A 55,310-nucleotide genomic window follows, 5' to 3' on the forward strand; every position below is an offset into this window, starting at 1 on the left:
TTTCGTACTCGTTGTTGAAGAGGTACGCGGCGCCCTCGGTGAGGGTGCGGATGCCCTCGCCGTCCATCCGCGCGATCTGCTGGGAGAAGTCGGCGGCGAACGGGATGCCGCGGGTGCGGCACTCCTCGGTGTGCCGGACCATCGCCTCGGGGTCGTCCGCGCCGATCAGGACGAGGTCGAGGCCGCCGACGCGCTCGGCGACGGTGTGCAGCTCGATCAGCCGCGCCTCGCTCATCGCGCCGGTGTAGAAGGAGCCGATCTGGTTGTGGTCGGCGTCGGTGGTGCACACGAACCGGGCGGTGTGCTTGACCTCGGAGATGCGCACCGAGCGGGTGTCCACGCCGTGCCGGTCGAGCCAGGCGCGGTACTCCTCGAAGTCGTTGCCGGCCGCGCCGACCAGGATCGGGGCGGTGCCGAGCTGCCCCATGCCGAAGCAGATGTTGGCGCCGACGCCGCCGCGCCGTACGTCGAGTTCGTCGACCAGGAAGGAGAGGGAGACCGTGTGCAGCTGGTCGGCGACCAGCTGATCGGCGAAACGGCCGGGGAAGGTCATCAGGTGGTCGGTGGCGATGGAGCCGGTGACTGCGATACGCACGACGGGTCTGCTCCTGCGGGAGGCGGAAGGACGGGACGGACGTTGGTCAACGGTACCGGGTGTCCTGATCTCCCCCCACCAGGCGAAACTACCCCTTAGTAGGGCTTTCTTCGCGGTCCGGCAGATGCGTACGGTGCCGGTATGACCAAGCATGTGAAGGGCGTCACATCCCATTCGTCCGGCGTTCGCGCCGCCGCCTCCCGCCGCTCCCCCGGCTCCGCCGAGCCGGAGTCGATGGCCCAGTTGCTGGGCGACTGCGCGCGGATGGCGCCACATTGGCGCAGCGGCCCGCAGGCGCCCCAGCCGCCCGCCCGCGAGCTGCACGGCATCACCGTTCCCGCGTCCTCCGCGGCCCTGGTCAGCGGGATGTCCGAGTACGGCGACTGAGACCGGAGGGAACCGCGGACGCTCCGGCTCCGTCCAACCGGCGTCCTCCCCACGGAGGAGGGCACGTCAGTTGTTCAGCGGAGCCGAAGGAGCGAAGCGGTGAGCACCGAGGACACCTCCCCCGCGTCCGGCGGGGAGCATTCCACCGACGACACGCAGGAGACCACCGCCCGGCGCCGGCGCAGCCCGCTGATCGCGGCCTCGGTGGCCGCGGCCGTGCTGCTGGCCGGCGGCGGCGCGGCGTACTGGGCCTCGACCGCCTCCGGCGGCGGGGACAGCGGCGCCGGCGCCCGTCCCGAGGGCGGCCCGCCGCCGCTGGCCCTGGACGGTTACGCGACGGGCAAGGGCACCGGCTCGCACGCCGGGATCGCCCCCGGCGAGCCCGACCCGTCGGGCTCGGGCTACCGGGCGACCGGCAAGCTGCCCGAAGGCCCCTCCTCCGCACCCGTCTACCAGCCGCGCGGCCCGGTCTCCCAGGAGGCCGTGGCCCGGCTGGCCAAGGCCCTGGACCTGCCCGGCGAGGTCCGCTCGGACGGCGACTCCTGGAAGGTGGGCGGCCTGACGCGGGACGCGCGCAGCCCCGTCCTCCAGGTGGCCAAGAGCGGTTCCGGCGCATGGACGTACTCGCAGTACGGGACGCCCAACGGGACCGGCTGTGCGGAGTCCGGCAAGGGCTCGGACGGCTCGCAGGCGAGCGGGCCCGGCTGCCGCACGGGCGACGAGAGCGGCGAAAAGGACGCCGTCTCCCCGGAGAAGGCGAAGCAGGCCGCGCAGCCGGTGCTCGCGGCCCTCGGCCAGAAGGATGCCAAGCTGGACGCGAGCGGGCTGTCCGGCGCGGTACGGACCGTCAGCGCGAACCCGGTGATCGGCGGGCTGCCCACGTACGGCTGGCAGAGCGACATCCAGGTCGGCTCGGACGGCCAGGTCGTCGGCGGCAGCGGGCAGTTGGCGCAGCCGGTCAAGGGCGACACGTACCCCGTACAGAGCGCGGAGAAGACGCTGGAGCGGCTGAACGCGGCGCACGGCGGCGCGAACTCCGGCACCGGCGGCTGTGCGACGGCCGAGCCGCAGAAGCAGGACAAGGCCGACGGCCAGGATGTCGAGCCGTGCGTGGGCAACGCCTCCGCGCGCAAGCCCGCCGATGTGACCGGCGCGGTCTTCGGGCTCTCGATGCAGTACGTCAGCGGCCGCCCGGCGCTGGTGCCCTCATGGCTGTACAAGGTGCAGCGGGCGGGCGGCGGCACGGTCACCCACCCCGCGGTGGACCCGAAGTACGTCAAGAAGGGCGACGGCAGCGCCTCCGCTCAGCCGCCGAACAGCGGCAAGCCGTCGGGCAAGGCCGGGGCGATGAGCCTGGAGTCGTACTCCCTCGGCGCGGACGGCAAGTCCCTGAAGCTGCACTTCTGGGGCGGCGTGTGCAGCACGTACTCGGCGACCGCCGAGCAGACCGGCAAGAGCGTCAAGGCCGAGGTGATCGGCAAGGACAAGAAGCCGAACCAGATCTGCGTGAAGATGGCGAAGGAGTTCACGCAGACGGTGCCGCTGGACAAGCCGCTGGCGGGGCGGGATGTGATCGACGCGGCGACGGGTAAGGAGGTCCCGGCGAAGTAACGGCCGCGGACCCGTACGTACACGACGACGGCGGCGCCCCCTGGGCAGGGGGCGCCGCCGTCGTACGCGGTGACGCGCTGACGTCCGGGCCGTCGACTCAGTTGAAGGAGTCGCCGCAGGCGCAGGAGCCCGTGGCGTTCGGGTTGTCGATCGTGAAGCCCTGCTTCTCGATGGTGTCGACGAAGTCGATGGAGGCGCCGCCCAGGTACGGGGCGCTCATCCGGTCGGTGACGACCTTGACGCCGTCGAAGTCCTTGACGACATCGCCGTCCAGCGACCGCTCGTCGAAGAAGAGCTGGTAGCGCAGTCCGGAGCAGCCGCCGGGCTGAACGGCCACCCGCAGCGCGAGGTCGTCGCGGCCTTCCTGCTCCAGCAGGGCCTTCACCTTCGACGCGGCCGCGTCGGACAGGATGATGCCGTCGCCGACGGTGGTCTCGTCCTGAACGCTCATCTAGATCTCTCCCGGGTTGTACGGACCGCTTGCCCTCGGCTGTAACCGATGGGGCCCCGGATTAATTCCGGCTGGGCGCGACGTGTTGTGGGCCTTCCGTCTTCATGCTCGCACACCCGCGGCGGGGTGCGGACGGCCGCGGCACAGGGATGCGTCACATCGACACGATGGCCATCGTCAAACTGACGTGAAGCGGTTATGATAGATAACGTCAAACCGACGAAAAGGGCCTCGGCGCCACCAGCACCGGCCCCGGGCGCGGCCTTGCCTCCGGTGCAAGCACGGGCTCCACCGGAGCGGCTACGCCGCGCTGAATTCACGGAAAGAGAGGGTGCGTGTCGTGACCACCGCCCAGCCCCTGGACGTCCAGCCGACCCCGCTCGCGCTGCTCCTCCTCGGCCGCGAGGCCGACCCCAAGAGCGAGCGCGGCGTGGACTGCCCCGGTGACCTGCCGGCTCCGTCCGACCCCGGTCTGGTCGAGCGTGCCCGCGCCGCCAAGGCGAAGCTCGGGGACAAGGTCTTCGTCCTCGGCCACCACTACCAGCGCGACGAGGTCATCGAGTTCGCCGACGTGACCGGCGACTCCTTCAAGCTGGCGCGCGACGCGGCGGCCCGGCCGGACGCCGAGTACATCGTCTTCTGCGGTGTGCACTTCATGGCCGAGTCCGCCGACATCCTGACCACCGACGACCAGCAGGTCGTCCTGCCCGACCTGGCCGCCGGCTGCTCCATGGCCGACATGGCCACGGCCGAGCAGGTCGCCGAGTGCTGGGACGTGCTCACCGAGGCCGGCGTGGCCGAGCAGGTCGTGCCCGTCTCGTACATGAACTCCTCCGCCGACATCAAGGCGTTCACCGGCAAGCACGGCGGCACGATCTGCACCTCCTCCAACGCCAAGCGCGCGCTGGACTGGGCCTTCGAACAGGGCGAGAAGGTCCTGTTCCTGCCCGACCAGCACCTGGGCCGCAACACGGCCGTCCGCGACATGGGCATGTCCCTGGACGACTGCGTCGTCTACAACCCGCACAAGCCGAACGGCGGCCTCACCGCCGAGCAGCTGCGCGCCGCCAAGATGATCCTGTGGCGCGGCCACTGCTCCGTGCACGGCCGCTTCTCCCTCGAATCCGTCGAGGACGTACGGGCCCGCATACCCGGCGTGAACGTCCTGGTCCACCCCGAGTGCAAGCACGAGGTCGTGGCGGCGGCGGACTACGTGGGCTCCACCGAATACATCATCAAGACCCTCGAAGCCGCCCCCGCCGGCACCAAGTGGGCCATCGGCACCGAACTGAACCTGGTCCGCCGCCTGGCCAACCGCTTCGCCGCCGAGGACAAGGAAATCGTCTTCCTCGACAAGACGGTCTGCTTCTGCTCCACCATGAACCGCATCGACCTCCCCCACCTGGTCTGGGCCCTCGAATCCCTGGCCGACGGCAAGGTCGTCAACCGCATCCAGGTGGACCCGGAGACGGAAAGCTTCGCGAAGCTGGCGCTGGAGCGGATGCTGGCGCTGCCGTAGGGGGTGGGCGCGCCTTTGGCACGCAGGGCCGAGGCCCGTGGGGCCCGCACCGGGCGGGGAGGCCGGTGCGGGCCCCACGGCCACGTGGTGGAGCCGTGACGCACGGCAGCCGGGGTCAGGGCACGAGGCTGTCGAGGTCGATGTCGACGAGGAACGGGACGGAAACCTTCAGCCGGTCCCGGTGAATGCCGGTGGCCACATATGCGCCGGTCATGCCGTCGAATTCGTAGGTGTGGACGGCGGGGGCACCGGCCTCGTCCTCGATGCGCCAGAAGTGGGGGATCTTGGCTTGCGCGTACTTGAAGGGCTTCAGGGACCTGTCACGGTCCGCTGATTCCTCCGAGACGACTTCGATGACTAGGGCAACGTCTTCGGGCGAGTACCAGGTCCGGTCGGGATCGTACGCGGCGGTGGTGACCAGGATGTCCGGCTCGGGGCGGCTCTTCTTGTCGAGCCGGACGGTCATTTCCCGCTCGGTCTCGAACCCGGCAGGGGCGGATTGCCGCAACGCGAAGGTCAGGTTCTCCACCAGTCGGGAGTGCCAGGACCGCTGCGGCGACATCATGAAGATCAGGGCTCCGTCGATGAGTTCGGTGTGCCGCGGCGCCTGAGGGAGGTGGTCGAGGTCGTCGGCTTCCCAGCCACTGGGCCTGGGCGGGATCATCCAGTCGGGGAGTTCGGCGGTCACGGCTTCCTCCAGGCGCCTCGAAGACGGCGGTCAGGGGCCTTGATCCCGGATCGCGGACGCGGTCGGACGGCTGATGCCAGCGTAGTTGATGCGGCTGCCGGACACGGCCCACGGCCCGGCTCAGAGGTAGATCTGCCGTCGGCAGCCGCAGCAGAACGTCTTGCCGCCGCACCGCTCGGTCGTCCCGTGATCACAGGGCCGCTCCCCCGCCTGCGCCAGCCGCGCGCCCCGGCTGACCGCGATACGCAGGACGTCGCGCAGCGCCCGGTCGTAGCGGATCAGCACGCGGCGCAGCTCCCACGACGAGTCCGCACCGGCCGGGACCGGCGTCGGCTCCGACTCGGCCACCAGCGCCTCCGCGGCCCGCAACAGCTCCTCCTCCGCCTCGTCGGCGACCGCCGACAGCAGACTCCCCGGATCATCCGTATCGAGGTAGCACGCCCCGCCCGTGGGCGTGGTCCAGGGCAGCAGGCGCAGCGGCCCGCCGTGCCCCGCGAGGGGTTGACACATGAATATCCCGCCTTCTCCGGCACACTCGGGCACGCGGTGGCTACCGTGTGCATCACCATCGTCACTATGTGACGTGGGTCTCAACAGGAGCGGCACATCCCTCTGTTGAGAATGGGACGGCAGAGAGGCGCACCCCCCATGAAATTCACCGCCCGGGCCCTGACCCCGTACGTATCCGCCCGCCACTACTTCGGCTCCGAACAGCGCCGCCACCGCGAGGCGGCAAAGCTGTCGCTGGTGCAGCTGGCGACCGTGGTCAACTCCAGCAAGAGCACGCTGGCGCGCATCGAGACGGCGGAGCTGCTGGCGCCGTACGACCTCCCGCCCAGGCTGGACGCCGCGTTCGGCACGGGCGAGCACTTCTATGGGCTGTACCAGCTGGCGAAGCGGGAGGCGCATCCGGATCAGTACCGGCGGTTCATGGATCTGGAGGAGCGGGCCGAGACGATCGAGAACTACGAGCCACAGGTCGTTCCTGGGCCACTCCAGACGGAGGCGTACGCCAGGGAGTTGTTCCGCAGCCTCGACTGCTGGACCAGTGAGCAGATCGAGAAGCTCGTCGCTGCCCGGCTGTCACGCCAAGCAAGCCAACGTTCTGGTGGCCCTCCCTATCGGTGGGCAATCATCGACGAATCCGTGATCCGTAGGCAGGCTGGCGGCGAAGAATGCATGTACGAACAGCTGGCTTCCCTGTTGGGGCAAGCGGATACTTCACACAGCAAGGTCCAGGTCGTTCCGTTCAGTGCAGGCCTACACACCCTGATGAGCGGCGCACTGACTTTGCTGACGCTCCCCAACGGCTCCTCGGTGGCCTATGAAGAAGGCATCAAGGCCAGTCACCTCTACGAGGCGGCGGACGCGGTGAAACCGTGGCGGCGGCAGTACGAGGTGCTGCGCGCCATCGCACTCTCGCCTGCGGAGTCGGCCAGTCTGATCCGAAAAGCGATGGAGGCTTACCAGCCATGCCGAACACCCCCGAGCTGAGCACCGCTCGCTGGCGTAAGAGCAGTTACAGCAACGCCAACGGGGGCAACTGCGTCGAGATCGCCGAAGACATCCCCGGCTTCGTCCCCGTACGCGACAGCAAAACCCCCCACGGCCCCATACTCACCTTCCCCACCACCTCTTGGACCGCATTCATCGACGCCCTCAAGACGGCCTGACGCACCTCAGCCCGTCCCAGAACCTCCTCGGGACGGGCTGAGCCATATGCGTCAAGCGCTCCGGGCGTCTCAGACCCCCGCAGGCTCCGGCGTGCGGGGCTCGCTCTTGTCGGATTCCTCGGCCCGGCGGGCCGTCTTCTTCGCCGCCCGCCGTTCCTTCCGCAATTCGATCATCGCGTACAGCGTCGGTACCAGCAGCAGCGTCAGCAGCGTGGATGTGATCAGGCCGCCGATGACGACCACGGCCAGGGGCTGGGAGATGAAGCCGCCGTCGCCGGTGACGGACAGGGCCATCGGGAGGAGGGCCATGATCGTGGCGAGGGCCGTCATGAGGATGGGGCGGAGGCGGTGGCGGCCGCCCTCGATGACGGCTTCGACGATGCCGTAGCCCTGCGACCGGTACTGGTTGATCAGGTCGATCAGCACGATCGCGTTGGTGACGACGATGCCGATCAGCATCAGCATGCCGATCATCGCCGGGACGCCCATCGGGGTGCCCGTCGCGACCAGCAGGCCGATCGCGCCGGTCGCCGCGAAGGGGATCGAGACGAGGAGGATCAGCGGCTGGACGAGGGACCGGAAGGTGCCGACCAGCAGCATGAAGACGATCGCGATGGCGGCCAGCATGGCCAGGCCGAGGGAGGAGAACGCCTCGGTCTGGTCGGACGAGACGCCGCCGATCTCGGCGGTGGCGCCCTCCGGCAGGTGCAGCGCCTTGATCTTGGACTGGAGCTGGGCGGTGACCGCGCCGGTGTTGTCACCGGTCGGCTTGGCGGTGATCGTGGCGGACCGGGCGCCGTCGATACGGGTGGTCCGGACCGGGCCCGCGACCGTACGGATGGTGGCCAGGTCGCCGAGCTTGGCGGGGCCGGCCGGGGTCGGTACGGCCAGGTCGCGCAGCGCGGCCTCGGACGTGACCGGGTGGGCGGACTTGATGACGATGTCCCGCTCGGCGTTGTCGATCATGGCCTTGCCGCTGGTGGTGCCGCGCACCGCCTGGGCGACGACCTGGCCGAGCGCGGCCTGGCTGTAACCGGCCTCCGCCGCCTTCGCATTGGCCTGCACGGAGATCCGCGGCACGCTGCGGGACAGGTCGCTCTGCACGTCGGTGACGTGGTCGAGGCCGGCGACGGTGGCCCGTACCTGCTCGGACGCCTTCTTCAGTACGTCCGCGTCGGCGGCCTTGACCACCACGCTCAGGTCCTGGTTGCCGAAGCCGCCGCCACCGGCCGAGACGGTGGTCTCGCCGATGTCCTTGCCGAGCTTGCCGAGTGCGGCGCGGAGCTTGTCGGTGACCTTCCCGGAGTCCGCCGCGTCCTTCAGCTTGACCTGGTACGACGCCTGGTTGGCGCCGCTGCCGCCGCCGAAGGCCGCCATGAAGCCGGACGAGCCGACGGTGACCTGGTAGTCGGCGACCTCGTCCATCCCGGCGAGGACCTTCTCCACCCGCTTCGCCTGCGCGTCGGACGCGGCGAGGCTGGTCCCCGGCGTCAGCTCCTGCTTGACGCTGAGCGTGTCCTGGTCGCCCTGGTCGAAGAAGTTGGTCTTCAGGAGCGGGGCCATGCCGAAGGTGGCGAGGAGGACGACGACGGCGATGACGACGCTGGTGATACGGCGGCGCGTCGCGAAGCGCAGGACGGGGACGTACAGGCGCTGGAGCGGGCTGCCGCTCTCCTTGGCCTCGGCGGCCCGGCGCAGTTCCTCGGGGTCGGTGCCCTCGGGGATCTTCGGCGCGCGCAGGAACCAGTAGGAGAGGACCGGGACGACGGTCAGGGAGACGAGGAGGGAGGCGAGCAGGGCGACCGTGACGGTGATCGAGAACGAGCCGAAGAGGGCGCCGACCATGCCGCCCACCACGCCGATGGGCAGGAAGACCGCCACCGTCGTCAGGGTGGAGGAGGTGATCGCGCCGGCCACCTCGCGGACGGCGGTGAGGATGGCCTGCTGCCGCTCCTCGCCGTAGCCGAGGTGCCGTTTGATGTTCTCCAGGACGACGATCGAGTCGTCCACGACGCGCCCGATGGCGATGGTCAGCGCGCCGAGGGTGAGCATGTTCAGCGACAGGTCGCCGGTCCACAGCACGATCAGCGTGATGACGACGGACAGCGGGATGGAGACCGCGGTGACCAGCGTCGAGCGCAGGCTGAGCAGGAAGACCAGGATCACGATCACGGCCATGACCAGGCCGAGCAGACCTTCGGTGGTCAGCGACTCGATGGACTTCGAGACCGCCGGGCCCTGGTCGGAGACGACCGTGACCTCGGCGCCCTTGCCCAGCGCCGTACGGATCTCGGGCAGCTTGTCCTTGACCGCCTCCGAGATGTCCACGGCGCTGCCGTCCTGGCCCATGGTCACCATGACGGCCAGACTGGGCCTGCCGTTGGTGCGGGTGATGGAGGTCGGGGTGGCCGACTCCTCCTTGACGGTGGCCATGTCACCGAGGCGTACGGACTTGCCGGCCGAAGCGCTCCCGGCCCCACCGGGACCCGCCGCCGGGGTGACCGTCAGGTCCCGTATCTGCTGCGCGGAGGTGAAGCCGGAACCGACCTGGACCGTGTTGCTCCGGCCCTTCTCGGCGAACGAACCGGCCGGTACGGACGCGCCGTTCGCCTCCAGCGCCTGCCCGAGCGCCGCGGCCGTCAGCCCGGCCCGCGCCAGCTTGGCGTCGTCGGGGGTGACGGCGACGACGCGGTCCTGGACGCCGTTGACGGTGACCTGGCCGACGCCGCCGATGTTCTTCAGGTCCGGCACCACGCTGCGGTCGAGCTGGTCGGCGAGCGCCTGCTGGTCCTTGCCCGCCGCGGACACGGCGAGCACGACGGCCGGGATGTCGTCCGTCGAACCGGCCACGACCTGCGGGTCCACGTCCTTCGGCAGCTTGGCGCGGGCCCGGTTGACGGCCTGCTGCACATCGGCGACCAGCCGCTTGGAGTCGTTGCCGTAGTCGAATTGGGCCATGATGACGGCCGAGCCCTCGCTCGCCGTCGAGGTGACGCCCTTGATGCCGTCGACCGCCTGGATTCCGTCCTCCAGCGGTTCGATCACCTGCTTCTCGACGACATCGGGCGAGGCACCCTGGTAGGGCGCCAGCACGGACACCATGGGCAGTTCGATGGTGGGCAGGAGCTGCTGTTTGAGCTGGGGGATCGCGATGGCGCCGAAGGCGATCGCGACGATCGACATCAGCGCTATCAGGCCCCGTTGTACGAGGCTGAGTCGGGACAGCCAGGACATGGGTGGGGTCTCTCTTCTGTTCTGTACTACGGCGTGGTCGTAACCGCGGCGTGGTCGTACGGCGTTCCGGCGGGCGGGCACCACTGGCCCGACTAAACGATCCGCCATGCCCCACGCGCTTTTCCTCGCTCGCAGGTCGGTTTCCGCCCCACCCGACTACCGCGTTCGGAGTACGCCGGTCTCCACCCCCCACTGCACCCGCGGGCCTACCGCACCCGCGGCCGGACCAGCCCCGATTCGTACGCGATGACCACCAGCTGCGCCCGGTCGCGCGCCCCCAGCTTGGCCATGGCCCGGTTGACGTGCGTCTTGACCGTCAGCGGGCTGACCGCCAGCTCCCCGGCGATCTCGTCGTTCGACAGCCCGCCCGCGACCAGCACGAGCACCTCCCGCTCCCGCCCGGTCAGCGTCCCCAGCTCGGCCGCCCCCGGCCGCCCGGCCCCGCCCTCGCCGGGCCCTTCCCCCTGCGCGAGGAACTTGGCGATCAGCCCCTTCGTCGCGGCCGGTGACAGCAGTGCCTCCCCGGCCGCCGCGATCCGGATGGCGGCGAGCAGTTCGTCCGGCTCGGCCCCCTTCCCGAGGAACCCGCTGGCCCCGCCGCGCAGCGCCTGCACCACGTAGTCGTCCACCTCGAAGGTGGTCAGGATGACCACGCGTACGGCGGTCAGGTCCGGATCGGCGGTGATCATGCGGGTGGCGGCGAGGCCGTCCACACCCGGCATCCGGATGTCCATCAGCACCACATCGGCCCCCGTGGCCCGCGTCAGCTCGTACGCCTCGGCCCCGTCGGACGCCTCCCCCACCACCTCCATGTCGGGCTCGGAGTCCACGAGGATGCGGAAGGCGCTGCGGAGCAGGGCCTGGTCGTCGGCGAGCAGCACCTTGATGGTCATCCGGTCTCCCCCGTGCGGCAGCAGCGGCCGGACGCTCCGGCCTGGTGGGTGGCTGGGTCGGTGTGAAGGGGCAGGCGTACGTGTATCCGGAAGCCGCCGGTCGGGCGGGGGCCGGTCTCGACGGTGCCGCGCAGGGCTTCGACGCGTTCGCGCATGCCGATCAGGCCGTGGCCGCCGCCGGGTTCCGGGGCGCCAGGGCCGGGGTCCGGGCCGGTGCCGTCGTCCAGGACCATGACCGTCAGGGCGTCGGCGTCACGGGTGATGCGGACCGTCGCGCGGGCGCCCTGGCCTGCGTGTTTGTGCACGTTGGTCAGGGCTTCCTGAACGATGCGGTACGCGGTCAGGTCGATGGCGGCGGGCAGCGCGTCCGCCGGGCGCGGTACGTCGAGGTCGACAGGGAGGCCGGCGCGTACGAAACCGTCGACGAGGTGGTCGAGAACGGCCAGGCCGGGCGCGGGTTCGGTGGGGGCCCGCGGGTCGTCGGACTGGCGCAACAGGCCGACGGTGGCCCGCAGTTCGTCCAGGGCGGAGCGGGACGCCTCGCGTACGTGGGCCAGGGCCTGCTTGGCCTGGTCGGGGCGGCTGTCCATGACGTGCGAGGCGACCCCGGCCTGCACATTGACCAGGGCGATGTGGTGGGCGACCACGTCGTGCAGCTCGCGGGCGATCCGCATGCGCTCCTCGGCGACGCGGCGCCGGGCCTCCTCCTCGCGGGTCCGCTCGGCGCGTTCGGCCCGCTCCCGTATGGCGGCGACGAAGGCGCGGCGGCTGCGGACCGCGTCACCGGCCGCGGCGGCCATGCCGGTCCAGGCGAAGATCCCCAGGTTCTCCTGCGCGTACCAGGGGCGGGCCCCGAAGAGCATCGCGGCGGCGGTGAGCACCACGACGGTCAGCGCGCCGACGCGCCAGGTGGTGGAGCGGTCCGTACGGGCGGCGAGGGTGCACAGCGCGATGACCACGGAGCAGGCGACCGGGGCGCGCGGCGCCTCGGTTTCCAGGAGGAGTTCGAGGACGGTGCAGACGCCGGTCACCGCCAGCACGCTGCGCGGGAAGCGGCGGCGCACCGCCAGGGCGCCGCTGGCGACGGCGGCGAGGACCGCGGTGGTGACGGTCAGGTCGCGTTCGCCGAAGCGGGGGCCGTGCGGACCGTGCGGACCGGCCATCGCGCCGATCAGGATGGCCACGAAGACGGCGAGCGCCAGCACGGTGTCGCAGGCGCGCGGGTGGGCGCGTATCCAGGCGAGCGGGCCGCCGCCCGGACGCGGGCCGGCCTGCCCGGGGGCGAGGGGAGTCACGGGGAAACGGTAGCGCCCCGGCCCCACGCGGGGTCCGGGGCGCTGCCTGCGCTGGAGGTCGTACGGGCCGAGCGGTGGCCGGTGGCCGGGCGGGGCGGTCCGGAAGTCGGTGACGGTCGCCCCGGAGGCCGGTGGCCGGTCAGCCCGGTAGCCGGTACCCGGTCGGTCCGGTCGACCGGCGGCGGCCGGTCGGCCCGGGATCGGGCCGCCGCCCCGGCCCGGCACAAAGCCGTCGTCTCACCCCGGAATCAGCCCGTCGTCGCTGAGCATCTCCTTGACCTCGTCGAGGGTCGCGTCCTCGGCGGGCAGGATCAGTTCGGACGGCTCCAGGGAGTCGTCCGGCAGTGGGGTGCCCAGGCGGCGTACCGCGTCCAGAAGGGCGCTCAGGGTGCGCCGGAAGCCGTCCTCGTCGCCGCTCTCCATCTCGTCGAGCAGCTCGTCGTCCAGCTTGTTCAGCTCGACGAAGTGCGCGTCGTCGAGCTTCACCTGCCCCTCCCCCATGATCCGTACGATCACGACGGTCTCCTTCTGGTCCGGTGTGTGATCCGGTGCGGCGGTCGCGACGAGGCTAACCGCCGCCGGCCGTCACTGCTTGTCGAAACGCGGCTGCCCGGGCTGCGCCTGCGGGGCCTGCTGCCCCTGGCCCGCCTGGCCGCCCTCGATGGCCTGCTTGTCGGCGCCCGGGCCCGCCAGCTCGGCCTTCATGCGCTGGAGCTCCAGCTCGACGTCCGTACCGCCGGAGAGCCGGTCCAGCTCGGCGGCGATGTCGTCCTTGGCCATGCCGGACGGGTCGTCCAGCGCGCCGGAGGCGAGCAGTTCGTCGATGGCGCCGGCCCGGGCCTGCATCTGCGCGGTCTTGTCCTCGGCGCGCTCGATGGCCATGCCGACGTCGCCCATCTCCTCGGAGATGCCGGAGAACGCCTCGCCGATCCGGGTCTGCGCCTGGGCGGCGGTGTAGGTGGCCTTGATCGTCTCCTTCTTCGTACGGAAGGCGTCGACCTTGGCCTGGAGGCGCTGGGCGGCGAGGGTGAGCTTCTCCTCCTCGCCCTGGAGGGTCTGGTGCTGCGTCTCCAGGTCGGTGACCTGCTGCTGGAGGGCCGCCCTGCGGGACAGCGCCTCGCGGGCGAGGTCCTCGCGGCCGAGCGAGAGGGCCTTGCGACCCTGGTCCTCCAGCTTGGAGGACTGGGCCTGGAGCTGGTTGAGCTGGAGCTCCAGGCGCTTGCGGGAGGTCGCCACGTCGGCGACGCCGCGGCGTACCTTCTGGAGCAGCTCCAGCTGCTTCTGGTACGAGTAGTCAAGGGTCTCGCGCGGATCCTCGGCCCGGTCCAGGGCCTTGTTGGCCTTCGCGCGGAAGATCATCCCCATCCGCTTCATGACACCGCTCATGGGCCTCGCGCGCCCCCTTCTGACCGAGTTACATCGGGCTTCGGCTCCAGCACATCTACAGACCCCACAGTACGGGCCCGGGTTCCATTACCGCACTGTTCGGACCCGGATGCGCTCCTCCTGCAGGACGATCAGGACGGCCCGGTCCTCCGGCGCAGGGAGTAGGGAACGCCCGGGGACCCCACCGCCCGTCCTTTTCACCCCGTTACATCCCTGGCGTCGCACCGGTCACGGGACCGCGCCGTTGCCGGATCGTTCCCCACGCCGCTGTGGTCCATGCACCGCGTACCCGTACCCTTGCGTATGTGTTCCGAAGCCGTTCGAAGGATGAGCAGGCCGCGACCGCCAAGGTGACCGCGTCCGAGCCCAAGCAGCCCCGCGACCCGCAGGCCCCGAAGGGCCGCCCGACGCCGAAGCGCAACCAGGCGCAGGCGCAGCGCCGCACGCGCGCGCACACGCCGGCCAACCGCAAGGAGGCGCAGAAGGCCGCGCGTGAGGCGCGCCGCGCCGACATGGCCCGGCAGCGCGAGGCACTGGCCAACGGTGACGAGCGGTTCCTGCCGGTGCGCGACAAGGGCCCGGTGCGCCGCTTCGCGCGCGACTTCGTCGACTCGCGCTGGTGCGTCGCGGAGTTCTTCCTGCCGATGGCCGTGATCATCCTGGTGCTGACGATGCTGCGGCAGCCGGGGATCCAGAACATCGCGCTGCTGCTGTGGCTGTTCATCATCGTGCTGATCGTGGTCGACTCGTTCGTCCTGTGGTTCTCGCTGGGCAAGCGCCTCAAGCAACGCTTCCCGAACGAGAACCTGAAGGGCGTCAGGCCGTACGCCCTGATGCGCACCCTCCAGATGCGCCGGCTGCGTCTGCCGAAGCCGCAGGTCAAGCGCGGAGAGCAGCCCTGAACACGACCCCTTCGGGCTTCTCGCCCGGCGCCGGACGGTGGCTGGGCGGGCTGGGCGGACTGCGCAACACGGTCCGCCAGGAGCTGGTGGCCCGCCAGCTGGAGGAGCAGATCTCGGCGCGCTTCCCGGTGGGACAGCGGCTGCGGGTGCTCGACGTGGGCATGGGCCAGGGCACCCAGGCGCTGCGGCTGGCCCGCGCCGGCCACAAGATCACCGGCGTGGAGGCCGACCCCTCGATGCTGGCGGCCGCCCGCGCGGCCCTCGCGGAGGAACCGGCCGGCATCCAGGAGCGCGTCGAGCTCATCGAGGGCGACGGCCGGGACACCGGCGTGCACTTCCTCCCCGGCGCCTTCGACGTGGTGCTGTGCCACGGCGTGCTGATGTACGTGGCGGAGCCGGACCCGATGCTGGCCGGGCTGGCCCGCGTCCTGGCGCCCGGCGGCCTGCTGTCCCTGGTGGTGCGCAACGCCGACGCGCTCGCGATGCGGCCGGGACTGTCCGGCGACTGGGACGGCGCGCTGGCGGCCTTCGACTCCGCCGAGTACGTCAACCGCCTCGGCCTGAAGGCGCGCGCCGACCGCCTGGCGGCGCTGACCGCCACGCTCGACGGAATCGGCGCGCCGCTGGAGACCTGGTACGGCGTACGGATCTTCACCGACACCGCGGCGGACGACGCGCCGCTGCCCGCCGACGGCGAGCTGGAACGGCTGCTGGCCGCGGAGGACCGGGCCGGGCGCACCGACCCGTACCGCTCGGTGGCCGCACTGCTGCACCTGTGCGGCGTACGGGGCGGAACGGGGAGCGAGGGACGCTAGGAGCGCGGGCGCGCAACCGGGCGTGCGCACGGGCGCGCGCCCCGGCCCCTGTCCCCCGCGCCACCTGCGCCCTGTGCGAAATCCCCTACGGGTAAAAGACAGGTAATCGCCCCTCTCCCGCGTCTTGTTCTTCGTGAGCACCGAGACCCCGAGAACCGCCTCGGCCACCGCCGAAGCGGAGCCCCCGCAGCCCTCCCTCCCCGTCCGCAAGACCTGGCGCGTGCTGTACGGCCACATCCGGCCGCACCGCGCCGCCATCGCCCTGGGCGGGCTGCTGACCCTGGCCGGCTCGGCCGCCGGCCTCGTCCAGCCGCTGGCCGCCAAGGCGCTGGTCGAGCGCCTGGGCGTAAACGAGTCGATCACCATGCTGCTGGTGCTGCTGACCGCGCTGGTGGTGGCGGGCGCCGTGGCGGAAGCGGTCGGCGCGTACGTCCTGGAACGCACCGCGGAGTCCGTGGTGCTCGCCGCCCGGCGCCGGCTCGTCGCCCGGCTGCTGCGGCTGCGGATGCCCGCGGTGGACCGCAGCAAGCCCGGCGACCTGATGTCCCGGGTCACCGCGGACACCACACTGCTGCGCGCGATCACCACCCAGTCGCTGGTGTCCGCCGGGACCGGCCTCGCCACCCTGGTCGGCGCGATCGTGTTCATGGCCCTGCTGGAGCCGGTGCTGCTCGGGGTGACGGTCGCGGTGATCGTGCTGATCGGCAGCTCCATGGGGCTGGTCATGCCGCAGATCTCCAAGGCGACGAAGCGGGCGCAGGAGGCCGTGGGGGCGATCTCCACGGCGCTGGAGCGGACGTTCGGCGCGTTCCGTACGGTCAAGGCGTCCGGCGCGGAGCGGCGGGAGGAGGCGGCCATCGAGGCGGCCGCGCGCGAGGCGTGGCGCGGCGGCATACGGGCCGCGAAGTGGCAGTCCCTCGCGATGTCCTCGGTGGGGCTCGCGGTCCAGGTCTCCTTCCTGGCCGTACTGGGCGTCGGCGGCGCACGGGTGGCCTCGGGGGCCACCGACATCGCCACCCTGGTCGCGTTCCTGCTGTACCTCTTCTACCTGATCGACCCGATATCCCGGCTGGTAGAGGCGGCGTCCGCCTACCAGGTGGGGTCGGCGGCGATCGCCCGGATGGCGGAGGCGGAGGACCTGGAGACGGAGCCCCTGGAGGCAGGGGATCAGGAAGGGACCGGGGCCGCCGCCCCCGCGAAGCCCGCGAGCGTCGCCTTCGAAGGGGTCACCTTCCGCTACCGCCCGGACCTGCCGCCCGTCCACCACGGCGTGGACTTCGTGGTGCCCGGCGGCGGCATGACGGCGTTCGTCGGCCCGTCCGGCGCCGGCAAGTCCACCGTCTTCGGGCTGGTGGAGCGGTTCTACGAGGCGGACGGCGGCCGGGTGCTGATCGACGGCACGGACGTACGGGACTGGCCGCTGGAACGGCTGCGCGCCCAGATCGGCTACGTCGAGCAGGACGCCCCCGTCCTGTCCGGCACCTTGCGCGAGAACCTGCTGTTCGCGGCACCCGGCGCCACCGACGACCAGCTGGCCCGCGTCCTGACCAGGACCCGGCTGGACGGCCTGGTCGAGCGACTGCCGGAGGGCCTGGAGACGCCGGTGGGCCACCGCGGCAGCAAGCTGTCCGGCGGCGAGCGGCAGCGCGTGGCGATCGCGCGGGCGCTGCTGCGCGAGCCGCGGCTGCTGCTCCTGGACGAGGCGACCTCGCAGCTGGACGCGGTCAACGAACTGGCACTGCGGGACACCGTCGCGGAGGCCGCCCGTACGACCACGGTGCTCGTGGTGGCGCACCGGCTGTCCACCGTCACGCTCGCGGACCGGATCGTGGTGATGGAGGCGGGACGGGTGCGCGCGGTCGGTACGCACGCGGAGCTGGTGGCGAGCGATCCGCTGTACGGGGAGTTGGCGGCGACGCAGTTTCTCGCCACGGCGCCGGATGACCGGGCGAATCAGGCGCCCTGACGGGACACTCCAGGCATGACGCCTTCACCGACTTCCCCGCACAGGGCGGCGGTCGCCGCGGCGGCCGCCCTGTGCGCGACCGCGCTGATGGCCGGCTGCTCCGGTTCGGGCTCGCCCGACTCCGCCGACCGGTCCCCCTCGTCGGCCCCCGCCACCTCCCCCGCGAAGGCGGCGGCCCCCAGCGTCAGCACCGACCTGCAGAACGCCTACCAGAGGGTGGTGAAGGACGTGCTGCCGTCGGTCGTCCAGATCACCACCGGGGAGGGGCTGGGCTCGGGGGTGGTCTACGACGCGCGCGGGCACATCGTCACCAACGCGCATGTCGTCGGCCAGGAGAAGACGTTCAAGGTGACCACGGCACGGGGCAGCCGCTCGCTGAACGCCTCGCTGGTCGCCTCGTACCCGGAGCAGGATCTCGCCGTCATCAAGATCGACAAGGCGCCGGGCGATCTGAAGCCGGCCACCTTCGGCGACTCCGCCAAGGTGGAGATCGGGCAGATCGTGCTCGCCATGGGCAGCCCGCTGGGGCTGTCCGGCAGCGTCACCCAGGGCATCGTCTCGGCGACCGGACGCACCGTCAGCGAGCCGAGCAGCGGCGGCGGTACGGGCGCCACCCTCGCCAACGTGGTGCAGACCTCCGCCGCCATCAACCCGGGCAACAGCGGCGGCGCCCTGGTCAACCTCTCCGACCAGGTCATCGGCATCCCCACGCTGGCCGCCACCGACCCGCAGATGGGCGAGGGCGCGGCCCCGGGCATCGGCTTCGCCATCCCGGCCTCCACCGTCCGCAACATCGCCGACCAGATCATCAAGGACGGCAAGGTCACCAACTCGGGCCGGGCGGCGCTCGGCATCACCGGCCGCACCATCGTCGGCCAGGACTTCGAGGGCGCCGGTGTGAGCGTCGCGAGCGTCAAGGAGGGCGGCCCGGCCGATCAGGCGGGCATCAAGGCGGGCGACATCGTCGTGAAGTTCGACGGGACCGCCGTCCGCACCATGCAGGACCTGTCGGAGGCGCTGGCGGGCCACAAGCCCGGCGACAAGGTGGAGGTGACGGTCGACCGGGACGGGGAGCAGAAGACGGTACGGGTCACACTCGGGACGATCTGAGCAGGTCGGGGCGGTGGGTGCCGGCCGGTACGGCTCTGGCGGGCACTGGCCGGTACGGATACAGCGGGCCCCGGCCGGGATGGCTCGGCGGGGGGGCCGGCCGGCCCCCCCCCCCCCCCCGCCCCCCCCCCCCCGCCCCCCCCGGCCCCCCCCCCCCCCCCCCCCCGAAAACGCCCCCCGCGCCCGGCCCCGCCGCTCCCGCACCGCCCTCCTCACCACCGCCCTCGCCCTCGCCCTCCTCGGAGGTCCTTCCACACCTCGCCGATCCAGGACTCCGCGTCCCCCTGGGTGGTGAAGTCCTCCGGCTGCACCGCGGGCTCCACCTCCGTGCCGTCGGCCTTCTCGAACCGCCACGTCCACACCATGTCCGCCTCCTGGTCCACCGAGTGCCTGCTCGTCGCGTACCACTGCCGCACCGGGGCGCGCCGGGAGGCCGTGCCGCCCCCGCGCCCGCGCCGGTGCGCCGTACGCCCGGCGTATGCCCCGCCAACGCGCGGTGTACGTCCCGCGTACGTGCTGTTCCGCAGCCTAACGGCCGTGTCGAGACCGGCCCCCGCGCGCCCGGTCGGCGCGGACGGGAGAAAATCGGCGCGTGGAACTGACTCTGCTCGGCACCGGAGCCCCCCGGGGGCTGCCGCGCCCCGGCTGCCCCTGTGCCGCCTGCGCCACCGCCGTCGGCGACGAGGCGCGGGCGGCCACCGCGCTGCTCATCGACGGGGCGCTGCTCCTGGACCTGACCCCGGGCCCCGCGTTCGCCGCCGCGCGCGCCGGGCATTCGCTGACCGCCGTACGGCAGGTGCTGCTCTCGCACCCGCACGACGGGCCCGCGATGGAGGTGCCCGCCGGGCTGCCGCAGCCGGGGCGGGTCGCGGACGGCCGGGAGCTGGCGCTGCTGGACGGGCACCGGGTGCGGGCCGTCGCGGTGGATGTGCCGGGCACCGGGTACGAGGTCGGCGGCCCGGAGGGCGAGCGGCTGCTGTATCTGCCGCCGGGCGCCGCGCCGGCCGGGCTGGCGGAGGGCGAGGGGCACGGGCGCGGCTCCGGCCCGTACGACATGGTTCTGCTGGACGTGCTGGGGCGGCCGGACGCGCTGGCGCGGCTGCGGGCGAGCGGGGCCGTGGACGCGGCGACCGATGTGCTGGGCGTTCATCTGGACCACGATGTGCCGCCCGGCCCCGAGCTGCACCGCAGGCTGGCGGCGGCGGGCGCGCGCGCCGTGCCGGACGGCACGTCGCTGCTGGTCGGCGAGTACCACGCGGTGCCCGACCTGCCGCGCCGCACGCTGGTGCTGGGCGGCGCGCGCAGCGGCAAGTCGGCGGAGGCCGAGCGGCGGCTGGCCGCGTTCCCTGACGTCCTGTACGTCGCCACCGGCGGCACCCGGGACGGGGACACCGAGTGGGCCGCGCGGGTCTCGGCCCACCGCGAGCGCCGCCCGGCTTCCTGGCGTACGACGGAGACCTGCGACCTGCTGCCGCTTCTCGAAGGCGGCGCCCGCCACGAGGAGCGGCCGGACGGCACCGCCGTACCGGACGCACCGGACGATTCGCCGCTGCTCATCGACTGCCTCGCCCTGTGGCTGACGCACGCCATGGACGAGGTGGACGCGTGGGACGACGGAAAGTGGGCGGCGGGCGGCGAGCGCGAGCTGCGCGCGCGGGTGGACGAGCTGGTCGCGGCGGTGCGCGGCACCCGGCGCCCGGTGGTGGCGGTGAGCAACGAGGTCGGCTCGGGGGTGGTCCCGGCCACCGCGTCCGGCCGCCGTTTCCGCGACGAACTGGGGCGGCTGAACGCGATGTTCGGCGCCGAGTGCGAACACGTCCTGCTGGTCGTCGCCGGACAGGCGCTCACGCTGCGCGGATGACACGGACCGCGGCACCCGGGCAGACACTCGCGCTACGCGGACGACACAGCCCCAGGCCCCGGCAGACGCTCACGCTGCGCGGGTGACACGGGCCGCGGCCCACGGGCAGATACTCGCGCTACGCGGACGGCACAGCCCCCAGCCCCCGGCAGACGCTCACGCTGCGCGGGTGACACGGGCCACGGCCCCCGGGCCGGCACTCGCGCTACGCGGACGACACAACCCCAGCCCCCGGCAGACGCTCACGCTATGCGGACGTCCCACCCCCCAGGCCCCGGGCAGGCACTCGCGCTACGCGGACGACAAGCCACCAGCCCACCAGTCCCCATCCCCTGCACAAACGCTTGCGCTGCGCGGATGACACGGCCCGTCCCACGCCCGTGTCCGCTTGCCCGCGCCCGCGCCGCCGGGTGGTCTTGGCCTGTGACCGATACGGAGGGCAGGGTGACCGGTGCGGGCGGCCCGCCGGTCCCCGCGGCCGGTCCGGCGACCGCCGCGGACGCCCCGTGGCGCGCCGCCGCGAAAGCCCCATGGCGCCCCGCCGCCGACGCCCCGGGGTCCCCCGTCTCGTACCGCTTCGACGCCGCCGTACGCGCCTACGTACGCCGCCACCCGCTGGCCACGGTCGTCGCGCTCGGCGAGGGTCTGGGGACCGCCTTCTGGCGGCTGGACAACGGGCGGCTGCACTGGCTGACCGTGGAGGTGCCGGAGACCGCGGCGGTTCGCCGGATGCTGCTGCCGGACGGGCCCCGGCGGCGGACGCTCGCCTGCCCGGTGACCGGCCCCGGCTGGCTGGACGCGGTCCGGGCGCCGGAGCGCGGGGTGGTGGTGACCGCGCGCGGCCTGCTGATGTTCCTCCGGCCGCCCGAGGTACGGGCCCTGTTCGCGGCGTGCGCGGAGCGCTTCCCCGGCGGCGCGCTGGTCTTCGACGCGGTCCCCCGCTGGTGCGCGGGCCGTACGGCTCCCGCCGCGCCGCCGCTGCGCTGGGGCGCGAACGCCGCCGACCTCCCGAAGATCGCGGGCGCACATCCGAACATCGTCGCCGTCCGCGAGGTACCGCCGCCCGGCCGCGGGCCGCTCGCCGGGCGCCTGGCGCGGTGGCGGCAGCACGTACCGCTGCTGCACACGCCCGCCCGTACGGTCACCGAGATCCGCTTCGGCGCCCGCCGGACCGCCGCGGCCCGCTTCCCGGGCGGCGCCCCGGCCGACCCGGAGCGGCCCGCCGGGCGCCGTTCCCGGTAATCTGCGCCGAATGAGCGCCCTGAACCTCGATGACTTCGCCCACCTGATCGAGCGCCCCGACGGCGGCGCGCGCCGTGACGCCGAGGAGCGCCGGGCGCGGCTGGCGGTGCGGCCGGGAGCCCTGGGCCGGCTGGACGAGATCGGCGAGTGGCTGGCCGCCACGCAGCAGCAGGTGCCGGTGCGGCCCGTCGAACGGCCGCGTGCGGTGCTGTTCGCGGGCGATCACGGCGTGGCGTCGCTGGATGTGTCGGGCCGTCCGGCCGGGAGCGCCAAGGACCTCGTACGGGACGTGCTGGACGGGTCGAGCCCGGCGGCGATCCTGGCGCGCCGGGCCGGGGTGCCGGTGCGCGTCGTGGACATGGCCGTGGACTGCGACCCGGCGGAGCTGCCGGAGGAGGTCACCCGGCACCGGGTGCGGCGCGGTTCGGGCCGTATCGACATCGAGAACGCGCTGACGGCCGAGGAGGCGGAGCGGGCGTTCCGGGCGGGGATGGCGGTCGCCGACGAGGAGGCGGACGCCGGTACGGACCTGGTCGCGCTGGGTGATCTGAGCGTGGGCGGCACCACCGCGGCCAGTACGCTGATCGCCGCGCTGTGCGGCACCGACGCGTCGGTGGTCACCGGGCGCGGCGGCGCGGGCATCGACGACCTGGCCTGGATGCGCAAGTGCGCGGCGATCCGCGACGCGCTGCGCCGGGCCCGGCCGGTCCTCGGCGACCAGCTGGAGCTGCTGGCGGCCACCGGCGGCGCCGACCTGGCCGCGATCACCGGTTTCCTGCTGCAGAGCGCGGTCCGGCGCACCCCGGTGATCCTGGACGGGGTGGTCTCGGCGGCCTGCGCGCTGGTGGCGCAGCGGGTGGCGTTCCGGGCGCCGGACTGGTGGCTGGCCGGGCAGGTCAGCGGGGAGCCGGCGCAGGCGAAGGCGCTCGATCGGATCGCGCTCAACCCTCTGCTCGATCACGGCGTCACTGCTGGTGAGGGGACGGGGGCGCTGCTCGCCCTGCCACTGGTGCAGGCGGCCGCGGCCCTGGCGGCAGACCTGCCCGTACGCGACTGACCGGGGCCGGACGGCACCGGCCCGCGCTCCCGCGGGACGACCGGATTCCGGCGGATCCGGTCGTCGGTGGCGCCCTCATCTGATCAATTTCCATGGGAGAAGTCCGCTTGAGCCGGGATGAGGACCGCACCCGCGGTCGGTGGTCACAGCGCGGCGCCGCGTACGCCGTCTGGTATCTGCGAGCCGTCACCTTCATCAATGTCCTCAGTGCCGTGTGGGTGTCGGTCGGCAACGACATCCGCCGGCACAACGTCGACGAGTTCTTCACTCCCTATCTGCTGACCGCGGGCTTCGCCTCCGGCGTCTTCTCGCTGTTCTTCGCGGTGACGATGCGCCGCCGCAAGCGCGCCGCCTGGATACTGAACCTGGTCCTCTCGGGGCTGTTCCTGGCGCTGTTCGCGCTCGCGATGGTGACGGCGCCGGAGTTCCGCCGGCACGGGCAGAACTGGTTCTCCTTCGTGGTGACGCTGCTGTTCGTCGTCTCGCTGCTGGTGGGCCGCAAGGAGTTCTACGCCAAGGGCGACCGCTCCAACCCCAAGCTGGCCGCGGCCGTCGCGCTCGGCGGTCTGCTGGTCACCTCGCTGCTCGCGGCGTGCCTCGTCACCGTCGCCAACACCGCATCGAGCGGCCACTCGACGTTCCTGGAACGCTGGCGCTACGGCGTCATGCGGCTGGTCTCCATCGCCGCCGACGACTCCCGCTTCCCCGGCATCGCCACGCCGAACTGGGTCAACGTCGTCATCAACGTGATGAGCACGGTCCTGCTGCTGCTGGTGCTGTGGGCGGCGTTCCGTTCCGTACGGAGCACCGACCCGATCACCGCCGAGGACGAGGAGAAGCTGCGCGACCTGCTGGCGCGGCAGGGCGACCGGGACTCGCTGGGCTACTTCGCGCTGCGCCGCGACAAGAGCGTCATCTGGTCCCCCAGCGGCAAGGCGGCCATCACCTACCGCGTCGTCGGCGGGGTCTCGCTCGCCTCCGCCGACCCGATCGGCGACCCGGAGGCGTGGCCCGGCGCCATCGACCTGTGGCTCGCCGAGGCCCGCGCACACGGCTGGACGCCCGCGGTGATGGGCGCGGGCGAGGAGGGCGGCACGATCTACGCCCGGCACGGCCTGGACGCGCTGGAGCTGGGCGACGAGGCGATCGTGGACACGGAGGAGTTCACGCTGGAGGGCCGGGCGATGCGGACCGTCCGGCAGGCGTACAACCGCGTCAAGCGGGCCGGCTACACGGTCCGTATCCGCCGCCACGCGGACATCCCCGAGCCGGAGATGGACCGGCTGCTGAAGCTGGCCGACGACTGGCGCGACGGCGAGACCGAGCGCGGCTTCTCCATGGCGCTGGGCCGGCTGGGCGACCCCGCCGACGGGCGCTGCGTGATGCTCGAATGCACCGACGCGGACGGCGAGCTGCGCGCGCTGCTCAGCTTCGTGCCGTGGGGCAAGCAGGGCCTGTCCCTCGACCTGATGCGGCGGGACCGGGACTCCGACAACGGGCTGATGGAGTTCATGGTCCTGGAGCTGATCCAGCGTGCGAAAGAGGTGGAGATCACTCAGGTCTCGCTGAACTTCGCGATGTTCCGCTCCGTCTTCGAACGCGGTGCGCGGCTCGGCGCGGGCCCGGTGCTGCGCCTGTGGCGCTCGCTGCTCAGCTTCTTCTCCCGGTGGTGGCAGATCGAATCGCTCTATCGCGCGAACGCGAAATACCGGCCCATCTGGGAGCCCCGGTACATGCTCTTCGAAAAGAGCACCGACCTGCTGCGCATCGGCATCGCGAGCGCCCGCGCCGAGGGCTTCCTCGAAGCGCCCGGCCTGCCGAAGTGGCTCAACCGCAAACACCTGGAGACCAAGAGATGAGCGAGCCGGTCCTGCGCCGCGCCGTGCGTGCCGAGTGGGGCCTGCTGTTCCGGACCCTGTGGTCCGGGTTGCGTACCAAAAAACTGGCGGCCATCCCGATGACCATCGCCGCCGTCCTGCTCACCTCCCTCTTCCAGATCGTCCAGAACCAGTCCTGGGGCTATCAGTTCGTCCAGAACATCGGCTCCGTACAGGCCGACGAGCACCTGTGGCTGGCGCTGCTGCGCACACCGCTGTCGCTGTTCGTGCCCGCCCTGGACCTGCCGGTGTGGGGCGCGCTGGCGCAGATCCTGCTCGTCTTCGGCATCTGCGAGATCTGCCTGGGCCGGGCCCGGACGCTGCTGATCGCGTACGCGGCCACCCTCGCCGGGACGATGTACGCGCGCATCGGCATCTGGCTCGGCCCCGACAACCCCATCGGCCTCCCGCCGACCGACGCGTTCGTCCACGACACCGGGCCCTCGGCTGCCGTGGTGGGCCTCGGGATCTTCGTGTGCTGGGTCTACCGGGCGTGGTTCACCTGCGCGCTGGTGGTGCTGTCGATGGTCTACGAGGTCGTGTTCATCAAGAACAACCTGGCGGGCCGGGAGCACATCGCCGCCGTCGTGGTGCTGCTGGTGCTGTGCGGGGTGTGGGAGGTGCTGCACCGGCGCAAACCGCGCGGGGCGCAGCGGGCCAGGGCCGGCGGCTGAACGGCTCCCGAAAGGTTTCGGCACCTTTCAGGAGCTCGGCGCCCCGCCGATGACGTGGTTGACCCGGCGGCGCAGCCCGTTCCAGCGCCGGTCGTGCCGGAAGGCGCGGACCTTCGCCTTGGCGCGGGCCTTGGGGCGCCGCCGGTAGAACCGTTTCGCCCAGGGTGAGTTCGGCCGCGCCAGCCGGACCGCCCCGAACAGCGCGACGAACGGTACGAACACCCCGATCACCGCCAGCCTCCCCTTCCCCTTGAAGAGCGCCACCAGTGCGAACAGGAAGTTGATCCCGACGGTCCGCACCACCCGGAACCGGTTGTGGAACTCGTCGGGGTCCAGTTCGTTCACCCCGAACGGCAGCGCGCCGCCCAGGATCAGCGCCACCAGCGCGGCCGTGACGATCACGATCTCCACGCTCTTGGTGCCCTGCTCGCTCCAGTACACGTCGTCCAGGTGCAGGATCAGCGCGAACTCGTCCAGCACCAGCCCGACGCCCATCCCGAACAGCACCGCCGCTATCCCGGACCCGTACCCGTGGCGCCCGCCGGCCAGCGCGGTGAACCCGCCGACGACCATCAGCACCACACCGGGCACCACGTGGTGGATGTGCAGGCCCCCCGGCGAGATGTTCCGGAAGGGGCCCTTCCCGGCCCGGATCAGCCGGGTGATCACCCGGGTCACGGCAAACGTCAGCACGAAGGAGACGAGCGCGAGCAGCAGGGGCAGCTTCCCCGGCTCGATGATGTTGCGGAACCACCAGTGACCCATGCCACGCACTCCCCGTTTGTCGCGTATAGGGGCAATTTACGCCGTACGGTCCGTGGCGGCCGGGTTAGCCTGCCGCGGTGAACGACGCCGCCACCTCCTCCGGCCCCCCGCCTTCCCCCACCCTCGGGGACGCCATGCGTTTCGCCTTCGGCACGCTGACCGTGCTGCCGGTACGGCTGCGCCGCTGGGACCGGGCGGCGGCACGCGGCGGCATGCTGTGCGCACCGGTCGCGGGCCTGGTGATCGGCCTGGCCGCAGCGGCCCTCGGCTCGCTTCTCCTCCTCCTCGGCAGCGGCCCCCTCCTCGCCGCCGTCGCCACGGCCGCCGTCCCCGCCGCCCTCACCCGCGGCCTCCACCTCGACGGACTCGCCGACACCGCCGACGGCCTGGGCAGCGGCAAGCCCGCCGACGACGCGCTGCGCATCATGAAGCAGTCCGACATCGGCCCGTTCGGCGTCATCACGCTGCTGTTCACCCTGCTGGCCCAGGTGGCCGCCCTGTCCCACCTCTACGAACAGAGCTGGACCCACGGCGCGGCAGCCGCCACCCTCTCCGCCGTCACCGCCCGCTGCGCCCTCACCCTCACCGCCCGCAAGGGCGTCCCGGCAGCCCGCCCCGAGGGCCTGGGAGCAGCGGTGGCCGGCACGGTACCGCTGCGCTGGGCGGCGACGGCGGCGGCTACGGTGCTCACCTTGTCCACAGCCACCGGCGCCCTCCACGGCACCTACAAAGCCCTCCACATGGCCCTGGCCACCCTCCTGGCCCTCGCCACAGGAGAAGCCGCCCTACGCCGCTGCCGCCACCGCTTCGGCGGCATCACGGGAGACGTCTTCGGTGCGATCGCGGAGGTTACGGGACTGGTTGTTCTGGTGGTGCTGGCGGTGGGGTGAGGGCCGGGGCCAGGCCGCCTACGCCGCCTAAGTTGGCCCCGTGGAGCACGACAACGAACCCCAGCGCATGTCCAACGCCGAGCTGGAGCAGTTTCGCGAGCTCCTGCGGCGCTACTGCGCGCAGGAGCTCGACCAGTGGGAGGCGTGGCAGGCGGAGACGCCGTACGGTCCCGTATACGTCACTTTGAGCCGGGCGCTACCGGAGGGGACGGACGGGAGTGCGTACCGGCCTCTCTAGATGCCCCACCTCCCCCGGCCTCAGCAGGTCTCCCGCCAAGCGTCCAAATGCAGCCGCTTCTGCATGGAGCTGAGTCCCAGGCGCTTGGAGTTGCGGCAGAAGCGGGAGGCCGGGAGTTCGTATTCGACGTGGAAGACGGCCTTGTCGGCCTCGATGAAGGGGGTCATGGCCGCGCACTCGCCGTACTCGGCGCACTGCTCGTTGACGGCGAAGTCGAAGTCGCCGACGAGCTGGGGGATCTGGTCGAGGTCGTTCTTGAGGCCGACGGACATGCCGCGGTCGTGGGCCAGCTTGGCGATCATGCGGTTGAAGGCGAGCTGGTCCTCGGCGGTCAGGTCGAAGCCGGTCTTGTTCTTGTAGCCGTCGACGTTGTCCGGCTCGACGGCGTCGAAGCCCTTGTCGCGGCACATGTCGAAGCGCTTCGCCATCAGGGGGCGCAGCACGTCCAGGCGGCGGATGTCGAGCCAGCGCTCGCCCTCCCAGCCGTTCTCCTCGCCGATGACGTTCTTGGGGAAGCGGCGCGCGTCCGGGCGGAAGTCCTCGTAGGCGCCGACGCTGATGTAGCAGATGGCCTTGCGGCCGCGCTGGTGGAGGTCGGCGACCGTGGCGGCCTTGTGGTTGAAGCCGTCGATGTCGTAGACGGGCGCGTCGACGGACAGGTCGAGCTTTCCGGTCAGCTGCCACTGCCAGGCGGTGCCGGGCTCGGGGCGCCAGATGGGCTTGTGCGTACCCGTGCCGCCGGGGCTGCTCGGGCTCCCGGTGCCGGGGCTCGCCCCGTGGCTGGGCTTGCCGTCCGGGCCGTCAGGTATCTGGGAGCAGGCGGTGGTGACCAGCAGGAGCGAGCCGAGGAGGAGCAGCAGTCTCTTGCGGAAGCGCGGGGACGTCATCGGGGGGTCTCCAGGAAGGGGGGTAGGGCGTCCCAGGGGTGCGGCGCGGTGCCGGGGACGGCGCAGTGCACGGCGGCCCCGCGCTGCCGGGCCAGCTCGGCGGCGGCCTCCGCGCAGGTCTCGGGGAGGCCGTGGATGAGATGGCAGAACCGTTCGGGCGGGTGGTGGGCGGTCCACTCCGGGATCTCGGCGTTCTCGTACGCCGCCCAGCTGTTCTCGAAGGTGACCAGGAGGTCGGCGAAGTCGAGGTAGCGGGGGTGCGGGTGGAGGCCGTGGTTGAGGACGACGGTAGCGGCCCCGGTGGCCCGCGCGGCGACCGTCAGCCGGCTGTAGTGCGCGAGGAGAGCGGCGTCGGCGGCGGCCTGGTCGAAGAACGCGCCGTCGGCCCCGTACCAGTCGCGGTACCGCAGCAGGTCCTGGGCGACGGCCGCGTGCGGACGGCGCCCGTAGTCGGTGTCGGTGTAGCCGAGGATGCGTACGCCCGCCTCCCGCAACCGCCGGGCGACCTCGGCGAAGTCCCGGTCGGGGGCGGCACCGGGGCCGCTGGCCGGGTTGAGCACCACACCGTAGAGGTCGGGCGCCGCCTCGATCAGCCGCTGCCAGGCGTCCGGGCGCTCGGCCGGGTGCTCGTAGAGGGGGACCAGCAGCTGGCGGGAGGGCGGACAGGGCTGTCGCGAGGACGGCCGGGTCATGGTTCGTGGGCTCCTGTCGGAAATGGGGCGAGATGCTGAGGATACGAGTACCGGCCACGGCAGGCGGATCCGGCGTCGGTTACCGGCCATAAGGAGGGGGACAGACCGGGGCGTCCATCATCGGGCCGCGGTGCGCGGATCCGGGCCGGGTACCGGCAGGGGCGAAGCCCTGGGCGGGAGCGCCCGCCCGTCGCGCCACGGCACCCGTATCCGGCGCCGGACGCCGACGAGGGGCGAAGCCCCATACGGAAACGCCCGCCCGTCGCGCCACGGCACCCGGCTCCGGCACCGAACACCGGCCACGGTCGGGCCCGTACGGGAACACCCGCCTGCCGGGCCGCGATGCGGGGACCAGGCACCGGACCGGACATGCAGGCGCGCGCCGTACGGGCGTCGAGCGGATGCCGCCTCCTCAGCGATGAGCCGTGGCCCTCCCCAGCAAGACCGAGACCAGCCCGCCCAAAACGAGCGCGGCCACCCCGCAGACGGTCAGCTGTGCGACGGCCGGAGACAGTGGCCCGGCCACCAGGAGAACCGTTTGAGCGATTGCGGCCAGGCCACACACCGCCGCCGCGACCGGCACCGCGCCGAACGCCTGGAGCAGCAGCGCCGTCCACAGCACCGTGCCCAGGCACAGCAGCCCCAGCGCGTGTGCCCAGTCCATCGGCGGCCCCTGCCGCCACACCGCGCTCCCGACGCCGCCGAGCAGCGCCAGGACCGCGAGGTAGCAGGCCAGGCAGCGGGCCAGCGCGCCGGAGGTGGCGCGCCAGAACGCGGCGAAGGTGGTGCTGGCGCGCAGCCCGGCCACCGCCCGGCTGCGGTAGCGGTACAGCAGCCATTCGGCCGGGCCCATGCTGAGCGTGAGGGCCACCGCCGCGGGCGCCGCGACCTCGGCGTGCGCCCCGTACCGCAGGACGTCGCCGAGCGCCGTGTGCAGCACCAGGACGCCGATGGCCAGGCCGAAGAGCCCGTACGGCACGGAGGCCACCGCGCGCGGCGCGGGCCCGTCGTGCCGGGGCTCGCTGCGGCAGCGCCACACGGTGACGGCGGCCAGCGTGAGGGCGGCGCCGAGCGACAGCACGAGCAGCCCTTCGCGTACGGGGTCCGGCGGCACGTACACCGCCATCAGCGCGGCGCCGAGCCCGACCGGGGCCAGCGCGCACAGCAGCCACCGTTCCTGCCCGAAGACGAGCAGGGCGGTCGCGGAGCCGAGGTAGACCGCCTGGCCGGCGGCGAAGATCACCGCGCCGGGGGCGTCCGCGTCGGCGACACCGACCGCCCAGGCGACGCCCGCCCCGAACAGCGCGCCCAGCGGCGCGCCGACGGCCAGCGAGCGGGCGGCGGGCCACCGTTCGCCCAGGCCCAGCCAGGAGTACGCGCGGTGGGCGAGCGCCTGGTTCCAGACCCATCCGGCCAGGGCGCCCGCCAGCAGCGGGAGGGTGCCGGCGGGCAGCCCGTGGGAGTCCGGCGGCCCGGACAGCAGGTGGGAGCCGACGACGTAGGCGAGGCCGGGCAGGGCGAAGACCAGGGCGCGCAGCAGGCAGCCGAGCAGGCTGACCCGCCAGGGGTCGGTGAGGACGCGGTCCGGTTCCGGGTAGCGGCGCGGCACGCGCTCGTACAGTTCCTCGGCGAGGGCGAAGGAGTTCTCGCGCCCGTAGGTGAGCTTGATCTGGTCGTCGCTCATGCCGTCGGACTCGATGATCGCGGCGATCTCGTCCGGGTGGACGGCGGCGGCGATCAGATCGCCCATGCGGCCGGCGAGTTCGTCGACCGGGTCGGGCGCGGCCCACTGCGGGCGCTGCGGACGTGGCACGTCCGGCAGATCGTCCGTACGGCCCTTGCCCTCCCCCGGTACGAGCCAAAGGGGTCCGCTCACCAGCCGCCCCCGTCAGCGGCGAGCGGGGCGCGCCACGGGCCGCGCAGCTGGAGGGTCCACTCCTCCCGGGATTCCTGCGTCTCCTGCGCCTGCCGGTCCGCGCCGTCGAGTTCGCGGTAGATGGTGCGGAAGCCGTCGACCGAGCGGCGCAGCGTGAACTGGTCGATCACCCGCTGCCGGGCCCGGCTGCCGAGTTCGGCGCGCTTCTCCCAGCCGCCCTTGAGGAGTTCGAGGGTGGCCTTGGCCATGGCCTCCGGTTCCCGCGGCGGTACGACGAGCCCGGTGTCGCCGACCGCCTCGCGCACCCCGCCGACGTCGGTCGAGACCGTCGAACGGCCGCAGGACATGGCCTCTATCAGGCTGAACGGGAAGCCCTCGGAAATGCTGGAGAGCATGACGATGCTGCCGGCGGCGTAGGCGCGGGCCACGTCGTCGATGCGCCCCTCCCAGCTGAGCCCGTCGGTCACGCCGAGCGAGGCGGCCAGCTTCTCGCACCGGGTCTTGTATGCCTCGCCGCCGGCCGGCACCCCGCCGAACAGCCGCAGCCGCAGGTTGGGGACCTCGGCGCGGCACAGCGCGTAGGCGCGGATGAGGGTCTCCAGGTCCTTGATCGGGTCGATCCGTCCGGCCCAGCTCAGCGTCGGTTCGTCCGGCTCCTGTTCGGCGTGCGGGAAGAGCTGTACGTCGACGCCGTTGTAGACGGTCCGTATCTTCTCGGGCGGGGTGCCGCCGCGCTCCTCCCAGCGGGTGTTGTACTTGTTGCACGGCGTGATCAGGTCGGCGGCCCGGTAGCTCTCGATCGTCAGCTGCCGGTAGAAGCCGAGCATCAGGGCCTTGACGGGCCAGCGCTGCGCGTCGCGGCGGTAGCCGAGGTAACGTTCCCGCAGGTAGATGCCGTGCTCGGTGAGCAGGAACGGCACGTCGTCGAACTCCTTGGCGGCGAGCGCGGGCAGGCAGGCCAGCCCGTTGCTGACCGCGTGCGCGACGCTGTCCTCCGGTACCCGTACGGCCAGCGGGCGCAGCGCGTGCTCCAGCAGGTCGGTGGCGGTCAGCGCGTCGTGGACGGTGGGCTCGGCGGCGCGGGTGGCGACGTGCGGCAGGGTCCAGATCCACATCAGGGAGCGCAGCGCGGTCTCGGTGCGCAGCGCGGCGCTGAGCCGCCCCTCGCGGGCGAGCGCGGCCAGCGCGTACAGCTCGGTGCCGAAGTCGGTGCAGGACTGCGGGTCGAGCATGGAGAGCAGGAAGCGCTCGTAGGTGTCGACGAAGCGACGCCGCTCGCGCCCCCGGAGCCCGGCGCTCCGGCGGCCCGGCGGCGGGCCCCACATCGGCACGGAGGACTGCGCGTAGACGTTGGCGGGCAGGTCCCAGGTCACCGGTTCCCGGCCGCTGCCGGTCAGCGCGATGACGTTGAAGCGGACTTCCGGCATGCCCCGTACGAGCTGGTCGCACCAGGTGGAGACGCCACCGTGGACGTGCGGATAGGTGCCCTCGGTCAGCATGGTGACATGCCGGCCGGGCTGTGGCGCGTCGTCCGGCCGCGGACTTCGGCTGCCGACCTCGTACAGGGTTGCGTTCATGGCAAATCCCCCCCGGGAACATAGGTGCTGGGTGGAGCGGTGTGGTGCGCGCGGGCGCGGGTGCTGCGGGCACCGTGCGGGCGCGGTGGTACGGCCGGCGGCCGTGCCGGCCCGGTGCGGCGTGCGGGCGCGGACTGCGGGGACGTACGCGGGCACGCTGGTGCGGCGAGCGGGTGCCGGTGTGCGGGCACGCCCGAGAGGCACCGGTACGGACGGGTCCGTACCCACGCGTCCGTACCGGTGCCTGAAGACGGGTGCGCCCTGCTGCACCGGTGCGTCGGTGCGGGCGCGATGAGTCTGTGCGGTGGGAGCTGTGCGGTGTCTTTGGTGCGGGGTGGTGCGGTGCTGCGGGTACGGCCGCGCGCGGGCTGCGGTGCGGGCGCGCGCCGCGCGTGGCCGTGGTGCGACGTCATGGGGTGGTGCTGTGTGCGTGCTGTGCGTGCGGGCGGGCCGGGTTCGGTCGGCGACGGCGGTGCGGGTACGCGACGGCCGGCCGCCCGGTCCCGGCCCGCCGGTCCCGGCAAGCGGGCCGGGCGGTACCGGGAACGCGTCAGGCGGTCGTCGGAAGCTTGAGCGTGATGGCCGCTCCGGGCGACTGCGCTGTGGCCCACTCCGATACCCGTCCGGCATAGCGAGTGCCGAAATCCGCGGTCCCATTCGGGAGTTGTGTTCTGGTTCCGTCGGGCATCGTAGCCGCAGCGGCCACCCCGGCCGGCGACGTGATGGTGACAGTGTCGCCAATTCTGTATGCCGTCACCGAACCGGCGTCCAGGGCCTTCTGCCAGGCCGCACGCTGCTGCATCTCGCGTCCGATGTCCCGGTGGCGCTGGTTGACGACCGGCGTGTCGGCGGCGAAGAACCCGCGATAGTCGGCCAGAACTTTGTCCAGAACCGGATAGGCGATCCGGTCCTCGGCGAGGTTCGACTGATGGATGTAGTGCGGGCGCGGGTCGTTGGCCAGAGCATGCCCGAGAGCGGTGCGCGCCTCCAGCGGAACGATGTACGAGGTGTAGCCGGTGGAGGTCGGCAAGGGCGCGGGCAGACAGGTGGAGTTGGGGTCGGTCTCGCAGATCCCGCTGCCGCCGTCGGCCTTGCTGGTGTAGATCCAGTTGTACTCGTCGGTCTCCTCGGCCGCCGTCGCCGCGTTGTAGAACACGTTCATCGGGTAGCGCGGCACGGTCAGCGCCGGGCCGGCCTGCCGCTGCGCGGATTCCCGCGAGTTGTCGCTGGCGAGCCACTTGACGCCGGTGGCGGTGAGCGCCGGGGCGAGGTTGGGGTTGTCCTGCGGCTGCTGCGGCGTGGACTTCAGGCCGGAGTGCTCGCCGGTGACCAGCTCCGAGGCGTCCACGTCCAGGCCCTTGGCCACGCCCCAGGCGTGGTTCTTCTCGATCTCCGCGGTGATCTCGCTGCGGCTCACCCACCGGGTCTGGCCGAACCAGTCCTTGGCGCAGCGCCAGGGCACGGTCGAGGTGTCCTGCACACAGCCGAGGAAGGGGTGGGTGTAGGTGTGGTTGACCCAGCGGTATGCGGACTTGTCGGCCAGCAGCCGGTCGGCCAGCGCGTCCACGCCGCCGTGTTCCGCCTTCCACTCCTCGCCGGAGCCCGCGTTGTAGACCATGTCGAGCTGGTAGCCGCGGTCGCGCTGCCACTGGGCGGCGTACGCGGCGTCCGCCTCGGTCATCCGGATCTGCGCGGTGTCCGGCACACCCGGCGGGCAGTCGAAGTCCCCGGGGGTGCAGTTGTTCTTGGTGTCCCAGCGGGAGTCCGGCGCGAAGACGTCGTCGACCTGTACGGAGAAGTAGTTGCGGCTCTGGCCCAGGTGGACGCCCTGCGTCAGCCAGTCCACGATGCCCCGGGCGAGGAGGCGGAACTGCTGCTGGTAACGATTCTGCGCGAAGGTGACGACCAGCTCCCTGCGGCCGTCGCGGGCGTACTCGCCGATCAGCGAGCCACGTGTGGAGCCGCCCGGCACCGCCGCGTCCAGGTACGTCGTGAACGTGGCGCCCGCGGGCGGGTTGGTGACCGGCTGGGCGATGTAGCCGTACGACTCGGAGACCTTCGGGTCGGCGTCCTCGAAGGGCACCGCGCCCTTGAGGTAGCCGAAGGGCCCGGCCTTGCCCGCGTCGGTGGTGCGGGTGGCGAAGCCGTCCAGCACACCGGCGTAACCGCCCTCGTCGGGCGTGCGCAGGCCGACGTCGGGCCGCGCGTAGGTGTAGGCGTCCACCTGCGGGATCTTGTACGTGGCCTCGTACGCCTTCAGGGCCGCCAGCTCCGGCGAGTCGGCGCTGCCGAACGGGTTGTCGTTCGGCATCACCACGCCCTGGAACTTGGCGCGCGGCCGGCCGTCGACAGTGTCGCCGAGGAACGCCTCGTTGATCACCGGGCGGCCGGCGGCCGACAGATCGACGGTCGTGTACGGGATGCCCTGGCTGCGCAGTTCGCTGACGATGGCGTCGGTGGTGTCACCGCCGTCGGTGATCACCAGCACCCGCAGGTCGATGCGGGGCACCACGTCGGCGGCGGCCTGCGCCGCCTGGGCGGGCGTGCTCGCCACCGCCAGCGGTAAGGCCGTGACGAACGCCGTGGCGAGCGCCGTGAGAACCCTGGCCGGTCTGATGGACGACTTGTTGTTGCTGCCCATGGGCGCAGTCCCTTCCCCCCGGAAGTCCCCCTGCTTCCGGAAGCGCACCGGGCAGGCTCGTGCTCATCATGCGAAGGTTCGAGGGCGTGTATCCCACAGTCACCACGACTGTGACACACGTCTCATTCGTCGCACGGGAATTGACGGCGGAACCCGGCACGCCGGACCGGCCGTGTTTCCCGTGAAACCGGCAACGTCCCGGCTGGTGGGGCGCATTGAGGCCCACGGTACGGGTGGTGAAGATGTGACAGGACGGCCGATACGGCATCAAGCGGTTACGGGCGGCGGGCCCGAGCGTAGGCTCGGCCGCAGCAGCGCCTTGGGCGCGAACGGATTCCCGGACGGAACAGGACTTTCATCACCGTGACTGCACTGACCCTCAGCACATCCTCCGCCGCGACGTTGCGTGCGGACGCCGTCGTCGTCGGCCTGGCCAAGGGCGCCAAGGGCGCCGTGCTGGCCCCCGGCGCCGAGGCCGTGGACAAGGCGTTCGACGGCAAGCTCGCCGCCGTACTGGAGACCCTCGGCGCGAGCGGCGCCGAGGGCGAGGTGACCAAGCTGCCCGCCGCCTCCGGTCTGAAGGCCGCGGTCGTGCTGGCGGTCGGTCTGGGCAAGGCCCCGGCCGAGGACGCGGAATACGACGCCGAGACGCTGCGCCGCGCCGCCGGCTCCGCCGCCCGCGCCCTGGCCGGCAGCAAGAAGGCCGCCTTCGCGCTGCCCGCGGAGGACGCCGGGGCCGTCGCGGCGATCGGCGAGGGCGCGCTGCTCGGCGCGTACGCCTTCAGCGCGTACCGCAGCAACGGCGACACGAAGGCCGCCCGCGGCGCCAAGAAGGCCGACGACAAGTCGGCGCCGCTCGCCGAGGTGGCGATCCTCGGCGGCAAGCCGCGCGACAAGGCCCACAAGGCCGCCGTCGAGCGGGCCCAGACGCTGGCCGCCGAGGTCAACCGCGCCCGCGACCTGATCAACACCCCCTCCAACGACCTCACCCCGAAGTCCTTCGCCGCGCAGGCCCAGGCCGCCGCGAAGGAGTTCGGCCTCAAGGTCGAGGTGCTGGACGAGCGGGCCCTGAAGAAGGGCGGCTACGGCGGTCTGATGGGCGTCGGCCAGGGTTCGGAGAACCCGCCGCGCCTGGTGCGGATCGGCTACACCCACGCGAAGGCCGAAAAGACCCTGGCGCTCGTCGGCAAGGGCATCACCTACGACTCGGGCGGCATCTCCCTGAAGCCGGCCGGCCACAACGAGACCATGAAGTGCGACATGAGCGGCGCCGCCGCGGTGTTCGCCGCGGTCGTGGCCGCCGCCCGGCTGGGCCTGCGGGTCAACGTCACCGGCTGGCTGGCGCTGGCCGAGAACATGCCGTCCGGCGCAGCCCTGCGCCCCGGCGACGTGCTGACCATGTACAGCGGCAAGACCGTCGAGGTGCTGAACACCGACGCCGAGGGCCGGCTCGTGCTGGCCGACGCGCTCACCCGCGCCTCCGAGGAGCAGCCGGACGCGATCGTGGACGTCGCCACGCTGACCGGCGCCATGGTGCTGGCGCTGGGCAACCGCACCTTCGGGATCATGGCCAACGACGACGCCTTCCGGGCGAGCATCCACGAGATCGCGGAGGAGGCCGGCGAGCCGTCCTGGCCGATGCCGATGCCGTCCGAGCTGCGCAAGGGCCTGGACTCCCCGATCGCCGACCTGAAGAACGTCGGCGATCGGGCCGGCGGCGGCCTGCTGGCCGGTGTGTTCCTCCAGGAGTTCGTCGGCGAGGGCATCCCGTGGGCGCACCTGGACATCGCCGGTCCGGCCTTCCACGAGAGCGCGCCGTTCGGCTACACCCCCAAGGGCGGCACCGGCTCCGCGGTCCGCACCCTGGTGGGCCTGGCCGAGCGCACCGCCGACGGCGACCTCGGCTGACCCCGTAGGGTTGCTCCCGATGTGACGGTACGGCCCCGGGTACGGCACCCGGGGCCGTACGCGCGTGTACGCCGGTCGCCGCCGCGGCCGTGTGCCGCGTGTTCGCCCTCGACGAAATTCGTACACGCCTACGCCGGAGTAACCGCCAGCGCAACCCCCGGGAACGGCCATCGTGCCGCCCCGCAGCCCGGCCCGCCGTCCCGCCCGCGTTCAACAAGTGCGAAGATGGGTTCTTGGCAGGACAGGGCCCCCCTTACCCAGGGCCGATCCAAGAAGCGGCCGATCAACAGCCGCCGCCCGGTCACCGACGACCGGCTCCGGCGTACCCATGCATGGAGGACGTGACGTGGCGAACGACGCCAGCACCGTTTTCGACCTAGTGATCCTCGGAGGCGGTAGCGGCGGTTACGCCGCTGCCCTGCGCGGGGCGCAGCTGGGCCTGGACGTCGCCCTGATCGAGAAGAACAAGCTCGGCGGCACCTGCCTGCACAACGGCTGCATCCCCACCAAGGCCCTGCTGCACGCCGGCGAGATCGCGGACCAGGCTCGCGAGGCCGCGCAGTTCGGTGTCAAGACCTCCTTCGAGGGCATCGACATCGAGGGCGTCCACAAGTACAAGGACGAGGTCATCTCGGGCCTGTACAAGGGTCTGCAGGGCCTGGTCGCCTCGCGCAAGGTCACCTACATCGAGGGTGAGGGCCGGCTGTCCTCCCCGACCTCCGTCGACGTCAACGGCCGGCGTGTCCAGGGCCGCCACATCCTGCTGGCGACCGGTTCCGTGCCGAAGTCCCTGCCGGGCCTGAACATCGACGGCGACCGGATCATCTCCTCGGACCACGCGCTGAAGCTGGACCGCGTGCCGAAGTCCGCGATCGTGCTGGGCGGCGGCGTCATCGGCGTCGAGTTCGCCTCCGCGTGGAAGTCCTTCGGCACCGACGTGACCATCGTCGAGGGCCTCAAGCACCTCGTCCCGGTCGAGGACGAGAACAGCTCCAAGCTGCTGGAGCGGGCCTTCCGCAAGCGCGGCATCAAGTTCAACCTCGGCACCTTCTTCGACAAGGCCGAGTACACCCAGGACGGCGTCAAGGTCACGCTGGCCGACGGCAAGTCCTTCGAGGCCGAGGTGCTGCTGGTCGCCATCGGCCGCGGCCCGGTCTCCCAGGGCCTGGGCTACGAGGAGGCCGGGGTCGCCATGGACCGCGGCTACGTCCTGGTCGACGAGTACATGCAGACCAACGTGCCGACCATCTCGGCCGTCGGTGACCTCGTCCCCACCCTCCAGCTCGCGCACGTCGGCTTCGCCGAGGGCATCCTGGTGGCGGAGCGGCTGGCCGGTCTGAAGACCGTGCCGATCGACTACGACGGCGTGCCGCGCGTGACGTACTGCCACCCCGAGGTCGCTTCGGTGGGCATCACCGAGGCGAAGGCCAAGGAGCTGTACGGTGCCGACAAGGTCGTGGCTCTGAAGTACAACCTCGCGGGCAACGGCAAGAGCAAGATCCTCAAGACCGCGGGCGAGATCAAGCTCGTCCAGGTCAAGGACGGTGCCGTGGTCGGCGTCCACATGGTCGGTGACCGCATGGGCGAGCAGGTCGGCGAGGCCCAGCTGGTCTACAACTGGGAGGCCCTGCCGGCCGAGGTTGCGCAGCTCATCCACGCGCACCCGACGCAGAACGAGGCGCTCGGCGAGGCCCACCTGGCCCTGGCCGGCAAGCCTCTGCACTCCCACGACTGATCCCGGTCCGGGCGCGACCACATCCGCACTTTCTGTAAGGAGCAAGAGAAACCATGGCGGTTTCCGTAACCCTTCCGGCGCTCGGCGAGAGCGTCACCGAGGGCACCGTCACCCGCTGGCTGAAGGCCGAGGGTGAGCGCGTAGAGGCCGACGAGCCCCTGCTGGAGGTGTCGACCGACAAGGTCGACACCGAGATCCCCGCCCCCGCCGCCGGCGTGCTGGCCTCCATCAAGGTGGCCGAGGACGAGACCGTCGAGGTCGGCGCCGAGCTGGCGATCATCGACGACGGCAGCGGCGCGCCCGCGGCCGAGTCCGCCCCGGCGCAGGCCGAGGCGCCGGCCGAGGCCCCCGCCCAGCCCGAGCCCGCTGCGGCTCCGGCCCAGGAGGCCCCGGCCCAGGCCGAGGCTCCCGCGGCCCCCGCCGGTGGCGCCCAGGGGACCGACGTCGTCCTCCCCGCGCTCGGCGAGAGCGTCACCGAGGGCACCGTCACCCGCTGGCTCAAGGAGGTCGGCGAGGAGGTGGCCGAGGACGAGCCGCTCCTTGAGGTCTCCACCGACAAGGTCGACACCGAGATCCCCGCCCCCACCGCCGGCACCCTGCTGGAGATCCTGGTGGGCGAGGACGAGACCGCCGAGGTCGGCGCCAAGCTGGCCGTCATCGGTCAGAAGGGTGCGGCTCCGGCGCAGGCCGAGGCTCCGGCCGCTCCGGCGCCCGCCCCTGCCCAGGAGGCCCCGAAGCAGGAAGCCCCCAAGCAGGAGGCTCCGGCTCCGGCTCCGGCTCCGGCTCCCCAGGCGCCCACCACTCCGGCCCCGCAGGCCGTGACCACCCCGGCTCCGGACCCGGTTCCGGCCGCCCCCGCGCCGGCTCCGGCCGCCGCCCCCGTCACCCCGGCCCCCGCCGCGGGTGAGGCGGACGCCGCGTACGTCACCCCCCTGGTCCGCAAGCTGGCCCAGGAGAACGGCGTCAACCTGGCCACGGTCAAGGGCACCGGCGTCGGTGGCCGTATCCGTAAGCAGGACGTCATCGCCGCCGCCGAGGCCGCCAAGCAGGCCGCTCCGGCTGCCGCCGCTGCCCCGGCCGCCGCCGCTGCCAAGTCGACGGGTCCGGTCATCGAGGCGTCGCCGCTGCGCGGTCAGACCGTCAAAATGCCGCGGATGCGCAAGGTCATCGGCGACAACATGATGAAGGCCCTGCACGGCCAGGCGCAGCTGACCTCCGTGGTCGAGGTGGACATCACCAAGATCATGCGGATGCGCAACAAGGCCAAGGACGCCTTCGCGCAGCGTGAGGGCGTCAAGCTCTCCCCGATGCCGTTCTTCGTCAAGGCCGCTGTCCAGGCACTGAAGGCCCACCCGGTCGTCAACGCCCGGATCAACGAGGACGAGGGCACGATCACCTACTTCGACACCGAGAACGTCGGTATCGCGGTGGACGCGGAGAAGGGCCTGATGACCCCGGTCATCAAGGGTGCGGGCGACCTGAACATCGCCGGCATCGCCCGCAAGACCGCGGAGCTGGCCGGCAAGGTCCGCACCAACAAGATCAGCCCGGACGACATGTCGGGCGCGACCTTCACGATCAGCAACACCGGCTCGCGCGGTGCGCTGTTCGACACGGTCATCGTGCCGCCGAACCAGGTCGGCATCCTGGGCATCGGCGCCACCGTCAAGCGCCCGGTGGTCGTCGACCATCCTGACCTGGGCGAGACCATCGCCGTGCGCCACATGACCTACCTGGCGCTCTCCTACGACCACCGCCTGGTGGACGGTGCCGACGCGGCCCGTTACCTGACGACGGTCAAGCAGATCCTGGAGGCCGGCGAGTTCGAGACCGAGATCGGTCTCTGAGCACGGCAGCCGCCACACAGGTGTGCAGGGTCGGCCCCGGTTCGTACGACTTCGTACGAGCCGGGGCCGACCCGTTTTCGTTCCACGGATAATGGCCCTCCTGCGGTGGCCCCCGCGCCGTCCGTCGGCGCGCGGCCCGGCCGCCACCTGCCACACGCTCTGAAGGAGCACGTCATGACCCCGCCCGTCGTCCATTCGCTCCGCGAGCAGATCCGCGAGCACATCCTGGAGGGGATCGTCAGCGGGCGCTGGCAGCCCGGCGAGCGGATCGTGGAGCGGCGGATCGCGGTCGAGCTGGCGGTCAGCCAGACGCCCGTACGCGAAGCCCTGCGCGAGCTGGAGTCGCTCCAGCTGATCGAGTCGGCCCCGAACAAGGGCGTACGCGTACGGAATCTGACCGCCGACGACCTCAAGGAGAGCTATCCGGTACGGGCCGGGCTGGAGCAGGTGGCCGCGGAGCTGGCCGCCGGGCGGCTGGCCGAGGACACCGCGGCGCTGGACCGGGAGGTGGCGGCACTGTGCGAGGCGGACCGGCACGGCGACGGCGAGGCGCAGGTGCGGCACACGGTCGCCTTCCACCGGGAGATCGTGCGTGCGGCCCGTAACGCCGTCCTGCTGCACACCTGGGAGTCGCTGGGCGTCGAGGTGTGGACCACGCTCTCCATCCGCTGGTTCAGCCCGGAGCCGCGCTCGCACGCCCGGGACCACCAGGAGATCGTGGACGCGTTCCGGCGGCGCGACCCGAGGATCGGCGAACTGCTGAAGACGCATGTACTGAGCTGCGCGCCCCGGGTCTGATGCCTCAAGCCCTCAGGCGGCATGCCCCGGACTGATGCCTCAACCCCTCAGGCGCATGCCCCGGATCTGACGGCTCAGCCCCTCAGGCGCCCGCGCGGGGTCTGAATCCGCAGGTCCACAGCCGTATCGCCTTCGATTCGGAGCCGCAGGCGACCTGGCACCCCGTGCCTAAAAGGCTGGCACCCCGTGCCGACCTGCGGTTTTTCCTTCAACTTGCGTTGATCGATCATCGATCAGAGGCGTATCGTCGTTCCTGGGGCGCGACACCCCTGCCTGCCAAGCACTCATCGCACCTCCCTCCTTCGTCCGGAAAGGGGCCACCCATGCCCGATCCCGTGCGCATGCCGTACAGCCAGCTCGACCAGGTCCCGGACCGCGACCCGGAGGAGACGGCCGAGTGGCGCGAGTCCCTGGACGCCGTCACCAAGGCGGCCGGTGAGCACCGCGCCGCCTATCTGATGCGCCGTGCCGTGGAGCACACCGGTGCCCCGGGCCTCGCGCCGCTGGAAACCGACTACGTCAACACCATCCCGACCGCCGCCGAGCCCGAATTCCCGGGTGACGAGGCGATGGAGGCCCGGATCACGGCGTGGAACCGCTGGAACGCGGCCGCCATGGTCACCCGCGGCTCCCGCCTCGGCCTCGGCGGCCACATCGCCACCTTCGCCTCGGCGGCCTGGCTCTACGAGACCGGCTTCCAGCACTTCTTCCGCGGCAAGGAAGCCGACGGAAGCGGCGACCAGCTCTACATCCAGGGCCACGCCTCCCCCGGCATCTACGCCCGCGCCTTCCTCGAAGGCCGCCTCACCGAGGACCAGCTCGACCGCTTCCGCCAGGAGGCGGCCGGCGACGGCCTGCCCTCGTACCCGCACCCGCGGCGCCTGCCCTGGCTGTGGGAGTTCCCCACCGTCTCCATGGGCCTCGGCCCGCTCTCCGCGATCTACCAGGCGCGCTTCAACCGCTACCTGGAGCACCGCGGCATCAAGGACACCTCGAACTCCCACGTATGGGCGTTCCTCGGTGACGGCGAGATGGACGAGCCCGAGTCGACGGCCGCACTGGCACTGGCCGGCCGCGAGGGCCTGGACAACCTGACCTTCGTCATCAACTGCAACCTGCAGCGCCTGGACGGCCCGGTCCGCCCCAACTACAAGATCGTGCAGGAGCTGGAGGCCCAGTTCCGCGCGGCGGGCTGGAACGTCATCAAGTCCCTGTGGGGCCGGGCGTGGGACGAGATCTTCGCCCAGGACACCGACGGCGCCCTGCTGCGCCGCCTGCGCGAGACCCCGGACGCGCAGTTCCAGACGTACGCCACCCGCGACGCCGCCTACCTGCGCGAGCACTTCTTCGGCGCGGACCCGTCGCTGGGCCGTATCGCCCAGGGCCTGTCCGACGCCAAGCTGCTGGAGCTGTTCCAGACCTCCCGCGCGGGCCACGAGCCGCGCAAGGTGTACGCCGCGTACAAGGCCGCCGTCGAGCACAAGGGCGCGCCCACCGTCATCCTGGCGCAGACCGTCAAGGGCTACACCCTCGGCGAGGGCTTCGAGTCCCGTAACGCCAACCACCAGATGAAGAAGCTCACCGGCGAGCAGTTCCGCACCATGCGCGACCTCCTGGAGCTGCCGATCCCGGACAGCGCCCTGGACGCCGACGTGGTGCCCTACGCCCACCCCGGCGCCAACTCGCCCGAGATGGAGTACCTGCGCGAGCGCCGCGCCGCCCTCGGCGGTCCGGCCCCCGCCCGCAAGGTCGTCGCCAAGCCGCTGCCGATGCCCGCCGACAAGGCGTTCGATGCGCTGAAGAAGGGCTCCGGCTCGCAGGAGATCGCCACCACCATGGCGTTCGTCCGTCTGGTCAAGGACCTGATGCGGGACAAGGAGACCGGCAAGCGCTGGGTGCCGGTCGTGCCCGACGAGGCCCGTACCTTCGGCATGGAGTCGCTGTTCCCGTCCGCCGGGCTCTACTCCCCCGTCGGCCAGACCTACGACCCGGTCGACCGCGACCAGCTCCTGTACTACAAGGAAGCCAAGGACGGCCAGATCCTCAACGAGGGCATCACGGAGGCCGGTTCGCTGGCCGACTTCACCGCGGCGGCGACCTCGTACGCCACCCACGGCGAGCCGATGATCCCGTTCTACATCTTCTACTCGATGTTCGGCTGGCAGCGCACCGCCGACCAGTTCTGGGCACTCGCCGACCAGCTGGGCCGCGGCTTCGTCATCGGCGCCACGGCCGGCCGTACGACGATGACCGGCGAGGGCCTCCAGCACGCGGACGGCCACTCGCACCTGATCGCCTCCACCAACCCGGCGGCGCTCTCCTACGACCCGGCGTTCGCGTACGAGGTCGCGGTGATCGTCAAGGAGGGCCTGCGCCGGATGTACGGTCCGGACGCGGAGGACATCTTCTACTACCTCACGGTCTACAACGAGACCAAGGTGCAGCCCGCCATGCCGAAGGGCGAGGGCATCGAGGAAGGCATCCTCAAGGGCCTGTACCGCTTCAAGGAGGCCGAGCCCGCCGCCGCCGACGCGCCGCGCCTCCAGCTGCTGGCCTCCGGCACCGCCATCCACTGGATCCTGGAGGCCCAGGAGATCCTGGCCCGCGACTGGGGCGTGGCGGCGGACGTCTGGTCGGCGCCGTCCTGGACGGAGCTGCGGCGCGACGCCCTGGAGTGCGACGCCGCGCGCCTGGAGGGCGAGGACCGTATCCCGTACGTGACCCGCGCGCTGGCCGGGGCCCCCGGCCCGGTCGTGGCGGTCAGCGACTGGATGCGTGCCGTGCCCGACCAGATCGCCCCGTGGGTCGAGCAGGACTGGGCCTCCATCGGCACCGACGGCTTCGGCCTCTCCGACACCCGCGAGGCCGCCCGCCGCCACTTCGGCGTCGACGCCCAGTCGGTGGTCGTGCAGGCCCTGGCCGCACTGTCCCGCCGCGGCGACGTGAAGGCGGAGACGGTCAAGGAGGCCAAGGAGCGGTACGGGCTGTAAGCCCTTCGAGGCGCGGCGGGCGGTTCGTCCGCCGCGTTCGCCCCCACGGCATGTCCGCCCCACGCGCCGGCTCCGGCCGGCGCCCCCCGCTCCCGTGCGGAGACCACCTCAACCGCGCCCGGGGTCTCCGCACGGGATCTTCATCGGGGCAGCGCCCGGGACGGCCTCCCGGGCGGCATGATGCAGCCATGCGCGCTGCCCGGCTGATCAGAATGGTGCTGCTCCTCCAGTCCCGCCCGTCGATGACGGCCGCCGAGCTGGCGCGGGAGCTGGAGGTCTCGGAGCGTACGGTCGCCCGCGACGTGCTCTCCCTCTCCGAGGCCGGGGTGCCGGTCTACGCGGACCGCGGCCGGGCCGGCGGCTACCGTCTCATCGGCGGCTACCGCACCCGGCTGACCGGCCTCGGCCGCAGCGAGGTGGAGGCCCTCTTCCTCTCCGGCGTACCCGCCGCGCTGCGCGACATGGGGCTCGCGGACGCCGCCTCCGCCGCCCGCCTGAAGGTTTCCGCGGCCCTGCTGCCCGAGCTGCGGGACGCCGCCGACGGCGCCGCCCAGCGCTTCCACCTCGACGCGCCCGCCTGGTACCGCGAACCGGCCACCCCGGAACTGCTGCCCGCCGTCGCGGACGCGGTCTGGGACGACCGGCGCGTGGCCGCCCGCTACCGCCGCAAGGACACCGAGGTGGAACGGGAGTTGGAGCCGTACGGGCTGGTGCTCAAGGCGGGCGTCTGGTATCTCGCGGCACGGGCCGGTGAGGACGTACGGGTGTACCGCATCGACCGCTTCACCTCCGTCACCCTGCTCGACGACCGCTTCACCCGCGACCCCGATTTCGACCTGCCCGCCTTCTGGGCGGAGCGCGCCGCCCAGTTCGCCCGCTCGATCCTGCGGGACGAGGTGACCGTACGGCTGACGCCCGCGGGCGCCCGGCAGCTGCGGCACGTCACCGACCGCGCCGGCGCCGACGAGGCCCTCGCGGCGGCGGGCGAACCCGACGAGCAGGGGCGGATCACCGTCGCCCTGCCCGTCGAATCCCTGGACGTCGCCTTCGGCCAGCTGCTCGGCCTCGGCCCCGAAGGGGAGGTGCTGGCTCCGGCCGCACTGCGGGAACGGTTCGCCGCGGCGGCGGCGCGTACTTATGGGCTGTATCGGGAGTCGTGAGGGGGTGGGGGCGGGGGCTGGGGCCGCCCGTCCCCGACCGGAGCCTCCGCGTCTGCCCCGCCCGGAGCTTTCGTGCCCGCTCGCCCGCGCCGCCTACCGGTACCCGGTCGTGTCCGCCGGCTTCCCCGCCTGTTCGACTTCGGTGATGTAGCGCCAGGCGTCCGGCGCCGAGCCGTCCACGTCCGTGAAGCCGTACTCCTTCGCCAGGCCGCCGCTGGAGAGCGCCTGCCCGTTGAAGCGCGCCACCTCCGGATCGGCGGCCAGCGCCGCCACCGCCCGCCCGACGAACACCGGCGTCTCCGAGATCGCGAAGTGCGGGTTCTGCGCGCAGCCCGCCCGCCAGTTCTCCTCGGTGACCTTGAAGTGGGTGTCCAGCATGGCCTCCGAGCGCAGCCAGCCCGGCGTCACGCACACCGCCGTGCAGCCGTACTCGGGCAGTTCCTCGGCGAGCCCCTTCGCCATCCTGATCGGCGCGCTCTTGGCCAGGTCGTAGTAGAAGGGCTCCCGGTAGCGCCGGTTGAACTCCTCCGTACCGTCCGTCACCTCCACCACCAGCCCGCCGGGGCGGCGGATCAGCAGCGGCAGTGCGCAACTGCTGGTGATGATGTGGCTCTCGACCCCGAGCCGCAGGACGCGCAGCCCTTTCTCCAGGTCGTGCTCCCACATCTTCTTTCCCCACTCGACATGCACATCGCCGCCCCACAGGTCGTTGACGAGGAGGTCCAGCCGCCCCTGCTCGCGGTCGATACGCCCGGTCAGGGCCCGTACCGCCGCCGGGTCGAGGTGGTCCGTCGGTACGGCGACGCCGGTGCCCCCGGCCGGCGCTCCGGCCGCCGTCACCAGCTCGGCGGTCTCCTCGATCGTCTCGCTCGACCGGCCGACCTCGCTGATGTGCTCGCGGGTCGTACGGCCGGTGACGTAGACCGTGGCGCCGCCCCGGCCCAGCTCCACCGCCATCGCCCGGCCCGCGCCCCTGGTGGCCCCGGCGACCAGCGCGACCTTTCCGGTCAGCGGTCCCGGAGTGGTGGTTGTTGCGGCCATGGTGTTCTCTCCTTCACGCATGGCACGACCTTCGCGCCGAAACCCGACACCTTGTGTCCGGTTTTTGTGCGGCTTTCTGTGTCCGCATTCCTGGCGGAGCGGAGCGGGCTCCTGCCGGTGGGCCGGTACGGATCGGTGTGGATCAGTGTGTGCGGATCAGTGCGGATCGGTGTGGACTTTTCCCGGCGGTTCGGTGTGGATAACGACACCGTCGCATCTGGGGTAGTCCGCGTGCGGCGCCGCGCGGCAGCAACGATGCTGGACCCGTGATGGACGAGACGGAGTTCTGGCAGCTGATCGACAGCTCCCGCGAGGCCGCCGAGGGCGACCCCGAGGAGCAGGCGGATGCGCTCGTCGAACGGCTGGTGGCCCTCGACCCGGACTCCGTGGTCGACTTCGCCCGGCACTTCGAATCGCGCTACAACCGCGCGTACACCTGGGACCTGTGGGCCGCCGCCGCGCTGCTGCTGGGCGGCGCCGGCGACGACGCCTTCGACTACTTCCGCTGCTGGCTGATCGGCCAGGGCCGGGAGATCTTCGAGGGCGCGCTGCACGACCCGGACAACCTCGCCGACCTGCTGGATGTGTTCGACGAGGAGGTGGACGGCGACGCGGAGGAGCTGGGTTACGCGGCGGACGAGGCGTACGAACAGCTCACCGGCGCCGAGATCCCGGACCTCGGCCTCCCGGCCCAGCCACCCGAACCGCTCGGCACCTATATCGACAACGACGACGACCGCGCCCTGGCGGAACGTCTCCCCCGTCTGTGGGACCGCTTCGGGACCTGAGAGGGCCCGGGGTCAGGGAGCTACGGGGCATGGGGCGGGCCCGTTCCGGGTGCCGCCCTCAGACCAGCACCTTGCCCATCATCACGTCGTCCACGTACTTGCCCTCCAGCAGGAACTCCCCCGGCAGCACGCCCTCCACCGAAAAGCCCGCCGACTCGTAGAGCCGGCGGGCCGGGGCGTTGTGCCCGAGGACGCGCAGGGTGACGCGGCGGGCCCCCTCGTCCAGCGCCCGCGCGCAGGCCGCGTCCAGCAGGGTCCGGGCGACGCCCCGGCCGCGCGCCCAGGTGTCCACGGCCAGGCCCTGGATCTGCCGTACGTGGGCGTTGCAGGGCAGCGGCGTCGGCGGCACCAGCCGGATGTAGCCCGCCAGCCGGCCCGCGATCTCCGCCACGAGCAGGTCCTCGGGGCGGTGCCGGTCGTCGAAGAACCGGTCGTACGGGGGCTGCGGCCGGGGCGTGACCGCGTGCAGCGTGGACCACGTACGGCGGTCCAGCACCGCGAGCGGCTCCTCATCGGCCAGAACGGCGGTGCGTACGAACGATTCGGACATGCGTGCCACTGTGTCATGTGTCCGTCGCCGGGGGCAGTATGGCTGCCATGCGGATCGCGATTACCGGCTCGGCCGGTCTCATCGGTACGGCACTCGTCGGCTCCCTGCGCGCGGGACGCCCTGACCAGCCGTCGGACGGTGCCGGAACCGGCACCGGCGGGCACGAGATCGTCCGGCTCGTACGGCGCGCGCCGCGCGCCGCCGACGAGGTGCGCTGGGACCCCAGACGCCAGACCGTGGACGCCGCCGGGCTCGCGGGCTGCGACGCCGTGGTGCACCTCGCGGGCGCGGGCGTCGGCGATCACCGCTGGACCGACGCGTACAAGCGCGAGATCCGGGACAGCCGCGTCCTGGGCACGGCGGCGCTCGCCGAGGCCATCGCCTCCCTGGACACCCCGCCGCGGGTCTTCGTCTGCGGCAGCGCCATCGGCTTCTACGGCGACACCGGCGACCGGCGGACGGACGAGTCCGCGCCGCCCGGCGACGACTTCCTGGCCCGGGTCTGCGTGGACTGGGAGGAGGCCGCCGCACCGGCCGTCGAAGCCGGAATCCGTACGGTCTTCGCGCGCACCGGGCTGGTCGTCGGGCGCCAGGGCGGCGCCTGGGGACGGCTGTTCCCCGTCTTCAAACTGGGCCTGGGCGGCCGGCTGGGCAACGGCGGCCAGTACTGGAGCTTCATCTCCCTGCACGACCACATCGCCGCGCTCCGCCACCTGATCGACACCGACGGACTGAGCGGGCCGGTCAACCTCACCGCGCCCGAGCCGGTCACCAACCGCGAGGTCACCGCGGCGATGGGCCGCGTCCTCCACCGCCCCACCCCCTTCCCCGTACCGGCCCCGGCCCTGCGACTCGCCCTGGGCGAATTCGCCGACAACGTCCTCGCCAGCCAACGCATCATCCCCCGACGCCTCCTGTCCTCCGGCTTCACCTTCACCCACCCGACGGCGGACGAGGCGATCCGGGCGGCGGTCGGGGGGTGACTGCGTGCCACCTCACCCGCCGCCGTGGGCGACCGCGGCTCCGCGGCTCCCACCGACGGCGGTTGGCGGCACTGCGTGCCGCACCGTGCATCCGTGCGCGGTCTACGCGCGATCCCTCCGGCCGCGGGCCCGTTCTTAGGGTTCCAACCTCACGAACTCGGCATCCCGCGCGCCGGTACGGGGCAGGAGCCCCGTAGCGCCGGCACCGGGACCGACCTCGGGAGGGCACGTGCTGCGCACCGCATCGACCGTGGACGTCGTCATCGTCGGGGCCGGCCTCGCCGGTCTCGCCGCCGCCCACCATCTGACCAGCGCGGGAGCCACGGTCACCGTGCTGGAGGCCGCACCGTACGTCGGCGGCCGGACCAGCACCGATCATCTGGACGGCTTCCGGCTGGACCGCACCGGCCAACTACTCGTCACCTCGTACCCCGAACTCCGCACCACCCCCGGCCTCAGCGGCCTGGTCCTGTGTCACTTCGCCCCCGGGCTGTGCCTCCACAACGGCCGCCGGAACCAGCGCGTCGGTGCCCCCCGGAGCACAAGGGGCGCACTTTCGGCCGCGCGCGCCCTTTCGCGCGCCGAGCGACGCGCCGACCGTTCCGCCGCCCAAGTGCTGGCGGCCCGCCCGGCCTTCCCGCCGTACATCCCCGACGGGTTCCTCCGCCCCCTTCTGTCCACCCTCCTGTGCGATCCCGGACTCACCGGATCCAGCCGCAACGCCGCCCTGGCCCTGCGGTCCTTCGCCCGCGGACGGCTGTGCCTGCCCGCCGGCGGCGCCTCGGCCCTGCCCGAACTCCTCGCCACCTCCCTTCCCCCGGGCACCGTACGCACCTCCGTACGCGCCGTCTCGGTCTCGACCACCAGCGTCGGCACCGCCGCCCACGGGCAATTCCCCTGCCGTGCCGCGCTCGTGGCCACCGGCGCGCGCGATGCGGCAGGGCTGCTCCCGGGGCTGCGGGTCCCCGATTTCCACCCGGTGACCATCGTGCACCACACCACTGACAGCCCCCCGGCCCGCGAACCGGTGCTCTTCCTGCCCTCCGAAGGCCCGGTCGCGCACACCTTCGTCGCCAGCGAGGCCGACCCGTCCCGCGCCCCGGCGGGCCGCGCCCTGGTCACCACGACCGTGCTGGGCGCCCCGGCGACCCTGCCCGCCCGCGCGCTGGACAAGACGGTCCGCCCCCAACTCGACCGGATCTACGGCACGTCCACCGACGCCTGGGAGCTGCTGGCCGTCCACCACGACCCGGAGGCGGTCCCGGCCATGCCCGCACCGGACGATCCGCACCGCGCCGTACGACTGCTGGCCGGGCTGTACGTGTGCGGCGACCACCGGGACACCGGCACCGTCCAGGGCGCCCTGCGCTCCGGCCGCCGGGCCGCCCGCGCCGCCCTCGACGACCTGCGCCTGCCCCCGTTCCGCGAACCCTGCGAGCTGTCGGCCGCGGCCTGACGCGCGGCCGGAGGGCCGGGCAGACGGACGGGCAGGGCCTGCTATCGGCCCCGCCCGTCCGCCCGGCACGCTGTCACTCCATCACGCCTTTATTGCCGCCACCCGATCGCGGTACCCCCGTACCGCCGCCGCGTCCCGGTACGGCTCCAGCCGGCGCTCGAACTCACGGACGTACTCATGCGCCCGTACGGACCGCATCTCGGACGCCTGGAGCGCCGCCTCCGCGCCCAGCGCGCACGCCTGCTCCAGCTCGCCCAGGCCCAGCCGCGCCGTCGCCAGCACCACCCGGCAGAACAGGCGGCTGCGCGCGAACCCGGCGCCGCGCAGCTGGAGCGAGCGCTCCGCGTGCTGCGCCGCGGCCCGGAACTGCTGGAGGTCGCGGTGGCAGTGCGCCAGTTCGTCGGCGAGCTGCGCCTCGTCGAAGAAGCGCGCCCAGTACGGCGTGTCGTCCCCGGGGCGCGCCGTCTCCAGCGCCCGTTCCGCCCGCGCGAGCGAGGCCGTGCACGCCCGTACCTCGGTCAGTACGCCGTGCCCGCGCGCCTCCGCCGCGTGCAGCAGGGCCTGCACGACGGGCGGCGCATTGCTGCCGACCCCCTGCTGGGCCACCCGCGCCAGCTGGACGGCCTCCCGGCCGTGCCCCAGGTAGACGGCCTGCCGGCTCATGGTCACCAGGACGTACGCGCCGTACGCGCGGTCCCCGGCGGCCTGCGCCAGCCGCAGCGCCTGGACGAAGTACCGCTGGGCCAGGCCGTGCGCGGCGATGTCGTACGACGTCCAGCCGGCCAGCCGCGTCAGGTCGGCGGCGGCCGCGAACAGCCGCCGCCCGGCCGCCTCGCCGTATGTGCCGCGCAGCATCGGCTCGACCTCGTGCTCCAGGTAGCGCACCAGGGCCTGGCGCGCGTGCCCGCCGCCGTACGCGTGGTCCAGCGCGCGGAACAGCTCGCCGACCGACCGGAGCGCCTTGATGTCCCCGGCGGAGACCCGGTAGGTGTGCGTCCGGTCCGAGCGCTCCGCGCGCTCGGGCCGCTCCGCGCGCCCGGGCCGCTCGGCATGGCCGGGAGGGCGCTCGTGACCGGGCCGCTCGTGGGTCGGGCGCTCGTGGCCCGGACGCTCCATCTGCCGCTGCCGGGGCACCGCCACCTGCATCCGGCCCGGTGCGGGCAGCCGGCCCGCGGGCTCCGCCGCGTCACCGTGCGCGACCCGCTCGTCGGCCCGTCCGATCAGCCAGTCCCGGCTGGGCACCACCAGCCCGGCCGGGGTGAAGGCGATCTTCCGCAGCTCCGCGTGGCTGCCGGAGTCCTTGCGCCACAGGCCGCTGACGATGTCCACCGCCTCGCTCGGCGTGGCCGCGAATTCGAGCCCGGCGTACACCGGCGCGCAGGCGTCCAGGCCCAGATCCTGGGCCGACAGCCGACGCCCCAGCCTGCGGGTGAAGACCTCGGCGATCAGGGCGGGTGTGGTGCCTCTGGGCTGCTGCCCGCGTAGCCAGCGCGTGACCGACGTCTTGTCGTAGCGGAGGTCGAGCCCGTGCTCCAGGCCGAGCTGGTCGACCCGGCGGGCCAGCCCGGCGTTGGAAAATCCCGCCTCCGCGATAAGCGCGGCTAGCTGTCGGTTGGGCGTGCGCTGGGGGGGTCGGTCCGTCATCAGCTTTACCGGTCTCCTGCCTTCCGGGCCGAGCTGCCCGGGTTCGGCGGACCCTGACCGGCGCTGCTCCCTGCCCTCGTGGAACGGCGTGAATGTAACGGCCGCGGGCGGCTTTCTCGCCGCCTTCGCCACGCGTTCATCCGATCGTGTGAGCAGGGCTCGCACTCCCCTCCGCGCCTGCGCGAGCGGTCTCGGCCGGACCCCGCACGGGCAGCCCCGCGGAGCACGCCGGGGCTCCCGGAACGCCTCCGCGCGCCCGCGCGCCGGTCCCCCGCCCCGGGCGCCTGCGGGCACCGTCCGCCCCCGCCGTACAGTTGGCGTGGGCGCGAAGGACTCAACAAAGTTCGAAGAGGAGCTGCCGTGACTGCGATCTCTCGGGGGGACACCCCCGCACCCGAGGGGCTGCGCTTTGTCCAGCTGGGCTTCGGCGCCCACGCCGTCGACTACGAAGAGGCGTGGCAGGAGCAGCGCAGGATCCACGCCGCCCGGTTCGCCGACGAGATCCCGGACACCTGCCTGCTGCTGGAGCACCCGCCCGTCTACACCGCGGGCCGGCGTACGGAGGACAGCGAGCGCCCCCTCGACGGCACCCCGGTGATCGACGTCGACCGCGGCGGCAAGATCACCTGGCACGGCCCCGGCCAGCTCGTCGGCTACCCGATCCAGAAGCTCCCGCGCCCGGTCGACGTCGTCGCCCACGTACGGCGCCTCGAAGAAGCCCTGATCCGCGCCTGCGCCGAATTCGGTCTGGAGACCACCCGGGTCGAGGGCCGCAGCGGGGTCTGGGTGCTGGGCGACCCGGTCGCCGACCGCCCGTCCCTGGGCGGCCTGTCCCTCGACTTCGACCCGCGTACGGCCGACGAGGAGTTCGACGCGCGGCTGAACGGCCCGGAGTACGCCCCGTCCAACGCCGGCCAGCGCCGCGAGGACCGCAAGCTCGCCGCGATCGGCATCCGCGTCGCCAAGGGCGTCACGATGCACGGCTTCTCGCTCAACGTGAACCCGGACAACACCTCGTTCGACAAGATCGTCCCGTGCGGCATCCGCGACGCCGGGGTCACCTCCCTCGCCAACGAGCTCGGCCGGGAGATCACCATCCCCGAGGTCCTGCCGGTCGTCGAGAAGCACCTGCGCGACGTGCTGGAGAACGCCGTGCTGCTCCCCCGGGCGGTCTGAGCCGGTTCGCCGACCGGCGGAACCCCCGTAGGGCCGCCGGATCCGACCGCGAGGAATGCGCCCCTGCCATACGGGGTTGCCGTGCACGTAAAGACGTGCGAATTGACGGGCGTACCCTGGTGTACGCCGAAGAAACGAAGTCGTAGGGAGCCGGACGTGTCCGCTGTCGCACCCGACGGACGCAAGATGTTGCGCCTGGAGGTCCGGAACAGCCAGACCCCCATCGAGCGCAAGCCCGAGTGGATCAAGACCCGGGCGAAAATGGGCCCCGAGTACAACCACCTGCAGGGCCTGGTCAAGAAGGAGGGCCTGCACACGGTCTGCCAGGAGGCGGGCTGTCCCAACATCTACGAATGCTGGGAGGACCGCGAGGCCACCTTCCTGATCGGCGGCGACCAGTGCACCCGGCGCTGCGACTTCTGCCAGATCGACACCGGCAAGCCGCAGGAGCTGGACCGCGACGAGCCGCGCCGGGTGGCCGAGTCCGTACAGACCATGGGCCTGAAGTACGCCACGATCACCGGCGTCGCCCGTGACGACCTGGAGGACGGCGGCGCCTGGCTGTACGCGGAAACCGTCCGCCAGATCCACGCCGCGATGCCCGGCACCGGCGTCGAACTGCTCATCCCCGACTTCAACGCGGTCCCCGAGCAGCTCGCCGAGGTCTTCTCCTCGCGCCCCGAGGTGCTCGCGCACAACGTCGAGACGGTGCCGCGCATCTTCAAGCGCATCCGCCCCGGCTTCCGCTACGAGCGGTCCCTTGAAGTCATCACCAAGGCCCGCGAGGCCGGCCTGGTCACCAAGTCCAACCTCATCCTGGGCATGGGCGAGGAGCGCGCGGAGATCAGCCAGGCGCTCCAGGACCTGCACGACGCGGGCTGCGAGCTGATCACCATCACGCAGTACCTGCGCCCCTCGGTGCGCCACCACCCCATCGAACGCTGGGTCAAGCCCGCCGAGTTCGTGGAGCTCAAGGAGGAGGCCGAGGAGATCGGCTACGCCGGCGTCATGTCCGGCCCGCTGGTCCGCTCCTCCTACCGCGCCGGCCGCCTGTACCAGCAGGCGATCGAGCGCCGCCAGGTCGAGGAATCGGCCCGGGCCGTCTGAGACGGCGAGGCGCCTCCCGCAGACGCATCTCCCGCATGGGACACCGCTGACCCCTGGGTCGGAATGTGAGTCCCGGCACACGCTGCGACGACGCGGCCCGCACCACCCCAGGCAGGGGCGGTGCGGGCCGCGTCAAGGTTTCATCGGTGTTTGACCGCCGGGTCATCAGTTGGTAACACCGATCCGTAACGATGGTTTCACACAACGCATCCACTATTCCTCCAGAAGGGGAAACCGTCATGCAGGCCGCGCCCGCTCGCGCCACCGCCGCTCTCCCCCTCCCGTCGGTCACCGACGCCCTGCGCGCAGTCGAGTCCGTACTGATGCGCGGCGGCCAGCGCACAGCCCGCCGGAACGCGTGGACATCGGTACTGGAGGACCGCCGTCGCGCCAGGGACCGGCGGGAGGCCGAGCACGTACTGGAGGCCGCGGCGACCGAGGGCCCGAACGCCACGTAAACTGCGCCCCATGGCGAGGAAGGCAAAAGCAGACAGCGCTGAGGGCGCTGCGAACCCCGGGCGACTGAAGCAGATCGCCCAGACCTACAAGATGACCCGTCGGGTCGACCCCAAGGTCGGTCTTGTCGTCGCCGGCGTGGGCATCGTCGTTTTCGGCGTTCTCCTCGTCCTCGGCTTCGTGATCGGGCACCCGGTCTACCTGGGCATCCTGGGATTCGTCCTGGCCTTCCTCGCGATGGCGATCATCTTCGGCCGGCGTGCCGAGCGGGCCGCCTTCGGACAGATGGAAGGCCAGCCCGGCGCGGCCGCCGCGGTACTGGACAACGTGGGCCGCGGCTGGACCGTCACCCCGGCGGTGGCGATGAACCGCCAGCAGGACGTCGTGCACCGCGCCGTCGGCAAGGCGGGCATCGTCCTCGTCGGCGAGGGCAACCCGAACCGCGTACGCGGCCTGCTGGCCGCCGAGAAGAAGCGGATGGCCCGCATCGTCGCGGACGCCCCGGTCCACGACTACGTGGTCGGCGACGGCGAGGGCGAGATCCCGCTGAAGAAGATCCGCACCACCCTGCTCAAGCTGCCGCGCACCCTGCCCGGCCCCCAGGTGACGGCCGTCAACGACCGCCTGCGCGCCCTCGGCGACCTGATGAGCAACATGCCGGTCCCGAAGGGCCCCATGCCGAAGGGCATGCGGATGCCCAAGGGCGGCGGCGGCAAGATGCGCTGACCACCGCGTCGGCGGACGCGATGGAGCGCGTCACTGGAACGGCCGAGGGGCCTGGGACCTTTGTGGTTCTGGGTCCCTTGGTTTTTTTTGGGGGTGAGGGTGGGGAGTGGCAGTGCGGGTGCGGTGGGGGCGTGGTGCCGGTG

At 72.3% G+C, this 55,310-nt stretch carries 48 protein-coding genes (1 of these 48 only partly in view); 29 read left to right on the forward strand and 19 right to left on the reverse strand.

What is annotated here, in order from left to right:
• On the reverse strand, positions 1-595 hold the 5' portion of the coding sequence (locus tag ADK86_RS22390) for a carbohydrate kinase family protein (RefSeq protein ID WP_053698179.1). 380 nt of this gene lie to the left of the window's left edge; 595 of the gene's 975 nt are visible here — the first part of the coding sequence; the start codon lies at positions 593-595; its stop codon lies off the left edge, out of view.
• Positions 596-736: 141 nt separating this feature from the next.
• Between ADK86_RS22390 and ADK86_RS22395 the strand changes: the two genes are divergently transcribed.
• Both ADK86_RS22395 and ADK86_RS22400 read left to right on the forward strand, forming a co-directional pair.
• Positions 737-982: a hypothetical protein gene (locus ADK86_RS22395; protein ID WP_053698180.1), complete on the forward strand. Its 246-nt coding sequence runs from the start codon at positions 737-739 to the stop codon at positions 980-982.
• Between the two features lie 99 nt (positions 983-1,081).
• Complete coding sequence (locus tag ADK86_RS22400; RefSeq protein ID WP_053698181.1) at positions 1,082-2,593, forward strand: hypothetical protein; 1,512 nt, start codon at positions 1,082-1,084, stop codon at positions 2,591-2,593.
• Positions 2,594-2,690: 97 nt separating this feature from the next.
• Here ADK86_RS22400 and ADK86_RS22405 read toward each other — a convergent pair whose 3' ends face one another.
• Positions 2,691-3,044, reverse strand: coding sequence for a HesB/IscA family protein (locus tag ADK86_RS22405; protein WP_030593232.1), 354 nt, complete (start codon positions 3,042-3,044; stop codon positions 2,691-2,693).
• A 331-nt stretch (positions 3,045-3,375) separates the two neighbouring features.
• On the opposite strand from ADK86_RS22405, the gene nadA reads away from it, so the two are divergent.
• Positions 3,376-4,563: a quinolinate synthase NadA gene (gene nadA, locus ADK86_RS22410; protein WP_053698182.1), complete on the forward strand. Its 1,188-nt coding sequence runs from the start codon at positions 3,376-3,378 to the stop codon at positions 4,561-4,563.
• Between the two features lie 115 nt (positions 4,564-4,678).
• Here the strand turns inward: nadA and ADK86_RS22415 are convergent, their stop codons facing one another.
• Entirely contained in the window at positions 4,679-5,227 is a 549-nt protein-coding gene (locus ADK86_RS22415) for a Uma2 family endonuclease (RefSeq protein ID WP_394298538.1), read from the reverse strand.
• A gap of 144 nt (positions 5,228-5,371) precedes the next feature.
• A complete protein-coding gene (locus ADK86_RS22420) occupies positions 5,372-5,761 on the reverse strand; it encodes a hypothetical protein (RefSeq protein ID WP_063789058.1) in 390 nt (129 codons plus the stop codon).
• A 138-nt stretch (positions 5,762-5,899) separates the two neighbouring features.
• Between ADK86_RS22420 and ADK86_RS22425 the strand changes: the two genes are divergently transcribed.
• On the forward strand, positions 5,900-6,745 hold the full coding sequence (locus ADK86_RS22425; protein ID WP_053698183.1) for a helix-turn-helix domain-containing protein: 846 nt from the start codon (positions 5,900-5,902) through the stop codon (positions 6,743-6,745).
• Entirely contained in the window at positions 6,724-6,924 is a 201-nt protein-coding gene (locus ADK86_RS22430) for a DUF397 domain-containing protein (protein WP_053698184.1), read from the forward strand. Before ADK86_RS22425 ends, ADK86_RS22430 begins: the two co-directional genes overlap by 22 nt.
• Positions 6,925-6,993: 69 nt before the next feature.
• On the opposite strand, the gene ADK86_RS22435 is transcribed toward ADK86_RS22430, so the two are convergent.
• The 5 genes from ADK86_RS22435 to ADK86_RS22455 all read right to left on the reverse strand — a co-directional run bounded on the left by ADK86_RS22435 (position 6,994) and on the right by ADK86_RS22455 (position 13,732).
• A complete protein-coding gene (locus ADK86_RS22435; protein ID WP_053698185.1) occupies positions 6,994-10,158 on the reverse strand; it encodes an efflux RND transporter permease subunit in 3,165 nt (1,054 codons plus the stop codon).
• Between the two features lie 206 nt (positions 10,159-10,364).
• Complete coding sequence (locus ADK86_RS22440; protein ID WP_053698186.1) at positions 10,365-11,051, reverse strand: response regulator transcription factor; 687 nt, start codon at positions 11,049-11,051, stop codon at positions 10,365-10,367.
• Complete coding sequence (locus tag ADK86_RS22445; RefSeq protein ID WP_063789059.1) at positions 11,048-12,346, reverse strand: sensor histidine kinase; 1,299 nt, start codon at positions 12,344-12,346, stop codon at positions 11,048-11,050. The genes ADK86_RS22440 and ADK86_RS22445 overlap by 4 nt, the downstream gene beginning before the upstream one ends.
• 237 nt (positions 12,347-12,583) lie before the next feature.
• The gene (pspAA, locus tag ADK86_RS22450) at positions 12,584-12,862 is read right to left on the reverse strand and encodes a PspA-associated protein PspAA (RefSeq protein WP_053698188.1); all 279 of its coding nucleotides are present in this window, start codon (positions 12,860-12,862) and stop codon (positions 12,584-12,586) included.
• A 69-nt stretch (positions 12,863-12,931) separates the two neighbouring features.
• Positions 12,932-13,732 (reverse strand): PspA/IM30 family protein, encoded by an 801-nt coding sequence (locus ADK86_RS22455; RefSeq protein WP_078882152.1) that lies wholly within the window; start codon positions 13,730-13,732, stop codon positions 12,932-12,934.
• Between the two features lie 305 nt (positions 13,733-14,037).
• Between ADK86_RS22455 and ADK86_RS22460 the strand changes: the two genes are divergently transcribed.
• The 4 genes from ADK86_RS22460 to ADK86_RS22475 all read left to right on the forward strand — a co-directional run bounded on the left by ADK86_RS22460 (position 14,038) and on the right by ADK86_RS22475 (position 18,525).
• Positions 14,038-14,634, forward strand: a complete 597-nt coding sequence (locus ADK86_RS22460) for a DUF3043 domain-containing protein (RefSeq protein ID WP_078952190.1) — start codon at positions 14,038-14,040, stop codon at positions 14,632-14,634.
• 86 nt (positions 14,635-14,720) lie between these two features.
• Complete coding sequence (locus tag ADK86_RS22465; protein ID WP_053698190.1) at positions 14,721-15,449, forward strand: methyltransferase domain-containing protein; 729 nt, start codon at positions 14,721-14,723, stop codon at positions 15,447-15,449.
• Between the two features lie 133 nt (positions 15,450-15,582).
• Positions 15,583-17,415, forward strand: coding sequence for an ABC transporter ATP-binding protein (locus ADK86_RS22470; protein WP_053698225.1), 1,833 nt, complete (start codon positions 15,583-15,585; stop codon positions 17,413-17,415).
• A gap of 15 nt (positions 17,416-17,430) precedes the next feature.
• A complete protein-coding gene (locus ADK86_RS22475; RefSeq protein ID WP_053698191.1) occupies positions 17,431-18,525 on the forward strand; it encodes a S1C family serine protease in 1,095 nt (364 codons plus the stop codon).
• A 212-nt stretch (positions 18,526-18,737) separates the two neighbouring features.
• Here the strand turns inward: ADK86_RS22475 and ADK86_RS43870 are convergent, their stop codons facing one another.
• Positions 18,738-18,890, reverse strand: a complete 153-nt coding sequence (locus ADK86_RS43870; RefSeq protein WP_199834454.1) for a hypothetical protein — start codon at positions 18,888-18,890, stop codon at positions 18,738-18,740.
• 227 nt (positions 18,891-19,117) lie between these two features.
• On the opposite strand from ADK86_RS43870, the gene ADK86_RS22480 reads away from it, so the two are divergent.
• The 5 genes from ADK86_RS22480 to ADK86_RS43230 all read left to right on the forward strand — a co-directional run bounded on the left by ADK86_RS22480 (position 19,118) and on the right by ADK86_RS43230 (position 25,236).
• Positions 19,118-20,386, forward strand: coding sequence for a bifunctional adenosylcobinamide kinase/adenosylcobinamide-phosphate guanylyltransferase (locus ADK86_RS22480; protein ID WP_053698192.1), 1,269 nt, complete (start codon positions 19,118-19,120; stop codon positions 20,384-20,386).
• 444 nt (positions 20,387-20,830) lie between these two features.
• Entirely contained in the window at positions 20,831-21,628 is a 798-nt protein-coding gene (locus ADK86_RS22485) for a class I SAM-dependent methyltransferase (RefSeq protein ID WP_053698193.1), read from the forward strand.
• A 10-nt stretch (positions 21,629-21,638) separates the two neighbouring features.
• Positions 21,639-22,685, forward strand: a complete 1,047-nt coding sequence (gene cobT, locus ADK86_RS22490; RefSeq protein WP_053698194.1) for a nicotinate-nucleotide--dimethylbenzimidazole phosphoribosyltransferase — start codon at positions 21,639-21,641, stop codon at positions 22,683-22,685.
• A 92-nt stretch (positions 22,686-22,777) separates the two neighbouring features.
• Entirely contained in the window at positions 22,778-24,544 is a 1,767-nt protein-coding gene (locus ADK86_RS22495; protein ID WP_053698195.1) for a phosphatidylglycerol lysyltransferase domain-containing protein, read from the forward strand.
• The gene (locus ADK86_RS43230) at positions 24,541-25,236 is read left to right on the forward strand and encodes a hypothetical protein (protein WP_053698196.1); all 696 of its coding nucleotides are present in this window, start codon (positions 24,541-24,543) and stop codon (positions 25,234-25,236) included. The genes ADK86_RS22495 and ADK86_RS43230 overlap by 4 nt, the downstream gene beginning before the upstream one ends.
• Before the next feature lie 27 nt (positions 25,237-25,263).
• Here the strand turns inward: ADK86_RS43230 and ADK86_RS22505 are convergent, their stop codons facing one another.
• Positions 25,264-26,001, reverse strand: coding sequence for a hypothetical protein (locus ADK86_RS22505; protein WP_053698197.1), 738 nt, complete (start codon positions 25,999-26,001; stop codon positions 25,264-25,266).
• 134 nt (positions 26,002-26,135) lie between these two features.
• Here ADK86_RS22505 and ADK86_RS22510 point away from each other — a divergent pair, with 134 nt between their 5' ends.
• Entirely contained in the window at positions 26,136-26,891 is a 756-nt protein-coding gene (locus tag ADK86_RS22510) for an adenosylcobinamide-GDP ribazoletransferase (RefSeq protein WP_053698226.1), read from the forward strand.
• Between the two features lie 40 nt (positions 26,892-26,931).
• Complete coding sequence (locus ADK86_RS22515; RefSeq protein ID WP_053698198.1) at positions 26,932-27,129, forward strand: hypothetical protein; 198 nt, start codon at positions 26,932-26,934, stop codon at positions 27,127-27,129.
• Between the two features lie 20 nt (positions 27,130-27,149).
• On the opposite strand, the gene ADK86_RS22520 is transcribed toward ADK86_RS22515, so the two are convergent.
• From ADK86_RS22520 to ADK86_RS22540, 5 genes are all read right to left on the reverse strand, one after another.
• Positions 27,150-28,016, reverse strand: a complete 867-nt coding sequence (locus ADK86_RS22520) for an endo alpha-1,4 polygalactosaminidase (protein ID WP_053698199.1) — start codon at positions 28,014-28,016, stop codon at positions 27,150-27,152.
• Positions 28,013-28,708, reverse strand: a complete 696-nt coding sequence (locus ADK86_RS22525) for a spherulation-specific family 4 protein (protein ID WP_053698200.1) — start codon at positions 28,706-28,708, stop codon at positions 28,013-28,015. Before ADK86_RS22525 ends, ADK86_RS22520 begins: the two co-directional genes overlap by 4 nt.
• A 412-nt stretch (positions 28,709-29,120) precedes the next feature.
• Positions 29,121-30,584 carry a hypothetical protein gene (locus ADK86_RS22530; protein WP_053698201.1) on the reverse strand — a complete coding sequence of 488 codons (1,464 nt, stop codon included), beginning with the start codon at positions 30,582-30,584 and terminating at the stop codon, positions 29,121-29,123.
• A complete protein-coding gene (pelF, locus tag ADK86_RS22535) occupies positions 30,581-32,083 on the reverse strand; it encodes a GT4 family glycosyltransferase PelF (RefSeq protein WP_053698227.1) in 1,503 nt (500 codons plus the stop codon). The genes ADK86_RS22530 and pelF overlap by 4 nt, the downstream gene beginning before the upstream one ends.
• 628 nt (positions 32,084-32,711) lie before the next feature.
• Positions 32,712-34,802, reverse strand: coding sequence for a hypothetical protein (locus tag ADK86_RS22540; RefSeq protein WP_053698202.1), 2,091 nt, complete (start codon positions 34,800-34,802; stop codon positions 32,712-32,714).
• A 363-nt stretch (positions 34,803-35,165) separates the two neighbouring features.
• On the opposite strand from ADK86_RS22540, the gene ADK86_RS22545 reads away from it, so the two are divergent.
• The 6 genes from ADK86_RS22545 to ADK86_RS22570 all read left to right on the forward strand — a co-directional run bounded on the left by ADK86_RS22545 (position 35,166) and on the right by ADK86_RS22570 (position 45,240).
• Positions 35,166-36,710: a leucyl aminopeptidase gene (locus tag ADK86_RS22545; RefSeq protein ID WP_053698203.1), complete on the forward strand. Its 1,545-nt coding sequence runs from the start codon at positions 35,166-35,168 to the stop codon at positions 36,708-36,710.
• A 346-nt stretch (positions 36,711-37,056) separates the two neighbouring features.
• On the forward strand, positions 37,057-38,445 hold the full coding sequence (lpdA, locus tag ADK86_RS22550) for a dihydrolipoyl dehydrogenase (protein ID WP_053698204.1): 1,389 nt from the start codon (positions 37,057-37,059) through the stop codon (positions 38,443-38,445).
• 53 nt (positions 38,446-38,498) lie between these two features.
• Positions 38,499-40,292 carry a 2-oxoglutarate dehydrogenase, E2 component, dihydrolipoamide succinyltransferase gene (gene sucB, locus ADK86_RS22555; RefSeq protein WP_053698205.1) on the forward strand — a complete coding sequence of 598 codons (1,794 nt, stop codon included), beginning with the start codon at positions 38,499-38,501 and terminating at the stop codon, positions 40,290-40,292.
• A 174-nt stretch (positions 40,293-40,466) separates the two neighbouring features.
• Entirely contained in the window at positions 40,467-41,090 is a 624-nt protein-coding gene (locus ADK86_RS22560; protein ID WP_003983448.1) for a GntR family transcriptional regulator, read from the forward strand.
• Positions 41,091-41,413: 323 nt separating this feature from the next.
• Positions 41,414-44,080: a pyruvate dehydrogenase (acetyl-transferring), homodimeric type gene (aceE, locus tag ADK86_RS22565; protein ID WP_053698206.1), complete on the forward strand. Its 2,667-nt coding sequence runs from the start codon at positions 41,414-41,416 to the stop codon at positions 44,078-44,080.
• A gap of 188 nt (positions 44,081-44,268) precedes the next feature.
• Positions 44,269-45,240: a helix-turn-helix transcriptional regulator gene (locus tag ADK86_RS22570; RefSeq protein ID WP_053698207.1), complete on the forward strand. Its 972-nt coding sequence runs from the start codon at positions 44,269-44,271 to the stop codon at positions 45,238-45,240.
• A gap of 93 nt (positions 45,241-45,333) precedes the next feature.
• On the opposite strand, the gene ADK86_RS22575 is transcribed toward ADK86_RS22570, so the two are convergent.
• Positions 45,334-46,281, reverse strand: coding sequence for an SDR family oxidoreductase (locus ADK86_RS22575; protein ID WP_053698208.1), 948 nt, complete (start codon positions 46,279-46,281; stop codon positions 45,334-45,336).
• Between the two features lie 269 nt (positions 46,282-46,550).
• On the opposite strand from ADK86_RS22575, the gene ADK86_RS22580 reads away from it, so the two are divergent.
• Positions 46,551-47,069: a DUF4240 domain-containing protein gene (locus ADK86_RS22580; protein ID WP_053698209.1), complete on the forward strand. Its 519-nt coding sequence runs from the start codon at positions 46,551-46,553 to the stop codon at positions 47,067-47,069.
• Positions 47,070-47,127: 58 nt separating this feature from the next.
• On the opposite strand, the gene ADK86_RS22585 is transcribed toward ADK86_RS22580, so the two are convergent.
• Positions 47,128-47,619, reverse strand: coding sequence for a GNAT family N-acetyltransferase (locus tag ADK86_RS22585; protein ID WP_053698210.1), 492 nt, complete (start codon positions 47,617-47,619; stop codon positions 47,128-47,130).
• A 38-nt stretch (positions 47,620-47,657) separates the two neighbouring features.
• Between ADK86_RS22585 and ADK86_RS22590 the strand changes: the two genes are divergently transcribed.
• On the forward strand, positions 47,658-48,602 hold the full coding sequence (locus ADK86_RS22590; protein WP_053698211.1) for a TIGR01777 family oxidoreductase: 945 nt from the start codon (positions 47,658-47,660) through the stop codon (positions 48,600-48,602).
• A 229-nt stretch (positions 48,603-48,831) separates the two neighbouring features.
• Positions 48,832-50,058: an FAD-dependent oxidoreductase gene (locus tag ADK86_RS22595; protein WP_053698212.1), complete on the forward strand. Its 1,227-nt coding sequence runs from the start codon at positions 48,832-48,834 to the stop codon at positions 50,056-50,058.
• 81 nt (positions 50,059-50,139) lie between these two features.
• Here the strand turns inward: ADK86_RS22595 and ADK86_RS22600 are convergent, their stop codons facing one another.
• Entirely contained in the window at positions 50,140-51,702 is a 1,563-nt protein-coding gene (locus ADK86_RS22600) for a hypothetical protein (protein ID WP_053698213.1), read from the reverse strand.
• A gap of 360 nt (positions 51,703-52,062) precedes the next feature.
• Here ADK86_RS22600 and lipB point away from each other — a divergent pair, with 360 nt between their 5' ends.
• From lipB to ADK86_RS22620, 4 genes are all read left to right on the forward strand, one after another.
• The gene (gene lipB, locus ADK86_RS22605) at positions 52,063-52,878 is read left to right on the forward strand and encodes a lipoyl(octanoyl) transferase LipB (protein WP_050506611.1); all 816 of its coding nucleotides are present in this window, start codon (positions 52,063-52,065) and stop codon (positions 52,876-52,878) included.
• A gap of 156 nt (positions 52,879-53,034) precedes the next feature.
• Positions 53,035-53,985 carry a lipoyl synthase gene (lipA, locus tag ADK86_RS22610; protein ID WP_030604309.1) on the forward strand — a complete coding sequence of 317 codons (951 nt, stop codon included), beginning with the start codon at positions 53,035-53,037 and terminating at the stop codon, positions 53,983-53,985.
• A 239-nt stretch (positions 53,986-54,224) separates the two neighbouring features.
• Positions 54,225-54,443, forward strand: a complete 219-nt coding sequence (locus ADK86_RS22615; RefSeq protein ID WP_030376321.1) for a hypothetical protein — start codon at positions 54,225-54,227, stop codon at positions 54,441-54,443.
• 10 nt (positions 54,444-54,453) lie between these two features.
• Positions 54,454-55,167, forward strand: a complete 714-nt coding sequence (locus ADK86_RS22620) for a DUF4191 domain-containing protein (protein WP_030604306.1) — start codon at positions 54,454-54,456, stop codon at positions 55,165-55,167.
• The last annotated feature ends 143 nt before the right edge of the window (positions 55,168-55,310 follow it).

Source organism: Streptomyces sp. NRRL F-5755 (assembly GCF_001279365.1).
In the GTDB taxonomy this organism is placed as follows: Bacteria; Actinomycetota; Actinomycetes; order Streptomycetales; family Streptomycetaceae; genus Streptomyces; species Streptomyces rimosus.

Coding starts and splice junctions, on each gene's coding strand:
- ADK86_RS22430 (WP_053698184.1), top strand. CDS start 6,724: ATGCCGAACACCCCCGAGCTGAGCACCGCTCGCTGGCGTAAGAGCAGT.
- ADK86_RS22395 (WP_053698180.1), top strand. CDS start 737: ATGACCAAGCATGTGAAGGGCGTCACATCCCATTCGTCCGGCGTTCGC.
- ADK86_RS22510 (WP_053698226.1), top strand. CDS start 26,136: ATGCGTTTCGCCTTCGGCACGCTGACCGTGCTGCCGGTACGGCTGCGC.
- ADK86_RS22475 (WP_053698191.1), top strand. CDS start 17,431: ATGACGCCTTCACCGACTTCCCCGCACAGGGCGGCGGTCGCCGCGGCG.
- sucB (WP_053698205.1), top strand. CDS start 38,499: ATGGCGGTTTCCGTAACCCTTCCGGCGCTCGGCGAGAGCGTCACCGAG.
- ADK86_RS22435 (WP_053698185.1), bottom strand. CDS start 10,158: ATGTCCTGGCTGTCCCGACTCAGCCTCGTACAACGGGGCCTGATAGCG.
- ADK86_RS22590 (WP_053698211.1), top strand. CDS start 47,658: ATGGCTGCCATGCGGATCGCGATTACCGGCTCGGCCGGTCTCATCGGT.
- ADK86_RS43230 (WP_053698196.1), top strand. CDS start 24,541: ATGAGCGAGCCGGTCCTGCGCCGCGCCGTGCGTGCCGAGTGGGGCCTG.
- ADK86_RS22495 (WP_053698195.1), top strand. CDS start 22,778: ATGGGAGAAGTCCGCTTGAGCCGGGATGAGGACCGCACCCGCGGTCGG.
- ADK86_RS43870 (WP_199834454.1), bottom strand. CDS start 18,890: ATGGTGTGGACGTGGCGGTTCGAGAAGGCCGACGGCACGGAGGTGGAG.
- ADK86_RS22520 (WP_053698199.1), bottom strand. CDS start 28,016: ATGACGTCCCCGCGCTTCCGCAAGAGACTGCTGCTCCTCCTCGGCTCG.
- ADK86_RS22575 (WP_053698208.1), bottom strand. CDS start 46,281: ATGGCCGCAACAACCACCACTCCGGGACCGCTGACCGGAAAGGTCGCG.
- ADK86_RS22580 (WP_053698209.1), top strand. CDS start 46,551: ATGGACGAGACGGAGTTCTGGCAGCTGATCGACAGCTCCCGCGAGGCC.
- ADK86_RS22620 (WP_030604306.1), top strand. CDS start 54,454: ATGGCGAGGAAGGCAAAAGCAGACAGCGCTGAGGGCGCTGCGAACCCC.
- ADK86_RS22440 (WP_053698186.1), bottom strand. CDS start 11,051: ATGACCATCAAGGTGCTGCTCGCCGACGACCAGGCCCTGCTCCGCAGC.
- ADK86_RS22570 (WP_053698207.1), top strand. CDS start 44,269: ATGCGCGCTGCCCGGCTGATCAGAATGGTGCTGCTCCTCCAGTCCCGC.
- ADK86_RS22540 (WP_053698202.1), bottom strand. CDS start 34,802: ATGGGCAGCAACAACAAGTCGTCCATCAGACCGGCCAGGGTTCTCACG.
- ADK86_RS22415 (WP_394298538.1), bottom strand. CDS start 5,227: ATGATCCCGCCCAGGCCCAGTGGCTGGGAAGCCGACGACCTCGACCAC.
- ADK86_RS22425 (WP_053698183.1), top strand. CDS start 5,900: ATGAAATTCACCGCCCGGGCCCTGACCCCGTACGTATCCGCCCGCCAC.
- ADK86_RS22585 (WP_053698210.1), bottom strand. CDS start 47,619: ATGTCCGAATCGTTCGTACGCACCGCCGTTCTGGCCGATGAGGAGCCG.
- ADK86_RS22615 (WP_030376321.1), top strand. CDS start 54,225: ATGCAGGCCGCGCCCGCTCGCGCCACCGCCGCTCTCCCCCTCCCGTCG.
- ADK86_RS22560 (WP_003983448.1), top strand. CDS start 40,467: ATGACCCCGCCCGTCGTCCATTCGCTCCGCGAGCAGATCCGCGAGCAC.
- ADK86_RS22420 (WP_063789058.1), bottom strand. CDS start 5,761: ATGTGTCAACCCCTCGCGGGGCACGGCGGGCCGCTGCGCCTGCTGCCC.
- ADK86_RS22600 (WP_053698213.1), bottom strand. CDS start 51,702: ATGACGGACCGACCCCCCCAGCGCACGCCCAACCGACAGCTAGCCGCG.
- ADK86_RS22405 (WP_030593232.1), bottom strand. CDS start 3,044: ATGAGCGTTCAGGACGAGACCACCGTCGGCGACGGCATCATCCTGTCC.
- cobT (WP_053698194.1), top strand. CDS start 21,639: ATGAGCGCCCTGAACCTCGATGACTTCGCCCACCTGATCGAGCGCCCC.
- ADK86_RS22455 (WP_078882152.1), bottom strand. CDS start 13,732: ATGAGCGGTGTCATGAAGCGGATGGGGATGATCTTCCGCGCGAAGGCC.
- pelF (WP_053698227.1), bottom strand. CDS start 32,083: ATGCTGACCGAGGGCACCTATCCGCACGTCCACGGTGGCGTCTCCACC.
- ADK86_RS22505 (WP_053698197.1), bottom strand. CDS start 26,001: ATGGGTCACTGGTGGTTCCGCAACATCATCGAGCCGGGGAAGCTGCCC.
- ADK86_RS22525 (WP_053698200.1), bottom strand. CDS start 28,708: ATGACCCGGCCGTCCTCGCGACAGCCCTGTCCGCCCTCCCGCCAGCTG.
- aceE (WP_053698206.1), top strand. CDS start 41,414: ATGCCCGATCCCGTGCGCATGCCGTACAGCCAGCTCGACCAGGTCCCG.